The sequence below is a fragment of the Gordonia alkanivorans NBRC 16433 genome, assembly GCF_000225505.1.
GTDB classification, from domain to species: Bacteria; Actinomycetota; Actinomycetes; order Mycobacteriales; family Mycobacteriaceae; genus Gordonia; species Gordonia alkanivorans.
The window spans coordinates 1-57,671 of record NZ_BACI01000053.1 but is presented as its reverse complement, the minus strand read 5'-3'; the positions used below and the strand labels follow the sequence as shown (position 1 = coordinate 57,671).

General features: G+C 67.9%; 37 protein-coding genes (1 of these 37 running past the window's edge). 26 read left to right on the top strand and 11 right to left on the bottom strand.

Annotated features, from left to right (window positions below; translation table 11 throughout):
* The 4 genes in view from GOALK_RS09805 to GOALK_RS09790 are tightly spaced (at most 48 nt apart) and all read right to left on the bottom strand, a layout consistent with a single transcriptional unit that may run on beyond the window.
* Positions 1–1,578, bottom strand: partial view of an NAD(+) synthase gene (locus GOALK_RS09805; protein ID WP_006358651.1) — the 5' portion only. The gene continues 456 nt to the left of window position 1, outside the view; the window shows 1,578 of its 2,034 coding nt (coding positions 1–1,578); it begins with the start codon at positions 1,576–1,578; the stop codon falls past the left edge of the window.
* A gap of 48 nt (positions 1,579–1,626) precedes the next feature.
* The gene (nadE, locus tag GOALK_RS09800; RefSeq protein WP_006358650.1) at positions 1,627–2,451 is read right to left on the bottom strand and encodes an NAD(+) synthase; all 825 of its coding nucleotides are present in this window, start codon (positions 2,449–2,451) and stop codon (positions 1,627–1,629) included.
* A gap of 44 nt (positions 2,452–2,495) precedes the next feature.
* The gene (locus tag GOALK_RS09795; RefSeq protein ID WP_006358649.1) at positions 2,496–2,990 is read right to left on the bottom strand and encodes a SixA phosphatase family protein; all 495 of its coding nucleotides are present in this window, start codon (positions 2,988–2,990) and stop codon (positions 2,496–2,498) included.
* Positions 2,987–3,274: a hypothetical protein gene (locus tag GOALK_RS09790; RefSeq protein WP_006358648.1), complete on the bottom strand. Its 288-nt coding sequence runs from the start codon at positions 3,272–3,274 to the stop codon at positions 2,987–2,989. The genes GOALK_RS09795 and GOALK_RS09790 overlap by 4 nt, the downstream gene beginning before the upstream one ends.
* A gap of 115 nt (positions 3,275–3,389) precedes the next feature.
* On the opposite strand from GOALK_RS09790, the gene GOALK_RS09785 reads away from it, so the two are divergent.
* Positions 3,390–4,262 carry a DMT family transporter gene (locus GOALK_RS09785; protein ID WP_035755857.1) on the top strand — a complete coding sequence of 291 codons (873 nt, stop codon included), beginning with the start codon at positions 3,390–3,392 and terminating at the stop codon, positions 4,260–4,262.
* A 40-nt stretch (positions 4,263–4,302) separates the two neighbouring features.
* Here GOALK_RS09785 and GOALK_RS09780 read toward each other — a convergent pair whose 3' ends face one another.
* Positions 4,303–4,746 (bottom strand): flavodoxin domain-containing protein, encoded by a 444-nt coding sequence (locus GOALK_RS09780; RefSeq protein WP_006358646.1) that lies wholly within the window; start codon positions 4,744–4,746, stop codon positions 4,303–4,305.
* A 276-nt stretch (positions 4,747–5,022) separates the two neighbouring features.
* On the opposite strand from GOALK_RS09780, the gene GOALK_RS09775 reads away from it, so the two are divergent.
* The 3 genes from GOALK_RS09775 to mmsB are packed head-to-tail and all read left to right on the top strand — an operon-like array spanning position 5,023 to position 8,674.
* The gene (locus GOALK_RS09775) at positions 5,023–6,555 is read left to right on the top strand and encodes a CoA-acylating methylmalonate-semialdehyde dehydrogenase (RefSeq protein ID WP_006358645.1); all 1,533 of its coding nucleotides are present in this window, start codon (positions 5,023–5,025) and stop codon (positions 6,553–6,555) included.
* 14 nt (positions 6,556–6,569) lie between these two features.
* Positions 6,570–7,745: an acyl-CoA dehydrogenase family protein gene (locus GOALK_RS09770; protein ID WP_006358644.1), complete on the top strand. Its 1,176-nt coding sequence runs from the start codon at positions 6,570–6,572 to the stop codon at positions 7,743–7,745.
* A 59-nt stretch (positions 7,746–7,804) separates the two neighbouring features.
* A complete protein-coding gene (gene mmsB, locus GOALK_RS09765; RefSeq protein WP_006358643.1) occupies positions 7,805–8,674 on the top strand; it encodes a 3-hydroxyisobutyrate dehydrogenase in 870 nt (289 codons plus the stop codon).
* Between the two features lie 68 nt (positions 8,675–8,742).
* On the opposite strand, the gene GOALK_RS09760 is transcribed toward mmsB, so the two are convergent.
* Both GOALK_RS09760 and GOALK_RS09755 read right to left on the bottom strand, forming a co-directional pair.
* Positions 8,743–9,612: a type IV toxin-antitoxin system AbiEi family antitoxin domain-containing protein gene (locus tag GOALK_RS09760; RefSeq protein WP_006358642.1), complete on the bottom strand. Its 870-nt coding sequence runs from the start codon at positions 9,610–9,612 to the stop codon at positions 8,743–8,745.
* A 100-nt stretch (positions 9,613–9,712) separates the two neighbouring features.
* Positions 9,713–10,216 carry a MarR family transcriptional regulator gene (locus tag GOALK_RS09755; RefSeq protein ID WP_005201490.1) on the bottom strand — a complete coding sequence of 168 codons (504 nt, stop codon included), beginning with the start codon at positions 10,214–10,216 and terminating at the stop codon, positions 9,713–9,715.
* 826 nt (positions 10,217–11,042) lie between these two features.
* On the opposite strand from GOALK_RS09755, the gene GOALK_RS09750 reads away from it, so the two are divergent.
* Together GOALK_RS09750 and GOALK_RS09745 are read left to right on the top strand one after the other, a co-directional pair.
* On the top strand, positions 11,043–29,336 hold the full coding sequence (locus GOALK_RS09750) for a non-ribosomal peptide synthetase (RefSeq protein WP_040004100.1): 18,294 nt from the start codon (positions 11,043–11,045) through the stop codon (positions 29,334–29,336).
* Between the two features lie 101 nt (positions 29,337–29,437).
* Entirely contained in the window at positions 29,438–30,421 is a 984-nt protein-coding gene (locus GOALK_RS09745; protein WP_230461835.1) for a hypothetical protein, read from the top strand.
* A 78-nt stretch (positions 30,422–30,499) separates the two neighbouring features.
* On the opposite strand, the gene GOALK_RS09740 is transcribed toward GOALK_RS09745, so the two are convergent.
* The gene (locus tag GOALK_RS09740; protein ID WP_006358639.1) at positions 30,500–31,141 is read right to left on the bottom strand and encodes a TetR/AcrR family transcriptional regulator; all 642 of its coding nucleotides are present in this window, start codon (positions 31,139–31,141) and stop codon (positions 30,500–30,502) included.
* A gap of 219 nt (positions 31,142–31,360) precedes the next feature.
* On the opposite strand from GOALK_RS09740, the gene GOALK_RS09735 reads away from it, so the two are divergent.
* The 9 genes from GOALK_RS09735 (at position 31,361) to GOALK_RS09695 (ending at position 42,407) form a co-directional block, all read left to right on the top strand.
* Complete coding sequence (locus tag GOALK_RS09735; protein WP_006358638.1) at positions 31,361–32,908, top strand: amino acid permease; 1,548 nt, start codon at positions 31,361–31,363, stop codon at positions 32,906–32,908.
* A 167-nt stretch (positions 32,909–33,075) separates the two neighbouring features.
* Positions 33,076–33,924: an urea amidolyase associated protein UAAP1 gene (locus GOALK_RS09730; protein ID WP_006358637.1), complete on the top strand. Its 849-nt coding sequence runs from the start codon at positions 33,076–33,078 to the stop codon at positions 33,922–33,924.
* A gap of 29 nt (positions 33,925–33,953) precedes the next feature.
* Complete coding sequence (locus GOALK_RS09725; protein WP_006358636.1) at positions 33,954–34,622, top strand: urea amidolyase associated protein UAAP2; 669 nt, start codon at positions 33,954–33,956, stop codon at positions 34,620–34,622.
* Positions 34,623–34,675: 53 nt separating this feature from the next.
* Positions 34,676–36,730 carry a 5-oxoprolinase/urea amidolyase family protein gene (locus GOALK_RS09720; protein ID WP_006358635.1) on the top strand — a complete coding sequence of 685 codons (2,055 nt, stop codon included), beginning with the start codon at positions 34,676–34,678 and terminating at the stop codon, positions 36,728–36,730.
* Positions 36,727–38,397, top strand: a complete 1,671-nt coding sequence (gene atzF, locus GOALK_RS09715; protein WP_006358634.1) for an allophanate hydrolase — start codon at positions 36,727–36,729, stop codon at positions 38,395–38,397. The genes GOALK_RS09720 and atzF overlap by 4 nt, the downstream gene beginning before the upstream one ends.
* Positions 38,398–38,628: 231 nt before the next feature.
* Positions 38,629–40,416, top strand: a complete 1,788-nt coding sequence (locus GOALK_RS09710; protein ID WP_006358633.1) for a hypothetical protein — start codon at positions 38,629–38,631, stop codon at positions 40,414–40,416.
* 181 nt (positions 40,417–40,597) lie between these two features.
* Positions 40,598–40,792 carry a hypothetical protein gene (locus GOALK_RS09705; RefSeq protein WP_006358632.1) on the top strand — a complete coding sequence of 65 codons (195 nt, stop codon included), beginning with the start codon at positions 40,598–40,600 and terminating at the stop codon, positions 40,790–40,792.
* A 182-nt stretch (positions 40,793–40,974) separates the two neighbouring features.
* Positions 40,975–41,859 carry a DUF3558 family protein gene (locus tag GOALK_RS09700; RefSeq protein WP_040004103.1) on the top strand — a complete coding sequence of 295 codons (885 nt, stop codon included), beginning with the start codon at positions 40,975–40,977 and terminating at the stop codon, positions 41,857–41,859.
* On the top strand, positions 41,856–42,407 hold the full coding sequence (locus GOALK_RS09695) for a DUF3558 domain-containing protein (RefSeq protein WP_006358630.1): 552 nt from the start codon (positions 41,856–41,858) through the stop codon (positions 42,405–42,407). Before GOALK_RS09700 ends, GOALK_RS09695 begins: the two co-directional genes overlap by 4 nt.
* 45 nt (positions 42,408–42,452) lie before the next feature.
* On the opposite strand, the gene GOALK_RS09690 is transcribed toward GOALK_RS09695, so the two are convergent.
* Complete coding sequence (locus GOALK_RS09690) at positions 42,453–43,286, bottom strand: acyl-[acyl-carrier-protein] thioesterase (RefSeq protein ID WP_006358629.1); 834 nt, start codon at positions 43,284–43,286, stop codon at positions 42,453–42,455.
* A gap of 100 nt (positions 43,287–43,386) precedes the next feature.
* Here GOALK_RS09690 and GOALK_RS09685 point away from each other — a divergent pair, with 100 nt between their 5' ends.
* From GOALK_RS09685 to GOALK_RS09665, 5 genes are all read left to right on the top strand, one after another.
* Positions 43,387–45,075, top strand: coding sequence for an FAD-dependent oxidoreductase (locus tag GOALK_RS09685; protein ID WP_075863984.1), 1,689 nt, complete (start codon positions 43,387–43,389; stop codon positions 45,073–45,075).
* A gap of 2 nt (positions 45,076–45,077) precedes the next feature.
* Positions 45,078–46,355, top strand: a complete 1,278-nt coding sequence (locus GOALK_RS09680) for a glycosyltransferase family 4 protein (RefSeq protein WP_005201455.1) — start codon at positions 45,078–45,080, stop codon at positions 46,353–46,355.
* Positions 46,342–47,070 carry a class I SAM-dependent methyltransferase gene (locus tag GOALK_RS09675; RefSeq protein ID WP_006358627.1) on the top strand — a complete coding sequence of 243 codons (729 nt, stop codon included), beginning with the start codon at positions 46,342–46,344 and terminating at the stop codon, positions 47,068–47,070. The genes GOALK_RS09680 and GOALK_RS09675 overlap by 14 nt, the downstream gene beginning before the upstream one ends.
* Entirely contained in the window at positions 47,067–48,122 is a 1,056-nt protein-coding gene (locus GOALK_RS09670) for a prenyltransferase/squalene oxidase repeat-containing protein (RefSeq protein ID WP_006358626.1), read from the top strand. Before GOALK_RS09675 ends, GOALK_RS09670 begins: the two co-directional genes overlap by 4 nt.
* Before the next feature lie 100 nt (positions 48,123–48,222).
* Complete coding sequence (locus tag GOALK_RS09665) at positions 48,223–49,080, top strand: LLM class F420-dependent oxidoreductase (RefSeq protein ID WP_035755807.1); 858 nt, start codon at positions 48,223–48,225, stop codon at positions 49,078–49,080.
* A 7-nt stretch (positions 49,081–49,087) separates the two neighbouring features.
* Here GOALK_RS09665 and GOALK_RS09660 read toward each other — a convergent pair whose 3' ends face one another.
* Positions 49,088–49,690, bottom strand: coding sequence for a TetR/AcrR family transcriptional regulator (locus GOALK_RS09660; RefSeq protein WP_006358624.1), 603 nt, complete (start codon positions 49,688–49,690; stop codon positions 49,088–49,090).
* A gap of 184 nt (positions 49,691–49,874) precedes the next feature.
* Here GOALK_RS09660 and GOALK_RS09655 point away from each other — a divergent pair, with 184 nt between their 5' ends.
* Genes GOALK_RS09655 through GOALK_RS09645 form a run of 3 tightly spaced genes read left to right on the top strand, consistent with a single transcriptional unit; the run spans position 49,875 to position 52,974 of the window.
* Positions 49,875–51,266, top strand: coding sequence for a flavin-containing monooxygenase (locus GOALK_RS09655; RefSeq protein WP_006358623.1), 1,392 nt, complete (start codon positions 49,875–49,877; stop codon positions 51,264–51,266).
* Complete coding sequence (locus tag GOALK_RS09650; RefSeq protein WP_006358622.1) at positions 51,263–52,219, top strand: alpha/beta hydrolase; 957 nt, start codon at positions 51,263–51,265, stop codon at positions 52,217–52,219. Before GOALK_RS09655 ends, GOALK_RS09650 begins: the two co-directional genes overlap by 4 nt.
* Complete coding sequence (locus GOALK_RS09645) at positions 52,216–52,974, top strand: SDR family NAD(P)-dependent oxidoreductase (RefSeq protein ID WP_006358621.1); 759 nt, start codon at positions 52,216–52,218, stop codon at positions 52,972–52,974. The genes GOALK_RS09650 and GOALK_RS09645 overlap by 4 nt, the downstream gene beginning before the upstream one ends.
* Positions 52,975–52,999: 25 nt before the next feature.
* Here the strand turns inward: GOALK_RS09645 and GOALK_RS09640 are convergent, their stop codons facing one another.
* Positions 53,000–53,692, bottom strand: a complete 693-nt coding sequence (locus GOALK_RS09640) for a class I SAM-dependent methyltransferase (RefSeq protein ID WP_006358620.1) — start codon at positions 53,690–53,692, stop codon at positions 53,000–53,002.
* A 49-nt stretch (positions 53,693–53,741) separates the two neighbouring features.
* On the opposite strand from GOALK_RS09640, the gene GOALK_RS09635 reads away from it, so the two are divergent.
* The 3 genes from GOALK_RS09635 to GOALK_RS09625 all read left to right on the top strand — a co-directional run bounded on the left by GOALK_RS09635 (position 53,742) and on the right by GOALK_RS09625 (position 57,435).
* A complete protein-coding gene (locus tag GOALK_RS09635) occupies positions 53,742–54,716 on the top strand; it encodes an NADPH:quinone oxidoreductase family protein (RefSeq protein WP_035755796.1) in 975 nt (324 codons plus the stop codon).
* A 58-nt stretch (positions 54,717–54,774) separates the two neighbouring features.
* A complete protein-coding gene (locus GOALK_RS09630; protein ID WP_006358618.1) occupies positions 54,775–55,044 on the top strand; it encodes a DUF2277 domain-containing protein in 270 nt (89 codons plus the stop codon).
* Between the two features lie 156 nt (positions 55,045–55,200).
* Entirely contained in the window at positions 55,201–57,435 is a 2,235-nt protein-coding gene (locus tag GOALK_RS09625) for a TPR repeat domain-containing protein (RefSeq protein WP_232283153.1), read from the top strand.
* Positions 57,436–57,671: the final 236 nt, after the last annotated feature.

The window sequence follows — 57,671 nt, the reverse complement described above, 5'->3', positions numbered from 1 at the left end:
CGAATGGTGGCTGTTGCTGATCATCCACCGGATCAGGTGCTGGATCAGGGTTTTCGGCACCGACCCGTTGACGTTGTAGTGGGACATCTGGTCGCCGACACCGTAGGTGCACCAGCCGAGCGCGAGCTCGGACAGGTCGCCGGTGCCGAGGACGATGGCGCCGTGATGGTTCGCCAGCCGGAACAGGTGCGATGTGCGTTCGCCCGCCTGCACGTTCTCGAACGTGACGTCGTAGACCTTCTCGCCGCGGGAGTACGGGTGGTCGAGATCGGCGAGCATCTGCTCGCACGACGGCCGGATGTCGATCTCCTTGCCGCTCACGCCGAGTGAGTTCATCAACACGTGTGAGCGACGCAGCGTCGCGCCGCCGGTGGCGAAACCGGGCATCGTGTAACCCAGGATGTTGGTGCGGGGCAGGCCGAGTCGGTCGAAGGTGTCGACCGCGACGAGCAGGGCGAGGGTCGAGTCGAGGCCGCCGGAGACGCCGATGACGATCTTGTCGATACCTGTCGATCGCAGGCGCTGGGCGAGTCCCTGCACCTGGATGTGGCGGACCTCGGCACACCGCTCGTCGCGGTCGGCGGAATCGGCCGGTACATAGGGGAACCGGGGCACGACACGGCGCAGCACATCGTCGTCGCCGCCCAGCTCGCCGAATGAGAAACCGATGCGGCGCAACGACTTCAGGCGATCGGAGTAGTCGCCGGCCTGGTCGCGCAGGCTGATCATCCGCATGCGTTCCTGCCGGATCCGATCGAGGTCGATGTCGGCGGAGATCACCTGATCGGTGGTCGCGAACTGTTCGCTCCGTGCGAGTAGGGAACCGTTCTCGGTGATGAGGGCGTCACCGTCCCAGGCGAGATCGGTCGTGGACTCGCCGTAACCCGCAGCGACATAGACGTGCCCGGAGATCGTGCGCGCGGAATGGCCGGTGCACAGGTTCTTCCGGTAGGACTCCTTGCCGACGGTGACCGGGCTGCCGGAGAGATTGGCCAGCACGGTTGCGCCACCGAGAGCGGCCCAGGTGCTCGGCGGGATCGCCACCCAACCGTCCTCACAGATCTCCACATGCAGTGCGAAGCCGGGCAGATCGGCGGCCTCGAAGATCAGATCGGCCCCGAACGGGACCTCCTCGCCTTCGACGGTCACCGTGGTGGGCACCGCGTCGCGGGCCGCGGAGAAGAACCGCTGCTCGTAGAACTCGCGATAGTTCGGCAGATACGACTTCGGGACCACGCCCAGCACCGCCCCGTCGCGGATCACGGCCGCGCAGTTGAACAGTCCGTCGCCGACGACCATCGGCAGACCCACGACGACCAGCGGCCGGAGACCCCTGCTGGCCGCGACGATCTCACCGAGCGCGACGCGGCAGCCGTCGATCAGCGCGTCCTGGTGGAACAGGTCGTCGACGCTGTAGCCGCACAGCCCGAGTTCGGGGAAGACCACCAGCGCGGCGCCGTCGTCGGCGGCCTGCCGCATCAACTCGATGGTGCGTGCGGCGTTCGCGGCGGGTTCGGCGATCGTGAGGACGGGCACGGCACCCGCGACCCGAACGAAGCCGTTTGCGTAGACAGACACGTCGACAACAGTAAACGGCGCGGTGTGCGGTGGGCGCGATGTCTGTCGTCAGGCCCGCCACCACGTGTCGTCGAGTTCGACCGGCGTCGTGCGCTTGTGGCGATTGCGGTGCCAGGCCGCCTCGATCCTCTCCGCCGTCTCGACCGGGACCTCGCGGCCCTCGAGGTAGTCGTCGATGTGCTCGTAGGTCAGGCCCAACTCGTCCTCGTCGGTCTGGCCCGCCTTCTCGTCGAGCAGGTCGGCGGTCGGGACCTTCGCCCACAGTTGCCGCGGCGCGCCGAGGTGACGCAGCAGCGACCGGCCCTGGCGTTTGTTCAGACCGGCCAGCGGCAGGATGTCCGCGGCGCCGTCGCCGTACTTGGTGAAGAAGCCGGTGACGTTCTCCGAGGCATGGTCGGCGCCGACGACCAGGAGCCCGCGATCGCCGGCCACCGCGTACTGGGCGACCATGCGGTGGCGTGCCTTGGCGTTGCCCTTGGTGAAGTCGGTGAGCGCGGTGCCCGTCGCCTCCGAGATCTCGTCGTTGAGGGCGTCCACCCCGGGCGCGACGTTGACGGTCAGCGTCTCGTCGGCCGCCACGAACTCGACGGCCGCCGCGGCGTCGTCCTCGTCGTGCTGCATCCGGTAGGGCAGGCGCATGCCCACGAACACCGCGTCACCACCGTCGGCGCGGACGCGCTCGACCGCGATCTGGGCCAGGCGTCCGGCGAGGGTCGAGTCGACGCCGCCGGAGATGCCGAGCACATACCCCGAGGCGCCGATCGTGCCCAGGTAGTCGGTGAGGAATCGCACCCGCCGCTCGACCTCGTCGGCCGGATCGATCGAGGGTTTGACCCCCAGGACGTCGATGATGGTCCGCTGGGTCTCACGCATTCGCGCTCCAATGCTCGCTCGGGGTCTCCGTCGACCAGCCGAGGTCACTCCTCGCGGGGTATCCGGACGCCGACGAGGTGGGCGTCGGGGTCCGGGGTCATACCGAGTCGATCCCAGGGCTGCGACACGGTGAGTACCGCATAAGCGGATGTCGGAAACCGATCTATGGGACCGGAGGGGTCGAGCGTGAGCGCGGTCTGCGGCATCCCGGGTTCGTGACCGACGACGAGCAGCGTGGACGCCTCGACAGGCGCATGGATGCGGATGGCCTCCAGCACGTCGTCGGCGTCGCCGCCGTAGATGTCCTCGACGTAGGCGACCGGCGCCCGGACGCCGGTCCGCTCGAGGGTCTGGCGGGTCCGGGTCGACGTCGAGCACAGCACCGCGTCGACGCGCAGGCCCTCGTCGGACATCCACCGTCCCGCGAGAGCGGCCTGGCGATCGCCGCGTTCGGCCAGTGGACGGTCGTGGTCACGCGTCGCCGGGGGATAGCCCGACTTGCCGTGACGCATCAGGATCAGCGTCCGCATGCCGCTCATGCGATCCCGGTGCGCCGGGATCCGGCCGGATAGGCGTCGGGGTCGGCGGCGATGGTGCGCAGCAGGCGGACGGTCGCGCGCCACGCCGCGGCCTCCTGGCGGAGGAAGGCGGCGTGCTCGTGCTCGTCGTGCAACTCGGCCTCGTCGGCCAGCGCATCGAACTCGAGATGTTCGTCGACGGCACAACCGATGAGTTCGTCCAGAGTCGTGCAGTCGGCGCAGGCCCGCTCGATCGCGGCCGCGTCGAGGGTGGCCAGGCGTTCCAGATCCGACCGATACCGCATGGTTGTCGAATGTACGCCGTCGGCGCTGGTTGCCGGCGTTGCGACACCGGGTGCAGCGTCGCCGACCGGTGCCCGATTCGGGCGCGGGGTCCGCGACGCCCTTACCCTTGTGGACGTGCACACCTGGGTACCCGCGCTCCTGGCGGTGCTGGCGGCGTTGTTGATCGCGGCCGGCACCGTGCTGCGGCAGCGTGCGTCGCGGGTCAGCGGGGCGATCACCGCCGGATGGTGGGTGGGTGCCGTCATCGCGCTCTGCGGCTTCGGCCTACAGGCGTCCGCGCTGGGTCTCGGGTCGATCCTGCTGGTGCAGCCCCTCGTCGTGCTGGCCGTGCTGTTCGCGCTGCCACTGGAGGCCTGGGCCGATCACCGGCATCCCGCGCGGATCGAGTGGGCGTGGGGTGGGGTGCTGGTCGCCTGCGTCGCGACCTTCCTCCTCGTCTCCCGGCCGGAGCCGTCACTCCGAAGACCGGATGCGCTCCTGCTGTGGGCCACGGTCGGGGCAGTCGTCGGGATCGTCGTCGGCCTGGTGTTGCTGGCACGGCGCTCCAGCCCGCACTACAAGGCACTGTTCTACGGGCTCGTCGCAGGCACGATGTTCGGGGTCTCGGCGCTGCTGGTCAAGGCGGTGATCTATCAGATCACCCACGAGTTCTGGCGCACCTTCGTCCAGCCGGAGATCTACCTGTTCGTGCTGGTCGTGGTCGGTGCGGTGGTGGCGCAGCAGCTCGGTTTCGGAGCGGGTGACCTGCAGACCTCGTTCCCGTCGATGACGGTCGCCGAGCCTGCGGTCGCGATGGTGCTCGGCGTGCTGCTGCTCGGCGAGAACCTCAACGTCTCCGTGCCCACTGCGATGTTCCTGGGCATCGTGCTCGCGATCATGATCCGGGCGGTGTGCGAGCTGGCGAAACTGTCGGCCGTCCGCGGATACGAACAGGCGGTCGCCGCAGAAGCGGAGATGCCGCCGACCGCTGGGCGGTCGGCGGCATGATCGAGCCGTGATCAGACGGTACTGAGCCCGCCTGCTCCGATCAGCCCTCGACCAGCTCCGCGATGCCCTCGGCCCACTCCTCGGCCTGCTTGGCGGGCTTGACCGACGACGAGCTGTCGTGGCGGGCGTGCTCGCCGACCTGAACCGCGCCACGCTTCGTCAGCATCTCGGCGACGATCTCGCCGCCGCGGTTGAAGGTGTCGTAGATCGAGTCGCCGAGCCCGAACACGGCGAAGCGCAGTCCGCTCAGGTCGGGGTTGACGCTCTCGAGCTCGTCGGCGAACGGCTCGGCGCCGGTGGGCAGCTCGCCCTCGCCGTAGGTCGAGCAGACGATCACCAGGAAGTCGGCGGGATCGAGGTCCTCGACCGCGTACTCACTCATGTCGTAGATCGAGGGATCGTGCTGGTTGAGCGCGTCCGCGATCGCGTCCGCGACGAGCTCACCCGTTCCGGTCTCGGTTCCGTAGAGGATGACGACCGACATATGCAGAACTCCTCTCGACGTCGGCTTTTCGCCAGAGAGGCTAGCCTAACCCGCTCTCCGTGGCTAAATCGCAGGTGGGAAGGGGGTTGGAAGAAATACTTGGATGTCCTACTATGTGGTGACAGAGGCCATAACCCCGAACTCCCGGACCGGGGCGCTCGCCGCCGGCTCACAGGCCGGCGAGGCAGGTCCGAAAGCTCCGAATACACGTCAAGGCCGTCGAGGCCGGAAGACCCGACCAGACAACCCCCAGAGAAGAATCAAAGGTGATCTGAAGTGTCCGCTCCCGCTGTCCCGTCCATCCCGCACTTCCTGAACGGCAAGCGCGTCACCGCCGAGGGCGGCCGCTTCGCCGACGTCTTCAACCCCAGTACCGGTGCCGTGCAGGCCCAGGTGCCGCTCGCCTCGACCGACGAGGTCGCCGCCGCCATCGCCACCGCGTCCGAGGCACAGAAGGAATGGGCCGCGTGGAACCCGCAGCGTCGCGCGCGCGTCCTCATGCGCTTCGTCGACCTGGTCAACAAGAACGCCGACGAGCTCGCGACCACCCTGTCGCTCGAGCACGGCAAGACCCACGCCGACGCCCTCGGCGACATCCAGCGCGGCATCGAGGTCATCGAATTCGCCATCGGCATCCCGCATCTCATCAAGGGTGAGTTCACCGAAGGTGCCGGCGGCGGCATCGACGTGCACTCGATCCGCCAGCCGCTCGGTGTGGTCGCCGGCATCACGCCGTTCAACTTCCCGGCCATGATCCCGCTGTGGAAGGCCGGCCCCGCGCTCGCCTGCGGTAACGCCTTCATCCTCAAGCCGAGTGAGCGCGACCCCTCCGTGCCGGTCCGCCTCGCCGAATTGTTCACCGAGGCAGGGCTTCCCGACGGCGTCTTCCAGGTCGTCCACGGTGACAAGGAAGCGGTCGACGCGCTGCTCACCCACCCGGACGTCAAGGCCCTCGGCTTCGTCGGCAGCTCCGACATCGCGCAGTACATCTACTCGACCGCCGCCGCCCACGGCAAGCGTTCGCAGTGCTTCGGTGGCGCCAAGAACCACGCGATCATCATGCCCGACGCCAACCTGGACCAGGTCGTCGATGCGCTGATCGGTGCCGGTTACGGCAGCGCCGGCGAGCGTTGCATGGCCATCTCGGTCGCGGTCCCGGTCGGTGAGGAGACCGCAGACCGTCTGCGCGCCAAGCTGATCGATCGCGTCAACGCGCTGCGCGTCGGCCACAGCCTCGACCCGAAGGCCGACTACGGTCCGCTGGTCACCGCCGCCGCTCTCGAGCGCGTCCGCGGTTACATCACCAAGGGCGTCGACGAGGGCGCCGAGATCGTCATCGACGGCCGCGAGCGCACCAGCAACGAGCAGACCTTCGGGGATGACGACATCTCGAAGGGCTTCTTCATCGGCCCGACCCTGTTCGACCGGGTCACCAAGGACATGTCGATCTACACCGACGAGATCTTCGGTCCGGTGCTCACCATCGTCCGCGCCGGCGACTACGAAGAGGCTCTCGCTCTCGCGTCGGATCACCAGTACGGCAACGGTGTTGCGATCTTCACCCAGGACGGCGACGCTGCCCGCGACTTCACCGCGCGGGTCGAGGTCGGCATGGTCGGCGTGAACGTGCCGATCCCGGTTCCGGTGGCGTACTACACCTTCGGTGGCTGGAAGCGTTCGGGCTTCGGCGATCTCAACCAGCACGGCCCGGCGTCGATCCAGTTCTACACCAAGACCAAGACGGTCACGACCCGTTGGCCGTCCGGCATCAAGGACGGCGCCGAGTTCGTCATCCCGACGATGGACTGAGTGCGGCCACAGATATGACCACACTTGCCGAGGCCGCAGTCGCGCGGCTCGACGGTGACGAACGCGTCATCGTCGAGACCGCCGCGGCGTTCGCGGCCAAGAAACTGGCGCCGTATGCGCTGGAATGGGATGCGTCCAAACACTTCCCGGTTGCCGAGCTCCGCGAGGCGGCCGAACTGGGGATGGGTGCCATCTACTGTTCCGAGGATGCCGGGGGCAGCGGACTCCGTCGTCTCGACGGCGTGCGGATCTTCGAGCAGTTGGCCTACGCCGATCCGGCGGTCGCGTCGTTCCTGTCCATCCACAACATGTGCGCCTGGATGATCGACCACTACGGCACCGACGAGCAGCGCAACAAGTGGGTGCCGCGGCTGGCGACGATGGAGACCATCGCCAGCTACTGCCTGACCGAACCCGGAGCCGGGTCGGATGCGGCGGCGCTCGCCACCCGCGCCGAACGTCAGGGTGACGAGTACGTCCTCACCGGCGTCAAGCAGTTCATCTCCGGTGCCGGGTCGTCGGACCTGTACGTGGTGATGGCCCGCACCGGCGACGCCGGACCCAAGGGCATCTCCACCTTCCTGGTCGAGAAGGACACCCCGGGACTGAGTTTCGGTGCGCAGGAACACAAGATGGGCTGGCACGCGCAGCCCACCGCGCAGGTCATCCTCGACGAGGTGCGGGTCCCGGCGTCGAACCTTCTCGCCGAGACCGAGGGCATCGGGTTCGGCATCGCGATGAACGGCCTCAACGGCGGCCGGCTCAACATCGCGGCGTCGTCGCTCGGTGGCGCCCAGGCGGCCTTCGACAAGGCGGCCGCCTACGTCTCGAGTCGTCGTGCGTTCGGCAACTCGCTGCTCGACGAGCCGACCATCCGGTTCACGCTCGCCGACATGGCGACGTCGCTGCAGACCTCGCGGCTCATGCTGTGGCACGCGGCGACCGCTCTCGACGACAACTCCCCCGACAAGGTGGAGCAGTGTGCGATGGCCAAGCGATTCGTCACCGACAGCTGCTACGACGTCGCAGACAAGGCACTGCAGCTGCACGGCGGCTACGGGTATCTGTCCGAGTACGGAATCGAGAAAATCGTCCGCGACCTCCGTGTGCACCGCATCCTGGAAGGGACCAACGAGATCATGCGGGTCGTCCTCGGCCGTTCGATCGCGTCCCGCTACCGGGAGAGCTGACGCGAACTCGCGCCCAACGCAATGGTTTTCGCAGGCAAACACTTTAGGGAGCAATGACAATGACGACGATCGCTTTCCTCGGTCTCGGCAACATGGGTGGCCCGATGGCCGCCAATCTGGTCAAGGCCGGCCACACCGTCCGCGGGTTCGACCTGTCGCCCGAGGCGATCGAGACCGCCAAGTCCAACGGGATCGAGACGTTTCCCGCGGCCATCGAGGCGGTGTCCGGATCCGAGGTCGTGATCACCATGCTGCCCAACGGCGGCATCGTGAAGAAGGTCTACGACGAGGTCCTGCCGGCCGCCCAGACCGGTGCGCTCTTCATCGACTCGTCGACCATCTCGGTCGACGATGCGCGGGAGATCCACCGCCGGGCCGTCGACCACGGTTTCGCGCAGGTCGACGCCCCGGTGTCGGGTGGCGTCAAGGGGGCCACCGCGGGCACGCTGGCCTTCATGGTCGGCGGCGAGGACGAGGCCTTCTCCGCGGCGCGGGGAACCCTCGACCCGATGGCCGGCAAGATCATCCACTGCGGTGCGGCGGGTGCCGGCCAGGCGGCGAAGGTGTGCAACAACATGCTGCTCGCCGTCCAGCAGATCGCCGTCGGCGAGGCCTTTGTCCTGGCCCAGAAGCTGGGTCTCGACGAGCAGGCGCTCTACGACGTCGTGACCGGTGCCACCGGCAACTGCTGGGCCATCGAGACCAACTGCCCGGTCCCGGGCCCGGTCCCGACCTCGCCGGCGAACAACGACTTCAAGCCGGGGTTCGCCACCGCACTGATGAACAAGGACCTCGGTCTCGCGATGGACGCCGTCGCCAGCACCGGTGCCCGCGCCCCGCTCGGTTCCCACGCCGCTCAGCTGTACCGCGGCTTCGCCGAGCAGCACGGTGACCTCGACTTCAGCGCGATCATCACCTCGCTGCACTAGGTCGCAGCACCTGCTCTGGTTCTCTATGACGTTGTGCCCGGTTTACGGGCACAACGTCATACTGCTTTTCAGCTGGCGGCGCGCTGACGAGCGGCTCTGACCTCGTCCACGATCTCTGTCGGGCGTTCGACGAGGTCGGCCCAGGTGAAATTGAGGACGGTCCACCCGTTCGCGACCAGTAGGTTCCGCTTCAACCGGTCTCGCCGGAACGCGGCTGCGTCGCGGTGGAATGCGAAGCCGTCGATCTCCACTGCGACCTTCACGTGCGGGATCGCGAAGTCGATGATGTACCCGTAGGCGGGCATGTTCGCGATCCAGCCGGAGACGCCACCGGCCGACAGCAGGTTCGCGGTCAGTCTCTCGGCTTCCGACCTCGCGCCATCTCCCAGGAGCCGCAGATAGGACGCTGCGCTTGTCGCGCCATGGCGCCTCGGGTAGCGGGCGTGCGCCGCCTCGAGGTCTTCCACCGTGACTCGCTTGGTCAACAGGGCCGAGTCGAGGATGCTCATCCCGATGTCGAGCGACGCGTCGAGGACGGTCAGCGAGGGTGCTGTGGTCCGCAGCCCTTCGTGCACCGTGATGTCCGCGTCATCGAGAGGCCGGTATCGGGCCAGCGCCGTCGCCGACGACCGCCGGGCGGCGCCACGCGTCTTGGTGAACACGACGTGCTTGCGGGGCTCTGCATCGTGGAGACCCAGCCACCACGCGGCAGCAGCACCACCCAGTACCGCGTCGTTGTGCACCGACAGCACTGCGATCCGTGCCTGCGCCCGCGCCGACCGTGCGTGCCCGCTGACGAGGTAGACGCCTCGCGCCACGGCCTTCCATTCGCCGACGGCCACCTTGCGCTGGATCGATGAGGAGCTGACGCCGCACTCGCGTGCCTCCTGGGCCGAGAACACACCGTCTCGACGAACGGTCAGTTCGGTGATGTCCACGATGGATTGGACGCGAGCGGCGCCGAATCGGTTCCCGCGTTATGAGCCGCGGTGTTCCGTATGACGTTGAGCCCGGAAGCCGGGCACAACGTCATACACATCAGAAGTCGCCGTTGTGCTTCCGCAACGACTGGATGGCGCCGACGAGGCCGGCCATCTCGTCGTCGGTCATGCCCACGTCGGCGAAGACCTTCTCGTTGAGGGTCTTGGTGGCGTCTTCGACGGTGGAGCGGCCGAGGTCGGTGATCTCGACGAGGGTGGTGCGGCCGTCCGTCGGGTGTGGGACGCGGCGGACGAGGCCGCCTTCCTCGAGGCGACGGATCGCGTGGGTGACGCTGGTGACGTGGACCTGGAGGCGGTCGCTGGCCTTGGTGATCGGGAGCGCGCCCTGGCGAGAGAACGCCAGCAGTCGGAGGAGCTCGAACCGGGAGAAGCTCAGATCGAAGGGGCGCAACGTGGCCTCGACACGGGCCAGCAGGATCTGGTGGGCACGCATCACCGAGGTCACCGCGACCATGCCGTCGGCGACGTCGCCCCACCCGGCCTCGGTCCAGTTGTCCCGTGCCTCGGCGATGGGATCGAAGTCCATGCTGCGCCCTGCCATGAATCCACCCTAATCGGGTTGTCGCGTCACCGATCGACGGCGCGCCAGCCATCGCCGAGGCCGGCCCGACGGAGGCCGGACGGGCTCGGGCGGGGCAGGAGCCGGCCGATGACGCCGCCGTGTCCCGTGACCGACGACCCTCACCGGGTGACCAAAGTCCCTCGGTGAGTGATAGATGGCCTCGGCGGCAACGTAACAATATGTTCGCCATGCCAGGGCAATTGCTTGACTCGGTGTCGTTTCCTGAAACGACAACCCCCGAATCGAGACCAACTGTGCTGATTTGGAATGAAGGTGTAGCTTCAATATCGAAATGATCACGGCGCCGTTAGCAGAATTCTCCATACCCTTTAGCTACGCAATCTAAAGAAATCGCGATTTGAGCCCTATGGGCGATTTGTGGCAATTATCCAAGTCGGGTTGCCACTCGAAATCGATACCCCTGCAGGCAGATTCAGTACCATACCTGGTCGGATGTGAATCTGGATCCGAATCTGCTTCTGTCGCGCGCGATATGCAGAGGTGTCCGGGAAAAACACCCGGTCCGGAGAATGTCATCCGATCGGACCAATCGGCGGATGTCATCATTCCGAGACCTTTCTCTCCTGGGTCGTATGACCGATCTAGCTTCTCGGAAATCGTTGTGGCGGAAAGTTTCGCGAGAGTACGGTCAGTTCTTGTCGGCGGGGCGACAACTATCCAGGGGGGCTGCATTGCCCATTCTCGCTTCAGGCGCGAGACGGGCAATTTGTGGTCTGACGATTCCGCCCGGGCTGTGCCCCCAGGCTCGGCGGGTGCAGTCGATGAGGACGCATGGGGAGGCCGCGTGACCATCTCAGAGAAGAACTTCGAGTCAACCTTCGACGATGACTCGGGTGCTCGGTCACGGGTCGGCACCTTGCCGCTGTCCGCGGCGCAGCGGGGCATCTGGTTCGCGCAGCACGTGGCGGGTGACCTGCCGATCTCGGTGGCGCAGTACGTGGAGATCGAAGGCGAACTCGACACCGACGTGCTGGAGGACGCCGCACGGACGACCGGAACAGAGTTCGGTTCCGGATACCTGCGGCTGATCGAGGTCGACGGCGAGCCGCGACAGTACGTCGACGAGGCGTACGGGGCCCCGGTGTACACCCTTGATCTGCGTGAAGAGCCCGACCCGGTCGGGACCGCGCATCGTCTGATGTCCGAGGACTATTCGCGGCCGCTGGATCTCCTCGTGGACCACCTCATGACTAGCGTCGTCTATCGGGTCGGGACGAACCACTACTTCTGGTATCTGCGTGCACACCACATCGCTCTCGACGGATTCGGTGCGGTCACGATGGTCCGGCGGATCACCGAGCGGTACAACGCCGGCATCCACGGTGAGGAGCCGCCACCCTGCAAGGCAAGCGATCTCGCCGACATCATCGAGCAGGACGCGTCCTATCCCGGGTCGACCCGCTACGAGAACGACCGGAAGTACTGGAGCGAACACCTCGAAGGTGCCCCGCCGGTGGTCAGTCTCGCCGGCCGACTCGGTAAGCCCACGCTGCACCCGACCCTCGTGAGCACGCCGCTGCCGGAGGAGACCGCGCGTCTCCTCGACGACGCGTCGCACGACGGTGGGGTCACCCCGGTGATCGTCGCCGCCTTCGCCGTCTACCTCGCCCGGATGACCGGAAGTCCCGAGGTCCTCCTGAGCCTGCCGGTCTCGGGGCGGCATTCGGCAGTCCTGCGACGCTCCGGCGGCATGGTCGCGAACGTCGTGCCTTTGCGGGTCCCGGTCGCGGGCTGCACGCTCGACGAGGTCGTCACCGCCGTGAAGGGGGAGCTGCTGAGCGCACTCCGGCGGCAGCGCTACCGCCAAGAAGACATCTTCCGCGACATGGGGATCGCGCGCGACGAGGCGTCGTCGTTCGGTCCGGCCGTCAACCTGATGATGATCGACAGCGAGGTCGTGTTCGGCGACGTGGCGGGTCGCCTGCACGTGCTGACGTCCGGCCCGACCTCCGACCTCTTCGTCAACATCTATCCCGGTGCGGGTCACGACAGCACGCACATCGACTTCCAGGGCAATCCGAACGTCTACACGCCCGCCGAGCTCGCCGACCATCACCGTCGGTTCCTGATGTTCCTGCACGAGTTCCTCGAAGGCGCGTCGGACGACCAGGTGGGCCTGCTCGAGCTGCTCGACGAGCACGAGCGTGACGCGCTCCTGCCCGTGCGCGGTTCGGAAGATGTTGCGCCGCAGCTTCTCCCGGACATCCTCGCCGACAGTGTGGCGCGTAACGGCGACCACGTCGCGATCGCGTCGGACGGCCGCCGGCTGACCTACCGGGAACTCGACGCCGTGTCGTCCCGGATGGCGCGCCGCCTGATCGACATGGGCTGCGGGCCGGACACGTCGGTCGCGATTCTTCTCAGACGGTCTGCCGAGTCCGTCGCCGCCGCGTGGGCGGTTGCGAAGTCCGGGGCTGCCATCGTTCAGGTGGACCCGGACTACCCACGCAAGCGTATCGAGCACATCGTCGCCGACAGCGGCGCCGAAGTGGCCATCACAGGCGACGAATTCACCGACCGGCTCCCAGAGTCGATGCCCACGGTGATCGTCGACGGCGAGGGCGGTCTCGGGGAGGGGGCCGCCCTCGCCCCGGACGAAGTGATCGGGGACCGCGACCGCATCCGTCCGCTGCGTGCGGACAACGTCGCGTACATCACCTACACCTCCGGATCGACCGGTGTGCCGAAGGGCGTCCAGGTCACGCACAACGGCCTCGCGAACCTCATCTCCGACCGATCCGAGGTCTACGGCCTGGACTCGGGATCACGGGTGTCCTATGCCCTTTCCCCGAGTTTCGACGCGTCGATGGAACAGCTGCTGACCTGCTTCGCGAACGGGTCCGCGTTGATCGTCGTGCCGCCGGACGTGATCGGCGGGGAGCGCCTCACCCGCCTGCTGGCCGACGAGGGTGTCACCCACCTGACGCTGACGCCGGCGATGCTGGCCACCGTCGAGCCGGAAGCCCTGACCGACCTGCGGGCCGTCATGGTCGGCGGCGACAAGACCGCGCCGCGCATCGTCGAACGCTGGACGCGGTGTGCGCGGATGATCAACGAGTACGGGCCGACCGAGGCGACCATCACCGCGGCGAGCAGTGTCATCGACCCGGCCGAGGACCTGACGGTCGGCCGTCCGGTGCGCGGTGCGTCGATGATGATCCTCGACCCCGCGCTGCAGCCGGTCCCGATGGGTACCGCAGGCGAGCTGTATCTGGCGGGGCCGGGTCTCGCGCGCGGTTACGCGAATCTGTTCGCGCAGACCGCGGGCCGGTTCGTCGCCAACCCCCACGGCGAGCCCGGCGAACGGATGTACCGCACCGGCGATCTCGCCCGCTGGGTCGGCAGTCCGGCCGCGCTGTCGTTGGAACTGTTGGGTCGCACCGACTTCCAGCTGAAGATCCGTGGCTACCGGATCGAGCCCGGCGAGATCGACGCGGCTCTCGTCGGCCACCCCGACGTAGAGGCGTCGATCACCGTGCCGGTTCGCAACAACGCCGGCGCGACGGTGCTCGCGTCGTACGTGTCGCCCGTCCGCGACCATCGGATCGATGTCTCCGAGCTGAGTCGGTTCGCCCGCGAATCGCTTCCGCCGCACATGGTCCCGGCGGTGATCACCACGCTCGACGCGTTGCCGCTCAACGCGTTCGGCAAGGTCGACCGGAAGGCGTTGCCTGCTCCGGTCTTCGCGGCCGCCCGCACCGGACGGCCACCGTCGACGCCCGGGGAATACCGGCTGGCACAGCTGTTCGCCGAGGTCCTCGGTGTCGACGAGGTCGGTGCCGACGACAGCTTCTTCGTCCTCGGCGGCGACAGCATCTCCTCGATCGAACTCGTGGGCCGGGCCAAGGCCGCCGGGCTGGCGTTCTCGACCCAGGACGTGTTCGAGTGCAAGACCGTCGCGGCTCTCGCGGTACGGGCGACCGACGCGTCGGCCGACGACACCCTTCGGGAACTCCCCGGCGCAGGCGTGGGTTCGTTCCCGCTGGCGCCGATCATGCACGCGATGCTCGAGCGGGGACACATCGACCGTTTCGCACAGGCCGCGCTGATCGAGCTCCCCGACGATCTCCGGCGACCCGACCTCGTGCGCGCTCTCGGCGCTCTCGTCGACCGCCACGACATCTTGCGCGCGGTCCTGCGCGACCACGCCGGCGAGGGGTTCGTCGAGGTCCGGGAGCACGGGTCGGTCGACGTCGAGGAGACGCTGACCGAGGTGTGGCTGGAGCGTCGCGACGCCGACGAGATCGACCGGGAACTACAAGCGGCCGCCGATCTGCTGGACCCGCGCGCCGGGTTGCTGACGCGATTCGTCTGGCTGCGCGACCGCGACGGCTCGAAGCCGGACCTGCTGTGGCTGGTCATCCACCACCTCGCTGTCGACGGCGTGTCGTGGCGCATCCTGCTGAGCGACCTCGCGGTCGCCCACGGTCAGATCGCCGCGGGCGGCGACCCGCAGCTCAGCACGCCGACGACCTCCGTGCGCCGCTGGGTCCACGGCCTGGTCGAGAGGTCCTCGGGCCGTACCGCCGCCGAGCTCGATCTCTGGTCGGACACCCTCGCGGCCGGCGACCGCCCAGTCGGCGCACGCGCGCTCGACCCCGACCGGGACATCACCGCCTCGGCGGGACGCGTGCGCATGCGCATTCCCGCCGACGTCACCGAGACGATCGTGACGACCATCCCCGGCCGGTTCCACGGCAGCCCCAACGACCCGCTGCTCGCGGCACTGGGACTCGCGCTGGCGCGCTGGCGGTCGCTGCACGGCGAGGCGCCGGGTGGCGAGCTGATCGCACTCGAGGGGCACGGCCGTGAGGAGTCGGCTGTTCCCGGCGCCGATCTGACGGCGACGGTCGGCTGGTTCACCTCACGGTTCCCGGTCCGGATCGACCTCGACGACATCGACCTCGACGACGCCTTCGCCGGCGGGGCAGCCGCCGGTACGGCGATCAAGCGGGTCAAGGAGTTCCTGCGCGCGGTGCCCGACAACGGCATCGGTTACGGAATGGTCCGGCACCTGGATCCGGTCGGCTGCAACGAACTCCAGAACCGGCCCGAACCACAGATCAGCTTCAACTACCTGGGCCGCGCGGGCACCCGCGACGTCTTCGGGCCGTGGACGCCGTCGCGTGAATTCGACGCGCTGGCCGGCACCGCCGACCCGTGGATGGCCCTCCCGGCGATCCTGGACATCAACGCGATCGCCGAGCCGGGTTCGGACGGCCTCGAACTCGACGCGGTGTGGGAGTTCGCCTCGCTGGTGCTCGACCGCGCCGCGGTCGAAGAACTGTCGCAGTTGTGGGTGCAGGCACTCGAGGCACTCGCCCGCCATGCCCGGGCCGACGACGCCGGCGGGTACACCCCGTCGGACTTCCCGCTCGTCGAGACCACGCAAAACGAGATCGACGGCTGGCTGCGCGATCACCCCTCGATGGTCGACGTCTGGCCGCTGACGGCACTGCAGGCCGGGCTCCTGTTCCACGCCACCTACGACGGTATCGACACCAACGCCGCCGGCGGTGTCAGCGGCGCGGACGGCTACGTCGTGCAGGCCGAACTGACCCTCGGCGGATCGCTGCGGCCGGAGCGGATGCGGCGCGCCGCACAGGCGCTCATCGACCGTCACGACAGCCTGCGCGTCGCCTTCGTCGAGACCGCCGCCGGTCCGCGCCAGCTCCTGCTGCATGACGTGGCCGTCGACTGGACGGACTCCGACCTCACCGGCATCGCCGATCCCGGGGAGCGGCACCGCGAACTGCGTCGGCTGATCACCGAGTCGGCGACCCCCTTCGACCTGACACGGCCACCGCTGATGCGGTTCCACCTCATCCGGGTCGACGACGACGAGTTCATGCTCCTGCTGACCAATCACCACATCGTGCTCGACGGCTGGTCGATGCCGCTGGTCGTCCAGGAGTTGCTGGCGCTCTACATCACCGACTCGACGGACGGCGCCGCGGTCGGGCTGCCCACACCGCGGTCCTTCCGGGACTACCTGCAGTGGCTGGATTCCCAGGATCACGCGGCGACGGTCGAGGCCTGGGAGGAGATGCTGGCCGACATCGAGAGCCCGACGCGACTGACCGGCAATCCGGAGCGGGTCGCCACCGCCGAGGTCGCACAGGTCGACCTCGACCTCGACGCCGCAACCACCGACGCGGTGCTCGGACTCGGTCGCGCCCACGGCGTCACCCCCAACACCGCCATCCAGGTGGCCTGGGCGCTGCTGCTCTCCGCCATGACCGGTCGGTCGGACGTGGTGTTCGGCAACACGGTCTCCGATCGTCCGGCCCACATCGCGGGGATCGAGCGGATGATCGGCCTGTTCATCAACACCCTGCCGGTGCGGGTCCGGCTCGATCCCGACGAGACCGTCACCGAGCTGCTCACGCGGGCGCAGGCCGAACAGGCCGCCATGCTCGATCACCGCAACATCGGCCTCGCCGAGCTCCAGCGGGCCGCGGGGATGGCCGACATCTTTGACACCGCTACGGTTCTGGAGTCCTATCCCATCGACGCCGAAGGTGTGGCGGGTGCGCTCGCGGATGCCGGGCTGCAGTGGAAGGGCGTCGTCGCTCACGATGCGACGCCGTATCCGGTCAGCCTCCAGGTCACGCCGCCGCGGCCGTCGCGGGCCGGAAGCGAGCCGGGGCAGTACGAGCTGATCCTGAAGTACGCCTCCGATCGTCTCGACGCGCAGTCCGCAGGGCTGTTGCTCGAGCGCTTCGTCATGCTGCTGGGTCAGATCGCGGCGGACCCGGGCCGGAACGTCGCGACGGTCTCTCCGTGCTGGGACACCGAATGGGCGGAGTTGGCCCGCGTCGAGGGGCCGCCGGCCATGACACCGCGGACACTCCGGGGCATCCTGTCCGACACCGCGCGCCGCCACCCCGACATGCCGGCCGTGCGTTCGAGAGAGAACACGCTGACGTACCGGGAGCTTGACCGACGGGCCGATCGTGTCGCCCGTGAACTCATGCGCCGCGGCGCCGGACCCGAGGGGTTCGTCGCGCTGGCGCTCCCGCGGTCGGTCGAGTTGATCGTTGCCATGTGGGCGGTGGCCAAGTCGGGCGCGGCCTTCGTCGCCCTCGATCCCGGCAACCCCGCATACCGCCTGGCCGAGTTGCTGGCCGATTCTCACTGCACGCTCGGCATCACGGTCGAGGAGGTCACGAAGAACCTCCCGGATTCCGTGGACTGGCTCGTCCTCGACGCCGCCGGCCGGTCGGATGACGAAGGGGCGAAGGCGGAGTGGTCGACGACCCCGGTGGAGGCCGACAGCAGTGCGTACCTGATCTTCACCTCCGGGTCGACCGGGCGGCCGAAGGCGGTCCACATCGCCCATCGGGGGCTGCGGGACCGGGTCACCGCACTCGCCGACTATTTCGGTGTACTGCCAGGTTCGGCAGTCCTGCAGGTGGCCTCCCCGGGTTTCGACGCCTGCGTCTCCGAGGTCCTGCTCGCCCATGGCAACGGGGCCTGCCTGGTGGTGGCGCCCCAGGATGTCTACGGCGGCGTCGATCTCGAGGAACTGGTTCGGGCCGAACAGATCTCGCACGCGATCATCACGCCGACCGCCCTCAACACGATGGACCCCGCACGGGTGCCGTCGCTGGCGACGATCGCGGTGGTCGGCGAGGCCACCGGCGCGGACATCGTGAACCGCTGGGCACCCGGCCGCCGGTTGATGAACCATTACGGACCCACCGAGACCACCATCTGGGCCACCGCGGCCGACGATCTGCAGCCCGGGGAGCCGGTGACCATCGGCGAACCGGTCCGCGGAGTGTCCGCGGTGGTGCTCGACGCGTGGCTGCGTCCGGTTCCGGTCGGCGTGGCCGGCGAACTGTACCTGGGCGGACCGGGTCTGGCCCGCGGGTACTTCGGCCGCCCCGGCCTCACCGCATCCCGGTTCGTCGCCGATCCGCGGTCGGCGACCGGCGAACGCATCTACCGCACCGGTGACCAGGTGCGGTGGATCCGCGGGCGCGACGGACTCGAACTGGACTACCTGGGACGCAACGACCAGCAGGTCAAGATCCACGGACTGCGGATCGAAACCGGGGACATCGACGCCCATCTCGCGCGGCACGACGCCGTGGCGCAGACCGCCACCCTGGTCCAGCCGGGCCCGACCGGCCAGCCGGTCATCGTGTCCTACGTCGTCGGTACGCCGGGGGAGCAGCTCGACGTCACCGCGTTACGCGCGGATCTCGCGGAATCGCTGCCGCGCTACATGGTTCCGACCGCCATTCTCGAGCTACCGGCGATGCCGGTGACCCGCACCGGCAAGGTCGACCGGAAGGCCCTCCCCGCGTGGGACTTCCGCGCCGAGAGTGCCGGCGGCCGAGCGCCGTCGACACCCACCGAGGAGCTCATCGCACGACTCTTCGCCGAGGCACTGAACCTCGAGACGGTGACCGCCGACGACAACTTCTTCGCCCTCGGCGGCGACTCCATCGTCTCGATGCAACTGGTGGCCCTGGCCAAGTCGGCCGGACTGGACATCACCGGCCGCCAGGTCTTCGAGGCCAAGACGGTCGCCGCGCTGGCAGCGCTGGTGGACCCGGACAGCGCCGGACATGACGACGCCGGCCGGCCGGTCGCCGCGGTGGGGTCCCGTCTCGACGATCACGATGTGCTCTCCGCCGGCGACTTCGCTGACGTGTGCGACTCGGATGCGGAGCTCCTCCATCACCGCTACCCGGAACTGTCGGAGATCTGGCCGCTGTCGCCGACGCAGTCCGGCATCCACTTCCACTCCACGCTCGACCCGGACACGGCGGACAACTACACCGTGCAGTCGACGATCCGGTTGTCCGGGTACCTCGACGGGTCGCGGCTGCGTCGAGCCGCGCAGGCACTGGTCGACCGGCACGACATCCTGCGTGCGGGTTTCGTCGAGACCTCCCGTGGCCCACGCCAGGTCGTGGTCGGCCACGCCGAGGTCGCCTTCCGCGAGATCGACCTGTCCGACCGGCCCGCCGACCGGGCCGGGGAGGAGGCCGAGCGCATCGCCGTGGAGGACGCGGATGCAGGCTTCGACCTGAGCATCCCGTCGCTCATCCGGTTCACCCTCATCCGTCTCGACGCCGAGGCGTTCGAACTGCACATCACCAATCACCACGTGATCCTCGACGGCTGGTCGATGCCGCTGCTCATCGGCGAACTCCTCGAGTTCTACGGCGAGCCGGAGCGGATCGAGCACGCCGGGTCCGCGCCCTCGTACCGCGACTACCTGCGCTGGCTGGCCCGGCAGGACCACGAGGCGTCCATCGCCGCATGGACTCGGGCCTACGCCGACGTCGAGGGAGCCACCCGCGTCAGCCGGCGCGACCCGGCGATGTCGGGTGATCTGGCCGGCGAGGTCGGCGCGGAGCTGCCCGCCCAGGAGTTCCTGCGGTTGCGTTCCGTGGCAGCCGATTCCGCGGTGACCGTCGGCACCGCGGTGTCGACGGCGTGGGCACTCGTCCTGCGTGTGCTGACCGGCGAGACCGACGTGATCCTCGGCTCGGCCGTCGCCGGACGACCGCCGGAACTGCCGGGCGTCGAGCAGGCCCTCGGCATGTTCCTGAACACCGTCCCGGTCCGGGTCCGGCTCGATCCCGCGGCGTCGTTGCGCGACCTGCTGGTCGGTGCCCAGGCCAGCAACGCCGAACTGCTCGACCATCACTACGTGGGACTCCCGGCCATCCACCGGGCGGTGGGGCTCTCGGAGATGTTCGACACCGCGCTCGCCTTCCAGTCCTTCCCGCTTCGCGAGTCGACCCTGCAGGAGCTCGTGTCCTCGGCGGGACTCCGCGTCGACGGGATCACCGGCGTCGATGCCACCCCGTATCCGCTGAGTCTCGTCGTCGCACCGAAGAACGATGTGGGAGAGGGGGAGCCGGGTCTGTCGATCACGTTGCGCTTCCGCCGCAGCGACTTCGACCCCACCCGGGCGCGGGAGATCCTCGACCTCTTCGTCGAGTGCCTGGCCCGGATCGCCGACGACCCGGACACCCGCCTGGGTGTGCTCGCGCACGGCGGTGGCGAACTGGATCTGCCTGCGTCACCGCGGAATCTCCGGCCGGCGACGCTGCCCGACATCCTCGCCGCATCCGTTGCCCGCCAACCGAACGCCATCGCGGTGACGTGTGGCGCGTCGGTGTCGTACCGCTGGCTCGACGAGCGGTCGAACCGAATGGCCAGACTCCTCCTGCGCCGGGGAGTCGGATCACAAGATGTGGTCGCCAGTGTGTTGCCGAGATCGCTCGACGCGGTCGTCGCCATCTGGGCGGTGGCCAAGACGGGCGCGGCATTCCTGCCGGTGGACCCGACCCTGCCTGCTGAACGGATCGGATACCTGCTCTCCGATGCCGATGTCAGGCTGGGTCTCACGCACGCCGGGACCGCTACCCTGGACGGTCCCGGCGTGCCCCCCGGCATCGAGTGGCTCGAACTCGACGACGAACGGCACCCGTGCCTGCTCGACGCCGAATCGGACGCACCGATCACCGACGCGGAGCGCGGTGGTCCGATCCGGATCGGTCAGACGGCCTACGTGATCTACACCTCCGGTTCGACCGGGATGCCGAAGGGTGTGCTGATCAGCCACCGCGGTCTCGCCCGGCTCGTCGAAGCGCAGCACCGCGTCCTGTTCGCCGACGACACCGCGAGTGTTCTCCAGGTGGCCTCGCCGAGCTTCGATGCCTCGGTGTTCGAGCTGCTGATGGCCCACGGTGCCGGTGGACGCCTGGTGGTCTCACCACCCGACGTGTACGGCGGCCCCGAGCTGGCCGAACTGATCCGCCGCGAACACGTGACGCACGCGGTGGTGACGCCGTCGGCTCTGTCGACCGTGCCCGAGGCGGATCTCGACACGCTGCGCGTGCTCGCACCCGCCGGTGAGGCGGTCGGCCCGGAGCTGGTCGCCCGGTGGGCGCCGGGACGCAAGATGATCAACATCTACGGTCCCACCGAGATCACCATCTGGGCCACGGCGAGCGAACCGCTCGATACGCACGGCCCGGTGACCATCGGCCGCGCGATCGGACCGGTCGCCGGTGCCGTGCTCGACACGTGGCTGCGCCCGGTACCCCAGGGTGTCGTCGGCGAGCTCTACCTCTTCGGGCCCGGACTGGCCGACGGCTACGTCGGGAAGCCGACGACGACTGCGGCCAGGTTCGTCGCCTGCCCGTTCGGTGACACCGGCGAGCGGATGTACCGCACCGGCGACCTGGTCCGGCGAACCGTCGACGATCAGCTGGAGTACCTGGGACGCAACGATTTCCAGGTCAAGATCCGCGGCACCCGGATCGAGATCGGCGAGATCGACGCGGCTCTCGGCGGCCGGTCCGACGTCGCCTACGCGGTCACCGTCGCCCGCAGCGACAACGGGATGCCGCAGACGCTGGTGTCCTACGTGGTGGCCGCGCCGGACGAGGAACTGTCCGGCGACGAACTGCGGGATTTCCTGTCGCAGAGTCTGCCGGCGTACATGGTCCCGGCCGCGGTCGTCGAACTCGATGAGGTCCCGCGGACCCCGACCGGCAAGCTGGACCGGGGTCGGCTGCCCGAACCCGTGTTCGCGGCAACCGAATTCCGGGCACCGTCGAATCCCGCGGAGTCCGCGGTGGCCACCGCCTTCGAAGAGGTGCTGGAGATCGACCGGGTCGGTGCCGACGACGACTTCTTCGCCCTCGGCGGCGATTCGCTGAGCGCGTCGGTGGTGGCGGCGCGGGTGGGTGCGGCGCTGGGAGTCCGTGTCCCGGTGCGTACCCTGTTCGAGGCCCCCACCGTGTCGGCCCTGGCCGCCCTGGCCGGATCGCTGCAGGAAGGACAGCGTGCCCCGCTGATCCCCGGTCCGCGACCGGAGCGGATTCCGCTGTCGCTCGCACAGCAGCGCATGTGGTTCCTCAACCGCATGGAGCCGGAGTCGCCCGCCTACAACATCCCGGTGCTGCTGAAGCTGACCGGACGCCTCGACATCGCGGCGCTGGAGGACGCGCTCGCCGACGTGATCGGCCGCCACGAGGTGTTGCGGACGATCTACCCCGACGACGCCGGTGAACCGCACCAGGTGGTGTTGGACCACGTCGCGGCCGCCGTCGAGGTGCGGTACGTGCCCGAGAGTGCGGTCGAAGAAGTGGTGACCGAGTTCGTGCGTCGCGGCTTCGACGTGACCACCAGGGTGCCGATCCGGGTGGGCCTCCTGCGTATCGACGAGCCCGGCAAGGCTGTCGGAGGCCGGTTGCACCAGGCCGGAGAGTTCCTGCTGGTCCTCGTCGTCCACCACATCGCGGGTGACGGGCAGTCCATGGCGCCGCTGGCACGAGATGTCATGGTCGCCTACGCGGCCCGGCTCGAAGGCCAGGAACCCGCCTGGGAACCGCTCGAGGTCCAGTACGCCGATTACGCGCTGTGGCAGCGGCGGGTCCTCGGGGAGCCCGACGATCCGCAGTCCCTCATGCACGCCCAGCTGGACTACTGGCGGTCGACGCTGGCGGAGATCCCGGATGTGCTGGATCTGCCCACCGACCGTCCGCGGCCCGCGGTCGCGAGCCTGTCCGGCGGTCACGTCCCGGTGGAGATCGACGCGCGACTGCACAACCGCCTCGTGGAACTCGCACGGTCGCGGAACGCGTCTTTGTTCATGGTCCTGCACGCCGCGCTCGCAACGCTTCTCGGCCGCTTGAGTGGTGGTGACGACATCGTCATCGGCACCCCGGTCGCCGGTCGTGGTGAGCCCGGACTCGAACCGCTGGTCGGGATGTTCGTGAACACTCTCGCCCTCCGCACGCCGCTCGACCGTGAGCAGTCCTTCGTCGACCTGCTGGGTCAGGTCAGGGACACCGACCTGCACGCCTATGAGCACGGTGACGTCCCGTTCGAGCGGATCGTCGAAGAACTGAATCCCCAGCGCTCGACGGCGCACCATCCGCTGTTCCAGGTGGCGCTGGCCTTCCAGAACCTCTCGAAGGTCGACGTCGCGCTACCCGAGGTGACCGTGTCCCGCGCGCAGGCCGACACCGGTGTCTGCCAGTTCGACCTGCAACTCGTGGTCGCCGACTCCTACGGCGAGAACGGTGCCGCCAAGGGCATCTCCGGCGCGATGATGTTCGCGAACGACCTCTTCGACCCCGAGACGGTCCAGGGCTTCGTCAAGCGACTGTGCCGGGTGCTGGAAGCGATCGTCGACGATCCGGACGCCCCCGTCGGCGAGATCGACTGGCTCGACGCCGCGGAACGTACCGACCTGCTGTCCCGCGTCGGCCGCCCGCGGCTCGCCGCCGAGGGACCGCCGCCGGTGCTCCTGCCGGAGGTCTTCGCCGCCGCCGTCCGCCGCAACCCGCGCGGTCCCGCGATCGTTGCCGGCGGATTCGAGTTGACCTACACCGAACTCGACCGTCGCTCGAATCGCCTGGCGCGCCACCTCATCCGACTGGGTGCGGCGACGGAACGGCCGGTCGCCGTCGCGGTCGAGAGGTCCCTGGACTCCGTGGTCGCCTGGTGGGCCGTAATCAAGTCCGGTGCCGCCTACGTGCCGGTCGACCCGCACTACCCGACTGCCCGCATCGACCAGATGGTCACCGATTCCGGTGCGTCGCTGGGCATCACGATGCTCGGCGCACGCGCGGGACTCCCCGGGACCATCGACTGGGTCGTCGTCGACGATCCGGCCGACGCCGCGCGCATCGACGCGCTCGACGACGGCGAGGTCGGGCAGGCCGATCGCATCCGGCCGGTACGTGCGGAGAACACGGCCTGGGTCGTCTTCACCTCCGGATCGACCGGTGTGCCCAAGGGAGTCGCGGTCAGCCACGCCGGGGTCGCCGACTACCTGTCCTCGCTGTTCGTCGATCCCGAGAGCGGTCCCACCTCCCGGGTCCTGCATTTCGCGTCGCCGTCCTTCGACGCCTCCCTGCTCGAGATCCTGCTGTCGATCAGTTCGTCCTCGGCGCTCGTGGTGGCGCCCACCGACGTCCGCGGCGGCAACGAGCTCGGCGACTTCCTCCGCGATCAGCGCGTCACCCACGCGTTCGTGACGCCCGCCGCCCTGGCGTCGGTCGATCCCGAGGGCCTCGACGACCTGCGCGAGGTGATGTCCGGCGGCGACGAGGTGCCGACGGATCTGATCACCCGCTGGGTGGGCGACGATCCGGCCCGTGCCCGCCGGTTCCGCGTGCTGTACGGCCCCACCGAGACCACGATCGTCGCGACCGCGACCGAACCGCTGAACGCGGGGGAGCGCTCGACGATCGGCACGCCGTTGGCCGGGATGCAGGCACTGGTCCTGGATCCGCGGATGCAGCCCGTGCCGGTCGGCGTGGCCGGCGAGCTCTACCTGGCCGGTCCGGCACTGGCCCGGGGCTACCTGAACCGCCCCGGTGTCTCCGCGTCGCGGTACGTGGCCCATCCCTTCGGCGAGCCCGGCGACCGGATGTACCGTACCGGCGATGTCGTCCGCTGGAATGCGGAAGGATCGCTGGAGTTCCTGGGACGCAACGACTTCCAGGTGAAGATTCACGGCTTCCGGGTGGAGCTCGGCGAGATCGACTCGGCACTGGGTGAGCATCCCGGGGTGTCGTTCGCGGTCACGGTGCCGCGGCGCGACAGCGGGGTCGGCATGCGCCTGGTCTCCTACGTCGTGCCCGCTCCCGGTGAGGTCATCTCGGGGGAGAAGCTGCGTGCGCTTCTCCTGGACTCGCTGCCGCCCTACATGGTCCCGGCCGCGGTCATGGTGCTCGACGAGATCCCGCTGACGCCGAGCGGCAAGCTCGACCGCAAGGCCCTCCCCGCACCCCTCATCGCGACCCGTCGCTTCCGCGCCCCGGCGTCCCCGGTGGAGGAGATCGTGGCGGGTGTCTTCGCCGATGTCCTCGGGATCGAGGGCGGCGTCGGTGCCGACGACGACTTCTTCGATCTCGGCGGCAACAGCCTCGCCGCGACCCGCGTCGTGTCGAGGATCGGCGCGGCCCTGGGCACCAACGTCGGAGTGTCGATGATCTTCGAGGCGTCGACGGTGTCGAAGCTGGCGGTCCGAGCCGAATCCCACACGGCCATCGGCCGGATCCCGCTGGGATCGCTGGATCGGCCGGACCGCATCCCGCTCTCGTACGCGCAGCAGCGGATGTGGTTCCTCAGCCGGATCGAGCCCGACTCGCCGGCGTACAGCATCCCGATCGTCGTCCGGCTGTCCGGGCACCTGGACGTCGACGCCCTTCAGGCGGCGATCGGCGACGTGGTCGCCCGCCACGAGATCCTGCGCACGGTCTACCCGTACATGGATGCCGAACCGACACAGGTGATCCTGCCGCCGGCCACCGACCGCGTGCCCGTGGTCGTCGCCTCGGTGCCCGAATCGGAGTTGCCGCGGGCGATGTCGCAGCTGCTGGCCCAGCCCTTCGACGTCACGTCGGAGGTCCCGGTGCGGATCAGGCTGTTCTCGCCCGGCGACGACGAGTGGGTGCTTGCGGTGGTCATCCACCACATCGGTGCCGACGGTTCCTCGTTGACGCCCCTCGCCCGGGACCTGATGAACGCGTACGCGGCACGCTCCAACGGTGACGAACCCGGCTGGGAACCGCTGCCGGTGCAGTACGCGGACTACGCGATCTGGCAGCGTGTGGTCCTCGGTGCCACCGACGACCCCGACTCGCTGCTCCGCGCCCAGATCGACTACTGGACAAAGCAACTGGCAGACGCGCCCGCCCTGCTCGAACTGCCCGCCGACCGTCCGCGGCCGCCGACGCAGTCCTACACCGGTGGCAACGTCCCGCTGACGGTGGACGCCGACCTGCACGCTGCTCTGCAGCAGGTCGCCCGTGCACACAACACGACGCTGTTCATGGTCTTCCATGCGGCGCTGGCCGCACTGCTGGCGCGACTCGCGGCGACCGACGACGTGGCGATCGGCACCCCGTACGCCGGTCGCGGCGAACGCGAACTCGACGACCTGATCGGCATGTTCGTCAACACGCTCGTCCTCCGCACTCAACTGCGCCAGGACATGACCCTGCGCGAGCTGATCGACGACGTGCGGGACACCGATCTGGCGGCCTTCGGGCACGCGGACGTCCCGTTCGAACGACTTGTGCAGGAACTCAATCCGGTTCGGTCCGACGCCTACAACCCGCTGTTCCAGGTGATGCTGGCGTTCCAGAACATCTCTTCGGCGGACATCGAACTGCCGGAGCTGTCGGTGTCCGCCGTCGAGCCAGACACCGGGATGTCCCTGTTCGACCTGCAGGTCACGGTGTCGGACACCTACGACGCGAGCGGAGCGCCGGCCGGACTCCGCGGCGGGATCACCTTCGCCACCGACCTGTTCGACGCGTCGACGGTCGCCGGCTTCGGCGAACGCCTGGTGCGGATGCTCAGCGCGCTCGCCGAGGATCCCGCACGGCTGGTCCACGAGGTCGACCTCCTCGACGACACCGAACGCGATGCGGTCCTGCTGCGGTGCAACGAGACCGCGCACGCCGTCGACTCCACCGCCACACTCGCGTCGCTCTTCGCCGACTCCGCGGCCCGGTTCGCCGACAGCCCGGCGATCACGGCCGGCGACGTCACCCTGACCTACGCGGAGTTCGGCGGCCGCGTCAACCGGCTGGCGAGGTGGCTCGTCTCCCGCGGGGTCGGACCCGATTCCCTGGTGGCGCTGCGGATGCGGCGTTCGCTGGACCAGGTCACCGCGATGTACGCGGTGCACGCCGCCGGTGGCGCGTACGTGCCGATCGATCCCGGTCACCCGGCCGAGCGGATCGACTACATGCTCGAGTGCGCCGATCCGGTCGTGGTCCTCACCTCGCTCGACGGTGTCGATCTCGAGGGCTTCGACGATGCGCCGCTGACCGACGCTGACCGGCACGGTCCGCTCACCCCGGCGAATCTCGCCTACGTCCTGTTCACCTCCGGGTCCACCGGTAGGCCGAAGGGCGTTGCGGTATCGCACCGCTCGGTGGTGAACCAGGTGCTCTGGATCAGCGACGAATACGACCTGAACATCGCGGACGTCGTTCTCCAGAAGACCCCGGCCACCTTCGACGTCTCGGTGTGGGAGCTCTTCGCCACTCTCGCGGTGGGGGCGCGGCTGGTGATCGCACGGTCGGACGGTCATACCGACCCCGACTACCTGACCGACACGATCGCCCGGGAACGCGTGACCATCACCTCGTTCGTTCCGTCGATGCTCGCGGTGTTCGCCGACTCCGCGAGAACTGTTGCGCTGGACTCGCTGCGGGCACTACTCGTGGCGGGTGAGGCGTTCGGCCCGGACGTCGTGGCCGCGGCGCGACGGATGCTGCCGGGGGTGGAGCTGCACAACCTCTACGGTCCGACGGAGTTCACGGTGCACGCCACCGCGTATGCAGCCCATCCCGGTGACACCGGTGCCGTGCCGATGGGCCGGCCGGTGTGGAACGCCCGTGCCTACGTGCTCGATTCGAGGCTGCGGCCCGTGCCCATGGGGGTGACCGGCGATCTGTACCTGTCGGGGACCCAGGTGGCCCGCGGTTACCACGGCCGCCCCGGCCTGACCGCGGAACGGTTCGTGGCCGACCCGTTCGCGCCGGGCGAGCGGATGTACCGAACCGGCGACCTCGTTCGTCGACGCCCGACCGGCGACCTGGAGTACCTGGGCCGCAGCGACTTCCAGGTCAAACTGCGCGGTCTGCGCATCGAACTCGGTGAGATAGAGGCGGTGTTCGCCGAACACCCGAAGGTGGCCCGCGCGGTCGCCACGGTCACCTCGACCGAGACTGTCGAGTTCCTCGCGGTCTACCTCGTGCCGGCGAGCGGAGACGCCGAATCGCTGGACACCGACGAGGTGATGGCCTTCGCGTCGACGGAGCTGCCGGGCTACATGATGCCGACCGCCGTGCTGGTGCTGGAGACGGTGCCGCTGACCGCGTCGGGCAAGCTCGACCGCAAGCGACTGCCCAAGCCGACGGTGAACACCGCGGAGTTCCGCGAACCGTCCACGTGGCTGGAAGGTGAGATCGTCCGCACCTTCGAACACGTCCTGGGCGTGCAGCGGGTGGGTGTCGACGACGACTTCTACGAACTCGGCGGCAACTCGCTGAGGTCGGTGCAGGTGGTCAACGATCTGAAGAGCGAACTGCACATGGACATCCCGGTCCGGTGGATGCTCTCCGCCTCGAGCCCGGCCGATCTGGCCCGGCGGATCGAGGACTGGATGGGCAACGGCGAGGGCGCCGACGAATCCATGGAGTTCGACGCCTTGCCGCCGCTCGGTCTCGACGTCCTGCTGCCCATCCGGCCGGGTGGGGAGAAGCCGCCGCTGTTCTGCGTCCATCCCGCATCCGGTCTCTCGTGGGCCTACCACACCCTCGGCCGGCACCTCGCGTCCGGACGGCCGGTATACGGCCTGCAGGCACCGCAGATCGGTGGCGAGAACGATGGTCCCACAACGGTGTCGGGTCTCGCACGTCGCTACTTCGACGAGATCCGGACCGTGCAGCCGCACGGGCCGTACCACCTGATGGGGTGGTCGCTCGGCGGCACGATCGCTCATGCGGTGGCCGCCGAGATGCGGGCCGCCGGGGAAGAGGTCGCGTTGCTCGCGATGCTCGACACCGAGGCCGACGCCGTCGACACCGACGCGATCCAGACGATCACGGCCGGTGAACTGATCAGCAACCTCGGACCGGTCCTCGGCATCGACTTCGTCAGCGCCGACGCGACCGCGGAAGAGGCGGCCGAACAGATCGCCGAGCGTCTCGGGACCGGGCTCGGCATCGATGCCGACTCCATCGAGAACCTCACCGAGGCATACAACATGCTGATCCGGGCACTGGGTGACTGGCAGCCACCCGTCGTCGACGTCGACCTGCGGTACTTCACCGCGGTTCGCGATCGGCGAGCGGATGCGGTCGGCCACGACGGGTGGGCACCCTATGTCCGCGGCGACATCTCGAATGTCGACGTCGACGTGCACCACCTCGGAATGACCGAGAACGAGGCGATCATCCGGATCGCCGGGATTCTCGACGAGTACATGACTCGCGCAAACGGTCACGAAGCCGGCCGTTCCGGGTCTAGCGTTTTCAACAATGGGAGATTCACCATCAAGAAATGAGGTAGTCCATGAGCAGGTCAGGGACTTCGACCGAGCTACGCCGAACGCGCTTCCAGGGCTTGCGTGTTCGACGCCCAGCGGTCGCGATGTTGGGGTGTGCGATGGCCGCGTCGTTCGCGGTTACCGTGCCCGCCCACGCCGCCACCCCGGCGGCGGGCCCGCCGACACCGGGGATCGCGACGGTGGGGATCCCCACGATGGCGCTTCCGGCGGGGGCATTGCCGGACCTCCGCCCGGTGTCCCAGGTGGTGGTGTCCACTTCCGTTGGGCCCAAACAGGAATCGGTGGTGACATCGACCTGGCCGCGGGTCAGCGCGGGGGACAACACGATCCACCCGACGCCCCTGGGGCCCGCCCGTCGGGTCGCCGACCAGACCGCCGCGGCCGGCGACGTCGTGCGGATCGGAAACCTCGAACTCCGCCGCCCGCGCGCCGTGTCTCCGCAACTCGCCTCGGACATCAGCGCTGGGTCCGGTGAACTCGTCGCTGGGATCTCCGATGTTCTTCGGAGTAACGGGGTTTCGACCGCCCGCGCCGACAAGGTCGCCGAACAGATGGTCGGGGACGCCGCGGTCGGCGGCGTGATCGGCGCCGGGGTGGCGGCTCCGCTCGCCCTCGCCGTCGGCGGTGTCGTCGGTGGTGGGCTCGGGCTTCTCCTCACGCTTCCGCTCTGGCCCACCGGTCTGGTGTTCGGGCCGCTCATCGGAACAGCCGTGGTCGCGACTCTCGTAGCGCTCCCGGCCGTCGCGGCCGGTGTCGCCATCGGCGCGGCGCACGGCTACGACAAGGGATGGAAGGTGCCGCTCAACCGCAAGCCGGCCAAGCGGCCCCAGCCGACGACGGCCTCGCTCGATCGGGCCCCGGCGCTGGTGGCGCCATCGGTACCGGCGACCTCCATCAAGCGGCTGACCCCGATGCCCGCCGTCAAGCAGGTGGCCTCGGCGCCCGTGGTGAAGCGCGTGACGCCGACACCGGCGGTGAAGCAGATCGCGCCGTCGGCGCCCGCCCGTCGTGATGCGTTGCCGTGCACGTGGGCACGGATTGCCGAGGTCGCACTACAGGGAGGTGCCATCGGCAGCTGCTGAGCGCACGCGAGAGATCGGCCCTGACGCAGTCGCGGACTGCGTCAGGGCCGATCTCTGCTCTGGCTGCTTTCGTTCTCGCTAAGGCCGATGCTCGATCAGCATCCGGACCGCGCCGACGATCGTGTCGACGAGACCCTCGGCGGTGTGGCCGCCGAGTTCGCCGCGCTGTTCGTCGGCGCGCATCATGATGACCGACTCGACGAGGCGGAAGGGCAGCAGACAGCGCTTGTCTGCCGGATCGCCCAGCACCGCCGAGGTAAGGGCCGCGTAGGCGGCCGCGAGTTCCTGTCGCGCGGAGCGAAATTCAACGAAGCGCGGTTCCCCGACCTCGGGCAGCAGGTAGAGCGCCCCGAGGTTCCAGCGTGCGCGGGCGAGCTGTTCCACGTCGTAGCGGGCCAGGGTGAGCAGTCGCTCCAGCGCCGGTCCGTCGGCATCGAGCAGCGTGCGGGCCTGCTCGACCGAGCCGACGACCGTGGTCTCCAAGAGGTGCGCCAGGATGTCGTCCTTGGTGCTGAAGTGGTGGTACATCGAGGCCTGCCTGATGCCCACCGCCTCGGCGATCATCCGGGTCGACGTCCCGGTGTATCCGTGGCGGGTGAAGAGCTCGGCCGCGGCGTCGAGGATCTCGTCGCGAGCGGTCTCGCCCCGGCGCCTCGACGGCACCAGGCGTGGGCGCCCGGGGCTGCCGGACGTGGTGGCCGTGCGCGTGCCGGTCGCCATGATTCCTCCTGCGTTGGTGGATGTTCTCGACCTAGTTGACCATGCTCGAGAGTCCCCGGATGGCCGTGCGATCCCGCGACCTGCGCCGATTAACGCAGTCGTTACCGACGTTTTCGCAGACGGAACAGAACGGTCAATCGAAAGAAACGTGCGTTCGCTTATCTGTCACCTGACAGATACGCGCTCAACGAGGAGCTCCTCGAGAAGAAAGAACGCATCATGACCTCAACCCCGGAAAAGACCGTCGCGCAACCGGTCACCGCCCCGGCCGGTGACTTCGACGCCGACGACCTCTCCGATCTCGGTTACGACCAGCAGCTGCACCGGTCGCTCGGCAAGTTCGCCTCCTTCGCGGCCGGCTTCTCCTTCGTCTCGATCCTGACCACGGTCTTCCAGTTCTTCGGCCTGGGTTTCGGGTTCGGCGGCCCGGCCTTCTTCTGGACGTGGCCGATCGTCTACGCGGGTCAGTTCCTGGTGGCTCTGTGCTTCGCCGAAATCGCTGCGCGCTATCCGATCTCGGGTGCGATCTACCAGTGGTCGCGCCGCATGGGTGGTGAGGTCATCGGCTGGTTCGGCGGCTGGTTCATGATGATCGCGCAGGTCGTCACGGCGGCCGCGGCGGCCATCGCCCTCCAGGTGGTGCTGCCGTCGGTGTGGATGGGCTTCCAGATCGTCGGCGACGATCCCACGCTCACCAGCACCAGCGGGGCGTCGAATGCGGTCCTGTTGGGTTCGATCCTGCTGGTGATCGTCACCGCCATCAACTGTGTCGGCGTCACCTGGATGAGCCGCGTCAACAGCATCGGCGTGGTCTGCGAACTCGTCGGCGTGATCGCGGTGATCCTGGCGCTGTTCACCCACGCCCAGCGCGGTCCGGGTGTCGTCTTCGACACCGGCGTCCCCGGTCAGCAGCCCGGTTACATCTGGGCGTTCATCGTCTCGGGGCTGATGGCCGCCTACGTGATGGTCGGATTCGGCTCGGCCGGTGAACTCGCCGAGGAGACCCGCGACCCGCGCCGCGTCGCACCGCGCACCATCCGGATGGCACTGACGGTCTCGGCCATCGGCGGCGGCCTGATGCTGCTGGGCGCGCTCATGGCCGCGCCGACGCTCAGCGAGGAACTCGCCATCGGCGGCCTGCCCTACGTGCTGGACTCGGTGCTCGGAAGCTTCTGGGGCAAGGTCCTGCTCTGCGACGTCGCGGTGGCGATCTTCATCTGCACCCTCGCCATCCAGACCGCATGCTCCCGCCTGATGTTCTCGATGGCACGCGACGGCCGGCTCCCGTTCTCGAAGCAACTGGCACACGTCAATTCGCGGACGGGCACCCCGATCGCGCCATCGATCCTCATCGGCGTGCTCTGCATCGGCGTCCTGGTGGTCAACGTTGGCAACTCCGCGATCTTCGCGACGCTCGCCAGCGTGTGCATCATCCTGATCTACCTGGCCTACCTCGCCGTCACCGGTCCGATGCTCTACCGCCGGTTCCAGGGCTGGCCGCACACCGGCGGTGTCGACGCCGGCGGCCGGAAACTGTTCAGCCTCGGCCGCTTCGGGATCGTGGTGAACCTCCTCGCCGTGCTCTACGGGGCACTGATGGTCGTCAACCTCGCCTGGCCACGTGCCGAGGTCTTCGATCCCGCCGGCGACATGCCGATCCTGCGCTGGGCCGGACCGATCGTCATCGCGGTGACCGTCCTCGCCGGCATCGCGTGCTTCCCTCGCGGCAAGGAACATCCGAAGCCCGTCGACCCCGCCAAGTCCTGACTCGGGCCGAGGGTTGCGCCCACCCTTGCTGCCTGAGGTGCGAGGAGCGCAAGCCGCCGGGCTGAGTAAGCGACGAAGGAGCGCATCGAAGTCGACGAGCCACGAAGGCCCGGTGACCCGAGCTCCACAAACCCCGACCACACCCACATTCCGAGGAGACATCCGACATGACCATCACCGCCACCGGCACCGGGACCACCGCGGGAGCCCGCGAACACGCCCGGTCGCAGGCCGGTCGCATCACCGACAGCATGCCGGTCGTCCCGGCGTCGAACTGGCCGAACCCGCCCGCCGATGTGGATCCCGCTTCCCTCACCTGGGCCGAGACCGTGCCCGGGGGGAGGTACACGAGCAAGGTCCTGGCCCGCGGCACGCGGCTGAGGCTGCACGACGTCGCCGGCTCGGCCTGCGCACACATCCTGCTGTGGCGCGCCGACGCACCGTGGGAGCGGCTCAATGCGGCCGACACCGTGAAGGTTCCGTGGCAGGCCTACCTCGGTTCCGGGCATCCGCTGCTCAGTGACCAGGGACGCGTCCTGGCAACGATCGTCGCCGACGGTTCCGGGCACCACGACGCACTCTGCGGCACCACGACTCTCGCGGCCAACACCGCGAAACACGGGGACGGGAAGGTGCATTCGGCCAGCCCGGCGGGCCGTGAGATGTTCACCCTCGCCGCCGCGAAGCACGGCTTGACCCCGACCGACGTCGCCCCCTCGGTGTCGTTCTTCCACGGTGTGAAGGTCGACGACGACGGGTCGTTGCGCTCCACCGGTTCCGCGGGAGCCGACACATCGGTCGACCTGATCCTGCACCTGCCGTGTGTCGTGGCGATCGCGAACACAGCACATCCCGTCGATCCGTCGCCGACGTTCGACACCACCTCGCTCGAGGTGCTCGCGTGGAAGGCCCAGCCCGATCTCGACGCTCTGCTGGCCGGTGTCGCGGACACCGATCCCGAGTACCAGCGTGCCGTCGCCAACTCCGAAGACGTCTGGGCCGCAGCTCATTTCTGAGCTGCCCAATCTGAGAGAGGACACCACTCGTGACCACCACCATCGATCTCACCGCGGCACCCGCGGCCGATCTCGCCCTCGCTGACGGCACGGTCGTCGACGACGCCATCGTGGGCGAACGCGGCCCCTGGTCGGGCGTCGTCGCCGCCGGCGACATACTCACCATCGTCGACCTCCACGGCAATCAGGCCGTCGACACCCTCTTCTACGGGGCGGCCGATCACGCCAAGCGCTACTCGGCGCAGGCCACGATCGCCGCGCAGGGCAACATCTTCCTGACCACCGGCACCGTCATCCGCGACCAGGAGAGCGAACCGCTGATGACGATCGTCGCCGACGAGGTCGGCAACCACGACACCGTGGGCGGCGCCTGCTCGCAGGAATCCAACACCCTCCGCTACGGCCACCACACCAGGCATCAGCACGCGTGCGTCGAGAACTTCCTGATCGAGGGCAGCCGCCACGGACTCGGCAAGGCCGATCTGGTCGGCAACGTCAACTTCTTCATGAATGTGCCGGTCGATCCCGACGGCTCCCTCGGCATCGTCGACGGCCTGTCGGCCCCGGGCAAGCGCCTGGCACTCCGGGCCGAGGTCGACACCCTGGTGCTGATCTCCAACTGCCCGCAGATCAACAACCCCTGCAACGGATTCGATCCGACCGCGGTCCGCGTCATCGTGACCCGGCCCGTGGTCTGACGGCCAGTCGCGTCGATTTCCGCACCGCACAACGACCTTCGAGGAACCACACCATGACTGCCTCCACCGGGGCCGCCACGCCCGCCCCCGTCACCGTCCTGCGGTCCGGTCCGCTCACCACCATCCAGGACTGGCCCGGTCGTATCGGGTACTGGAAGGTCGGCGTCCCACCCTCCGGGCCCATGGACGACCTGTCGTTCCGCCTCGCCAACCTCGCGGTCGGCAACCCCGAGACAGCTGCTGGTCTCGAGGTCACCCTGATGGGTCCGGCGCTGCGGTTCGACGCCGACGCCGTCGTGGCCGTCACCGGCGCACCGGTGACCGTCACCGTCAACGGACGGACTGTGTCGCAATGGGTTCCGCTGTCGGTGTCGTCAGGTGACGTCCTCGACGTCGGAACAGTGGGGACGCTCGGCATGCGGGCGTACATCGCGGTGTCCGGCGGGCTCGACGCCGAGGACTACCTCGGAAGCCGTTCCACGTTCACGATGGGCCGCTTCGGGGGTCTCGACGGCCGTCCGCTCGCGGCCGGTGATCAGCTCACCCTGCTCGGCGGATCGACCGGCCCGGCGCGGCGCATCCTCGGCGACGAGCAGCCCGCCTTCACCAACACCTGGCAACTGGCGGTGACCGTCGGTCCGCACGGTGCGCCGGAGTTCTTCACCGAGGCCGACATCGGCGACGTCTTCGCCACCGACTACGAGGTGCACTTCAACTCCGACCGGACCGGCATCCGGCTGATCGGTCCCAAGCCGCGATGGGCGCGCAACGACGGAGGCGAGGCCGGACTGCACCCGTCGAACATCCACGACAACGCGTATTCCGTCGGCGCCCTGGATTTCACCGGCGACACCCCGATCCTGCTCGGGCCCGACGGCCCGAGTCTCGGCGGGTTCGTGTGCCCGGTGACGGTCGTGACCGCCCAGCGGTGGAAGCTCGGTCAGCTCAAGCCCGGTGACACGATCCGGTTCGTGGCCGTTCGCAGCGAGGAGACCGCCTCGCCGAAGGAGACCGGTCTCGGCCGGCGTGCCAGCTTCGTCGACGTTCTGTCCGCGGGCGGCGACGCCGACAACGGCATCCTCGGCTCGACGACGACCGCCGACGGATCGACGGCGGTGACCTACCGCCGCTCCGGTGACGACAACATCCTCGTCGAATACGGTGACATGCAACTGGATCTGGCCCTGCGCGCCCGCGTGCACGCGCTGAGCGAACGCATCGCCGCCGAGAAGCCCCGGGGCCTCATCGATCTCACGCCCGGCATCCGGTCGCTGCAGGTCAAAGCCGACCCGGACATGTGGTCGCAGTCCCGGATGCTCCAGTGGCTCATCGAATGTGAGAGCCAGCTGCCCGCGGCCGAGGATCTCGTGGTCCCCAGCCGAACGGTGCACCTGCCCCTGTCGTGGGACGACCCGGCCACCCGCGAGGCCATCAAGCGTTACATGCTCGGCGTGCGCTCCGACGCTCCGTGGTGCCCGTGGAACATCGAGTTCATCCGCCGCATGAACGGTCTCGACTCCGTCGACGACGTCCACCGCACCGTCTTCGACGCCAGCTACCTGGTGCTCGGCCTGGGCGACGTGTATCTCGGTGCGCCGGTTGCGGTCCCGCTGGACCCGCGGCATCGGCTCGTCACCACGAAGTACAACCCCGCCCGGACCTGGACCCCGGAGAACGCGGTCGGCATCGGCGGAGCCTACCTGTGCATCTACGGCATGGAGGGCCCCGGCGGTTATCAGTTCGTCGGACGCACCACGCAGGTGTGGAACCACCGGCACCCACAGTCGGCGCCCGGCTTCGATCCCCAGCATCCCTGGCTGCTGCGCTTCTTCGACCGCATCTCCTGGTATCCGGTCAGTGCCGAGGAACTCCTCGACATGCGCGCCGATGTCGCGGCCGGGCGCGGGGACAGCACGAAGATCGTCGACGGTGTATTCTCGCTCGCCGAGCACCAGCAATACCTCGACGACAATGCCGCCGACATCGCCCTCCGGCGCGAGAAGATGGAGATCGCCCGCGCCGAGGAGCGTCAGAGATGGTCCGCGCAGGGCGAGTTCGCCGCCGACCTGAGCGCGGTCGGGGCCGAGAACGAGGAGCGGGTGGCATGAGCAGGGTCGACGAGATCTACATGCGGATCGCCGAGGCGGACCGTCCCGAGGTATTCATCGCGCTGCGTCCGCAGGCGGAGGTCGCTGCCGAGTACGACGCGGCTCTCGCGGCCGGCGGGCCACTGGCCGGCACCGTCCTCGCGGTCAAGGACAATGTCGACGTCGCCGGGTTGCCGACCACGGCAGCGTGCCCGGGCTACGCCTACACGCCCGCGGCCGACGCCCCGGCGGTCGCGGCATTGCGGGCCGCCGGTGCGGTGATGATCGGGAAGACGAACCTCGACCAGTTCGCCACCGGCCTCGTCGGAACACGAAGTCCGTTCGGTGCCGTTCGGGATTCGCGACGGCCCGAATACATCTCGGGCGGTTCGAGTTCGGGGTCCGCGGTGGCCGTGGCACTCGGGTTCGCCGACATCGCGATCGGCACCGACACCGCCGGTTCCGGCCGCGTGCCCGCCGGACTCCAGGGACTTGTCGGGATCAAGCCGACGGTCGGGTCGATCTCCACCGACGGCGTCGTGCCAGCGTGTGCCAGCTATGACACCGTGACGATCTTTGCGGCCGACCTGCCACTGGCGAACCGTGCGATGGCAGCGATGTCCGCCGCGCAGGGACCACGGCCGTTCGGCACGTCGGCGCCCCTGGCCGCACCGGAACGACCCGTCGTCGCCGTACCCGCCGAACTGCCGGAACTCGACGAGGCGTGGCGTGCCGCATTCGCCGAGGCGGTGCTGCGGGCCGAGGACGCCGGACTCGTGATCAAGACCATCGACCTGTCGCCCTTCCTTGCGGCGGCGAAGCTGCTGTACGAGGATGCGCTCGTCGCCGAACGACACGACGCCGTCGGCGACTTCCTGGATGCGACGGACGCGGACGACGTCGGGCTCGATCCCACCGTCGCCGGGATCATCGGTGCTGCTTCCCGATTCACCGCCGTCGACCTCCTGCGCGCACGCCGACGCCTCACCGAACTCCGTGCGGAGGCCATGGGGGAGTGGGGCGACGCGACCGTGCTGATGGTCCCGACCGCGCCGGGGCACCCGACGATCGCCGAGGTCGCCGCCGACCCGGTCGGCGTCAACTCGCGAATGGGCACGTACACCAACTTCTGCAATCTCTTCGACCTCTGCGGAATCGCCGTGCCGAGTGGCGTCGTGGCCGAAACCCAGGGCAGCGAAGCACAATTCGGTGTCACCCTGCTGGGTGCGGCGCACGAGGACGCGGTTCTCGTCGACGTGGCGGCCCGGTTCCTCGGCGTCCCCGATGTCGGGGCGTCGTGGGTGGAGACCGAGGAGTCGGTCGAGCTCGCGGTCTTCGGTGCGCACATGCGGGGCGGTCCGCTCACGCACGAACTCAGCGAACGGGGTGCCCGCTGGGCGGGGGAGATCGCGACGACGCCGACCTACCGCCTCGTCGCGCTCGACACCACTCCGCCGAAGCCCGGTCTGATCCGCGATCCTGTTGTGGGACAGGCGATCCGGGGTGAGGTCTGGCGACTGTCTGCGTCCGCGCTGGGCGAGTTCCTCGCTGCTCTCCCGGAACCGATGATGCTGGGCAAGGTCGAGGTGGCCGCCGGGGAGACCGGCCCCGCACGATGGATCGTCGGCTTCGGCTGCGCGGCCGACGCCGGTGCTGCCGGAACGGAACTCGACCGCGACCGCTGGTAGTCACGGCGTAACCGCCCGCTCCTCATCGGTATGACATCGAACCCGCAAACCGGGCTCGATGTCATACGGAACCGAGCGCCTCGCGCGATGACTGTCGACGTCCGACCTGGTCGTTTGTCCAACCCGGTGGTTTTGTGACAGGCCTCGTTTCGGCTACCAATTTTCGATTTCCGATGCTTAACTTGCTCAGCGCAAGGGGTGGGGAGAAAGAAAGTTGGACGAGTGACCAGCATGGGGCGGAACCGAACTCAGCGTTCGGAGAAGGTCGCGCGGCGCGCGGACCGCAAGCAGAAGCGTCAGCACCGCGTCGTCGCGGGCGCGGCCGCGATCGCCACGGTGGCCGCGATCGGCGCCGGGCAGGCGATGGAGCCGGCGGCCGCGGAGGCGTCCGCGATCAGTGACCTCCGAGACTGGTCGAACAGCTTCAACAAGGGGAATCCTCTCGGCGAGCTGGTGAGCGGTGTCGGAAACGGCGCGCTCGCGGACATCGCCGAAGCCTGGCGCATCGAATCCTGTGTCTCCGACGGCGCCCGCGGCGGCGCCGACTGCTCGCAGTCCAGTACCGACTTCGGCGGGATCGGCATCGCCATCGTGCTTCCCGACCGGATCGAGATCGTTCCCATCGGCGTCTACGACCCCCTCAAGAACGTGTACGACGACATCTTCTCGGGCACATTCGGTTCGATCCTGAGGACGATCGTCGGCAATCTCGGCGTGAACCTGCCGGCGACGCTTGCCGACGCCCCTGCCACCGAGGGCTCGGCAAAGGTCATCGGCAACGGTTTCCAGCTGGCGGTGGCGTTTCGCAAAGGCGACGCGACCGCCATCTCGTACCTCCCGCTCAGCATCGCGACCGCGGGCGCGAGTGACGGCCGCACGGCCAAGTCCTTCGCGCTCCTCGGCATGGCTCATGCCTGGAACACCGGCGACCTCCCGGTCACCGTGCTGGGCAAGGAGATCCTCGAGATCCCCGGTATCAAGGGCGTCGGCTGCTACGGCGGCCTCACCGGCGCCTACGCCGACGGCGTCGGAGCCTGCGCGAATGTGCTGGGCACCTTCGACTTCCGTTACCAGCAGCCCAACGGTGAGGTGCAGTTCGCGCTCACCGACCCGACGGCGCTGCTGTCAGACCCGACGGGTGTCCTCGGCGACGCCGGTCAGGAAGCGCTGCAGGGAATCCTGGCGTCGATTCTGAGCGGTTCCGGCATCGACTTCGACGGCGACTGGATGTCCCTCTCCAAGGACTTCTCCCGCCTGAGCATCGGCGGCGACTACGACCTGTTCAGCGGCAACTTCCTCCGCCTCACCAGTGACTACGGCTTCACCGGGCCGATCACCGTCGACTGGCTGGGTTCCCAGGTGACGTTCCGCCCGCTGGTCGAGGTGAACGGCGAGTACCGTCCGAACCGCCTCGGCCTCCCGGTCATCACCTTCGGGCAGCTCGACACCGGCGAGATCGTCCCGGTCATCCACATTCCGAGCTATGAGTTCCCCTTCGGCATCCCGACGACCGGCGGCGCGGTGATCCCGCAGTCGAACGCCGTCGCCCGGGTCGCGGCCTCGGCTCCCACCGCGTTCGCGGCGTCGACCTTCGCGGAGCCGGAAGCCGCAGAGTTCGTGGGCCCCGATCTCGTGGCGCCCGAGATCGCATCTGACGACTCGGGCAGCGACGTCGTCGACGAGTACGTCGGCAAGCATCGGGCGGCCGATGACGGCTACGAAGGCAAGCACCGCGCCCCTGAGGCCTCCGACGCCGGGGATTCCGACGCCGGCCCGGACAACGACTCCGACAACGGCTCTGACAACGGCTCCGACAACGGTGACTCGGATTCGGACGGCGGCTCGGACTCCGCGAGCTCCGGCGGCGACGCCGGCTCGGACAGCGGTTCCAGCTCGGCCGGTGACTCCGGTTCGGACAGCGGCAGCGGCAGCTCCGGCGCCGGCCGCGACGCCGACTCGGGCAGTGGTTCCGGCAGCGACTCGGGCTCGTCGAGCGGCTCCGGCGCCGAAGCGGCCTGACACCGGCCGCCCACAGACCGGCGCCCCGGCATTGGACTCGATCCGTGCCGGGGCGTCGACCATTCTCCAGCCCCCGACCGGGGAGTCAGGGCTCACGGTCGGTCGCCGGATCGACCTCCGGCCGACCCGGACGACAAATGACTACGCTGGTCGAAAAGCGGAGCCGACCAGGGAGGCCGTGATGGCGATCGATCGCGACAGAAGCAGAGCAGTGTCGGAGGTCGTCCGGCAGCATCCGGTGATGAGCCTGGTCGCGGTGTCACCGGGCGTCGCCGTGTTCGTGGTCCTGCTGGTGCTCGACCAGACGTTCCTGGCGATCCTCTTCGCCATCCTGGCCGTCGGCGGCGGGGTGTACCTGCTGTCCCGCAAGCGGTGAGCACGACGCCCGCGCGGTGAACCCCGACTCGACGATCCGCGCGGCTACAGTGGTGGCCAATGAGCCCGACCGCATCGCTGCGCGGTGCCGGCGGGCACATGCGGGTGAAGGGAGTGTGGGCGCATGATCGACGATTCGGGACGTCACCACGGCCGGACGGCCGGGCGGCCGGGTCACTGACCATGTCCACGCGCGTCGATGCCTACATCTGGGCCATCCGCCTGACCAAGACCCGATCCGCGGCGGGTGCCGCATGCCGTGGGGGCCATGTCCGCGTCAACGGCGTGACGGCCAAGCCCGCCCAGCCGGTGGTTCCGGGTGACGAGGTCCGCGTCCGGCTCGACGGGCGCGAACGCATCGTCGAGGTCACCAAGACCATCAACAAGCGGGTGTCGGCGCCGATGGCCGCCGAGTGCTTCATCGACCGGTCGCCGCCACCGCCGCCCAGGGAGATCCTGGCGAGTCAGCCGCGTCGTGACCGCGGTGCCGGCCGACCCACCAAACGCGAACGGCGACAACTCGATCGGCTCCGCGACTCGAGCTTCCTCGTCGCCGTCCTCGCCGTCGTCGTGCTGCTCGTCGGTGGTTGTTCGGACGACGAGCCGTCCGACCCGAACAGGCCGAACACCCCCGAGGCGCCCGCGCAGGCCGGTTCCGGGCCGTTCTTCGGCAAATGCGGCGGCGTGACGCTGGAAGAGGTCACCCGCATCACCGGCTTCGGCGGACTCACCGAGACCGTCAACAACACGTCGGTGTGCGAATGGGACACCACCGGCTCGCGGACAGGGGCCGTCGCCTCGTTCAACTGGTACCGCGGTTCGCCGATCGGCCGCGAAGAGGCCAACGTGAAGCTGTCGCGCGACGTGACCAACAAACTCGAGATCGACGGTCACCAGGGGTTCATCGGCTATACCCAGTCAGGCCAGATCTGTGAGGTCGGTATGGGATTCGGCGCCGACTTCTTCGAGTGGTCGATCCGGGGCGACGCGGTCGAGGCGCGGCCCATCGAGCAGATCTGCGACGCCGCACGGGAGTTGGCGAAGCTGTCCATCGAGCGTGCCTCATGAGGCGGTCACTCGCAGTCCTCGTCGCGCTCCTCCTCGGCCTGACCGCACTCGTCGGTTGCGCGCGCACGGTCGACGGTGAGCCGGTGCCGGTGGGCGCCGCCGGACAGTCCGGCAGCAGCGACATCGACACCGATCAATTCGACAAACTGCTCCTCGAGTGCGACGTGCTACCCGACGCGATGATCGCCGACGTGGTGGCCGGCGGTGGGTTCGCCGAACGGTCCTTCAGCGGTGCCATCTGCCGGTGGCTGGTGTCCGGTGCCACCGACGTCGTCAGCGTGACGTTCAACTGGTTCGAGTGGGGCAACGTCAACCTCGAGAAGGAGACGGCCAAAAAGCTCGGCTTCCAGACCGAGAACATCAAGGTCGCCAGCCAGTCCGCCTTCACCCAGCGCAGCCCCGACCGACCCGGAGTCTGCGGAGTCACCGCGAGGGCTCCGAGTCGCGGGATCTTCACCTGGTTCGTCGAACCCCGCAGCGCGCCCGCGGGCGACCCGTGCGAGGCGCCGATCAAGCTGATGGAGCTGTTGCTCCAGGGCGGTCAGTAGCCCCGGGATTTCGTAGAAGAAATGCGTGCTATGCACGCGTTTCTTCTACCGATTGGTGGGTAGCGGACCCACCGCCACGCTCGCCGCAACGACGAGCTCGTCGCCGGTACCGGGCATCATCAGCCACACGGTCAGCTGGTCGCCCTCGCGGACACGACGCAGGGTGAGGCGCGTCCCCGGCACGATCGGCCGCAGGTACTCGATGACGACGCGGTGCGGCATGTCGACGAGATCGGGGTGCTCGACCAGCTCGTCCTCGATGGCCTCGAGGTAGGCGGCGTTGTTGAGGTGCTTGAAGGGGTCGAAGTCGGTGATCCGCAGGACGTGCTCACGGTCGGGGAAGGGGATGTCCTCGGCGGCCGGGGCCTTCTCGGGGTTCATCGACTTCCATCGCAGACGGTGCTCGTCGGTCATCGACGACAACATCTCGAAGGCCTGGTCGGACAGCCGTGACGGCACGCCCTTGTCGTTGACGTTGATCCAGAACGCCTCGGTCTCGATGAGGCCGGCGGGGCGGTCGTCGGGATTGAACCGGTTGGTCTCGTGCTCGGAGGTGAGCCGCACCCGCATGTTGGTCCAGCGGGTCGACAGCGCGCCGCACCAGCGCTGGGCGGTCACCGTCGCCGGCCAGGTGATCGGCCGGATGACGTCGATGATGGTGCGCCGGACGATCCAGAAGGGCTCGGTCCTGCCGAACTCGGTGGCCTCGAGATTGTCGTTGGCGACGTCCTGCAGGTATCGCGCGACGGCGTCGAGCCGTACCCGCATGTCCTGGTCGACATCACCGGTCCGGACCCGGTATCCCGCCTGGTAGAACCGGGCACCCTCCTTGCGGTCGGGTAGTGGTCCCGCTCTCTCGCCTGACGTAACCTGGCTCACTCGAGTCCCTTCGATGGGTCGCAGGTATCTTTGCAGATAAGATACAGTCAAGGCTGAAACTAGAACACGTTCTACGTGTGGAACTACGGAGAAACAGCAGATGGCGCATGTGATTACCCGTCCATGTTGCAACGACGCGAGTTGCGTGAGCGTGTGTCCGGTGAACTGCATCCACCCGACGCCCGACGAGCCGGAGTTCTTGACTGCCGAGGCTCTGTACATCGACCCGGAGACCTGTATCGACTGCGGAGCGTGCATCGACGAGTGCCCGGTCGAGGCGATCGTTCCCGACGATCAGCTCACCGAGCGCGACGAGCCGTACCTGCAGATCAACGCGGACTACTACAAGGACCACGACGTCGAGGGCGGGCTCGTCCCGCCACGCAAGGCGCCGCAGTTGCCCGACCGGGAGCTGCACGTCGCGATCGTCGGTGCCGGTCCGGCCGCCTTCTACGCCGCCGAGGAACTCGTCCGCAAACCGGCCATCAAGGTCGACATGTTCGACCGTCTGCCCACGCCCTACGGCCTGGTCCGCGCGGGCGTCGCCCCGGACCACGCCGCCACGAAGGGGGTCGAGAAGACCTTCGCGTCGGTCGCCGCCAAGAAGAACTTCGACTATTACCTCAATGTCGAGGTCGGCAAGCACATCAGCCACGACGAGCTCGTCGCCCGCTACCACGCGGTCATCTACGCGGTGGGCGCCGCGACCGACAAGCGGCTGAACATCGAGGGTGAGGACCTGCGCAACTCCGTCGCGGCCACCCAGTTCGTCGCCTGGTACAACGGCCACCCGGACTTCGCCGACCTCGACGTCGACCTGTCCTCGGAACGGGCTGTCGTCGTCGGCAACGGCAACGTCGCGCTCGACGTGGCGCGCATCCTCGTCACCGACCCCGACGAACTGGCCAAGACCGACATCGCCGACCACGCCCTGGCGAAGCTGCGCGAATCGAACATCACCGAAGTCGTGCTGCTCGGCCGCCGCGGCGTCGCCCAGGCGGCCTACACCAACAGCGAGTTCCTCGCTCTCGGCGACGTCGAGGGCGTCGACGTGGTCATCGATCCCGAGGATCTGGTCCTCGACGAGGGTTCCGAGGCTGCCCTGGCCGATGACACGCTCGACTCGACGATCGCCACCAAGATCCGGCTGGCCCGCGAGTTCGCCGAACGTCCGCAGACACCGGGCAACAAGCGCATCGTCTTCCGTTTCCTGGCATCTCCCGCCGGAATTGCCGGTGACGGCGAAGTGACTACGCTGACGTGCGTGCGCAACGCCTACACCGAAGCCGACGCCGACGCCGCCGGCCGCGTGGCCGTGAAGGCCACCGACGAGCGATTCGACCTCGAGACCGGCCTCCTTCTGCGGGCCATCGGATACCGCGGCGTCCCGGTCACCGACCTCCCCTTCGACGAGGGGCGCGGCGTCGTCCCGAACGCCGGGGGACGCGTGCAGGCCGCGACCGAGGGCGACGTGATGCCGGGGCTGTACGTCACCGGCTGGATCAAACGCGGAGCGACAGGTGGCATCGGCATGAATCGTCTGTGCGGTCAGGAGACGGCACGTGCCGTGATCGACGACTTCGTCGCCGGCGCCATCGGCGATCCGTCGACCCCGCGTGACGATGTCGCCGCACTGTGCGCCGACCGCGGTGCCAACCGCATCGACCTCGCGGGATGGAAGGCCATCGACGCAGCGGAGAAGTCCGCGGGCAAGGCCGCCGGCCGTGCACGGGCGAAGTTCGTCAGCATCTCCGAGTTCGAGGCGGCGGCCGCCGCCGGAGCGCAGTAACCGTGCGGGTTGCACTGCTGTCCTACCGCAGCAAACCTCATTGCGGTGGGCAGGGCGTCTACGTCCGTCACCTCTCCCGCGAGCTCGCGCTGCTCGGGCACAGCGTCGAGATCTTCTCGGGACAGCCGTATCCGGAGCTCGACCAGTCGGCGATCGACGCCGGCGTCACGATCACCAAGGTGCCCAGCCTCGGGCTCTACGACGAGCCGGACCCGTTCCGTACGCCGAAGCTGAGCGAGTACCGCGACTGGATCGACATGCTCGAGGTCGGATCGATGTGGACGGCGAGCTTCGGCGAGCCGCTCACCTTCAGCCTGCGGGTCGCCCGGCTGCTGAAGGAACGGCGCGACGACTTCGACATCGTGCACGACAACCAGTGCCTCGGGTACGGACTGCTCGAGATCCAGAAGGCGGGCTTCCCGCTCATCGCGACGATCCACCACCCGATCACGCGTGACCGCACCCTCGCGGTCAAGGCGGCCAAGGGCTGGCGCAAGATCACCGCGTGGCGCTGGCACTCCTTCCTGCGTATGCAGGGACGCGTCTCGCGCCGGATCCCGGAGCTGCTCACCGTTTCTCGCAGCAGCGAGGTCGACATCCGCAAGGCGTTCGACATCCCGTCGGGCCGCATCACCACGATCCCGCTCGGCGTCGACACCGAGATCTTCACGCCCGGTGCCGACCGCGTCCCGGGCCGGATCGTCTGTGTCGCCAGCGCCGACGCGCCGCTCAAGGGTGTGTCGTACCTTCTGGAGGCGGTTGCGAAGCTCGCTGCCGAGCGTGACGACGTCAAACTGGTACTGGTGTCCAAGTTGGACCCTAATGGGCCGTCTGCCAAGATGATCGAGGATCTCGCGATCGCCGACCGGGTGTCGGTGGTCTCGGGGCTCGAGGACGCCGAGATCGCGGAGCTCCTGGCCTCGGCCGAGGTTGCCTGCGTTCCGTCGCTGTACGAGGGCTTCTCGTTGCCGGCCGTCGAGGCGATGAGCTGTGGGACACCGCTCGTGGCCACTCGCGCCGGTGCGATCCCGGAAGTCGTCGGCACGAGTGAAGAGGCCGCGTTGCTGGTGCCGCCGCGGGATTCCGGGCGCCTCGCACAGGCGATCGGACGACTGTTCGACGACGCCGAACTGCGTGCGCGTCTGGGCTCGGGAGGACGCCGCCGCGCCGAGGAGAACTACAGCTGGGCGGCGGTGGCCGCGAAGACTGCGGCCCACTACGAAACCGTGCTCGCCGGACACCGGCGAGCAACAGAAGGGACATCGAGTGCTGACAGTTGATTTCGACCGTCTGGGCGTGGGCCCGGGCACCAAGGCGATCGACATCGGGGCGGGTCAGGGACGACACTCTTTCGAGATGTTCCGTCGGGGAGCGGATGTCATCGCCTTCGACATGTCGGAGAGTGACATGGCCGACGTCGCGGAGATGTTCGACGCCATGACGGCCGAAGGGCATGTGCCCGCCTCGGCCAAGGCGCGCGCCGAGGTCGGAGATGCGCTGCGTCTTCCTTACGCGGACAACAGCTTCGACGTGGTCCTCATGTCCGAGATCCTTGAGCACATCCCGACGGACGAGGGTGCGATCAGCGAGATGGTCCGCGTCCTCAAGCCCGGTGGCGTGGCCGCCGTGACGGTGCCGCGGTACTGGCCGGAGAAGGTCTGCTGGGCCCTTTCGGACGAATACCACGAGGTCGAGGGCGGACACGTCCGTATCTACAAGGCCTCGGAACTGGCCGACAAGCTGCGCAAGGCGGGCCTCGAGGTCACCGGCATCGATCACGCACACGCCCTTCACGCTCCGTACTGGTGGCTGAAATGTGCTGTCGGCGTGGAGAACAACGACAACCTGCTGGTCAAGGGATATCATCAGCTGCTCGTCTGGGACATGATGAGCAAGCCGTGGCTGACCCGTGTGGGTGAGCAGGTGCTCAACCCGATGATCGGCAAGTCCGTGGCCCTGTATCTCCGTAAGCCCGAGACTGCCGCGTCTTCATGACGGCCGCTCCGGCTGTCCCTGGAGTGGTCACCGCCGAGCAGATGCGCGCCACCGGCGCGGCCATCGTCGGCATGCAGGAGGAATCCGGCGCACTGCCCTGGTTCCCCGGTGGGCAGACCGATCCGTGGGATCACATCGAATCGGCGATGGCGTTGTCGGTGACCGGCTTTCACGCCGAGGCCGAGGCGGCATACGAATGGTCGCGGCGTAAACAGCGAGCCGACGGCTCGTGGCCGATCCGCACCGTGTGCGGCAAGGTCGAAGACGCCGGCACCGACTCCAACTTCTGCGCCTACATCGCGGTCGGGGTCTGGCACCACTACCTGATCACCGGTGACGACGCCTTCCTGCAGCGGATGTGGCCGGTCGTCTGGTCGGCCATCGACTGTGTCCTGCGCTTCCAGCGGGACGACGGCGCGTTCCGGTGGGGCGGCGACCACCGCACCGGCGCGATGTTCGGTGAGGCCCTGATCACCGGCAACGCCAGCATTTTTCAGGCTATCGACTGCGCGATCCGGATCGCGGCCGAGCTGGATCAGCCCGACGCCGCGTGGATCGCCGCGCACACCAAACTCGGTGACGCCATCCGTACGGACACCGCGCGCGACGCCGAGTGGGAGATCTTCACACCTCCGTCCGAACATTCGATGGACTGGTACTACCCGATCCTCGGCGGCGCGGTGCGTGGGGAAGAGGGGCAGAAGCTGATCGCCCGCCGCTGGAACCAGTTCGTCGTCCCCGGCAAGGGTGTGCGTTGCGTCGACCACCGTCCGTGGGTCACCGGTGCCGAAACCTGCGAGCTGGCATTGGCTCTCGACTCGCTCGGCGACACCGCCGACGCCATCGAGCTCATCGCCTCGATTCAGCATCTGCGCGATCCCGACGGATCGTATTGGACCGGACTGGTTTTCGCCGACGGCAAACGCTGGCCGGTGGAGAAGAGCTGCTGGACCTCTGCTGCCGTCGTCCTGGCGGCCGATGCCGTGAGTCGCACCAGTGTCGCCAACGGCATCTTCCGCGATGTCCGTCAGCGGCTGGCCGTCGCGCCCTGATCGCACCCCCTGGTCTCTGTGGCGCCCATCACCTAGACTGGTGTCCAGTCAACCGTCCGATTCTGTTCCGGGCGGCCGCAACGGTGCCCGGGGAGGCCTCATGGAGTTCGGAATCGTGCAGTTCACCAGCGATCGCGGGCTCAAGCCGCACGTGCTCGCGCCGCTGATCGAGAACGCCGGCTTCGCGTCGTACTACGTGCCCGAGCACGGCCACATCCCCACCCGCCGTGACGCCGCGCACCCGCAGACCGGTGACGAGACCCTTCCCGATGACCGGTACATGCGCACCCTCGATCCGTGGACGTCGCTCGCCGCCGCCGCTGCGGTCACCGAGCGCATCCGTCTGGCGACTGCCGTGGCGCTCCCGGTCCAGTCGGACCCGATCACCCTGGCCAAGACGATCGCCACCCTCGACCACATCTCCGGGGGCCGGGTGACCCTCGGCGTGGGATTCGGTTGGAACCTGGACGAACTCGCCGACCACAACGTGCCGCCGAAGCGGCGTCGAACCATGCTGCGCGAGTACCTCGAGGCGATGCGTGCCCTGTGGACGCAGGAAGAAGCCGAGTACAGCGGCGAATTCGTGAACTTCGGGCCGAGCTGGGCGTGGCCCAAGTCGACGCAGGGACACATCCCCGTTCAGGTCGGTGCGGCCGGCAACGAGAAGAACTTCAAGTGGATCGCCCGCAGCGCAGACGGCTGGATCACCACCCCGGGCGAGGAGGACATCGAGGGTTCCGTTGCACTGCTCAAGCGCATCTGGTCCGATGCCGGTCGCGAGGGTGAGCCGGAGATCGTCGTCCTCGACTTCAGGCCGGTGCCGGAGAAGCTCGTGAAGTGGCGCGAGATCGGCGTGACCACAGTGCTTTACGGCTTGCCCGACGACTCGGTGGAACGCGCGACAGGCTACCTGGCGAAGCTGGCCGGAAAACTCGACCTCGCGCCGGCAGCCGTCTAGCGCCGGGTCAGGCGAGCGGGTCGGTACGCAGACCGGGTATCACGAACCGGTCGAGATGGCGCCGGACCTGCTCGGCGTCGTCGATGTCGATCGTCTCGCCCGGCGATGTGCCGAGGCTGATCAGCACGCGCGCAACCCATTCGGCGACCTCGTGCAGGTCGTGTCCGGCGTGGATCTCCCCGCGTCGGGCGGCGGCCTCGATGTACGGGAACCAGAAGCCGGCGAGGTCGGGTACCAGTTTCACGACGCCGACGCCCGCGCATTCGGCGAACTCCGTCGGTTCCTCGGTGCGCAATCGCATGAGGAGGGTTCCGGGGTCGTCGTAGGCGCCGCGCCCGATCCGTACGCCGGCGGTCAGCTGGCCGGCCAGATCGCCGATGTCGTCGAGCGTCGCTCGTGCGTCGCGCCAGAACGATTCCGTCAGCCGCACGATGGTCGCGCCGATCATCGACGGTTTGTCGGGGTAGTGCCGGTACAGCCACGCCCGGGAGACCCCGGCGGACTCGGCGACCTGCTGCATCGTCGTCGCCCGAATGCCTTTTTCGGCCAGCAACTTCTCGGTGGCGTCGAGCAACCGGTCGTGAACCGACGGGTTGGTCGTCTCGGTCACGGGGTCTCCTGCGTCGCTCGTCGCCTGGGTCTGCTCTGTCGTCAGCGCTCCGGCGAAGACTAACAAGCCCGTAGACAGTTCGTGGAATCTGTGTACACGGTTCAGGTCATGGTGTAGACACAAACCAGATTGTGTCTACACCGCGATGTTCGATCATCACCGAAGTTTGTCCAGAGGGGGCAGCGTGCCTTTACCAACCACCGCGATCATCGGCGCCGGGATCAGCGGCCTGACCGCGGGCAAGATGCTCACCGACTACGGCGTCCCGTACACCTGCTTCGAGAGCTCCGACCGCATCGGCGGCAACTGGGCATTCGGCAACCCGAACGGCCACAGCAGCGCGTACCGGTCGCTGCACATCGACACCTCCAAGCATCAGTTGTCCTTCCGGGACTTCCCGATGCCGGATGATTACCCGGACTTCCCGCACCACACGCAGATCAAGGCGTACCTCGACTCCTACGCGGAGGCCTTCGACCTCACCTCGTCGATCGAGTTCACCAACGGCGTCGAGCACGCCCGTCGACTCGACGGTGGAGGCTGGGAGCTGGAGACCCAACGAGGTGAACGACGCCGCTTCGATCTCCTCGTCGTCGCCAACGGACACCACTGGGACCCGCGGTTCCCGAACTTCCCGGGTGAGTTCGACGGCATCGAGATGCATGCGCACCACTACATCGATCCGCGGACGCCGCATGACTTCATGGGCAAGCGCATCCTGGTCGTCGGCCTGGGGAACAGCGCTGCCGACATCGCGGTGGAGTTGTCGTCGAAGGCGCTCGACAACAAGCTGACCCTGTCCACCCGCTCCGGTGCGTGGATCGTGCCGAAGTATTTCGGCGGCAAGCCCGCCGACAAGTACTACAAGACCTCGCCGCACATCCCGATGGCGTGGCAGCGCAAGTTCGTGCAGATCATGCAACCGGTGACAGCCGGCCGTCCGGAGGACTACGGTCTCCCGACTCCGAATCACAAGTTCTTCGAGGCGCATCCGACGCAGTCAGTGGAGCTGCCGCTACGCCTGGGCTCCGGCGACGTCATCGCCAAGCCGAACGTCAGCCGGCTCGACGGATCGACGGTCCACTTCGACGACGGTACCTCCGACGACTTCGACATCATCATCTATGCAACGGGATACAACATCACCTTCCCGTTCTTCGACCCCGACTTCATCTCCGCCCCGGACAACCGGATCGACCTCTACAAGCGGATGTTCTACCCCGGTATCGACGACCTCGTCTTCGCCGGGTTCGCGCAGGCCGTCCCGACGCTGTTCCCGTTCGTCGAGTGCCAGGCGCGCCTGATCGGTGCGTACGCGACGGGCCACTATCGTCCGCCATCGGTTGCCCAGATGCGGGACACGATCGCGGCGGACACAGAGTTCTTCACCGGCCACATGGTCCAGAGCGCGCGACACACGCAGCAACTCGACCACTACCTCTACGAACACAACATGCGTACCAAAGAGATTCCCGACGGTCGACGCCGCGCGCAGGAGCAGGGGCCGATGACCTGGGCCGGTGTCGCGGATTCCGTGCCCGTCGGCACCGTCTCGGAAGCGGGGGCCTCAGCATGACCGCAGCGGGCACGACCACACCGTCCGGGGCGGAGACCGTCCGCTTCCCGTCGTCCGGCACCGACTGCGACGCATGGTTTTTCGCTGGTTCGTCGGCTTCGCCCTTCGAGGTCGACGGCAAACGGCCCGTCGTCGTGATGGCGCATGGTTTCGCGGGCACCAAGGACTCGGGTCTCGAACCGTTCGCCCGGCGTTTCGCGGAGGCTGGACTCGCGGTCTTCGCGTTCGACTACCGCGGTTTCGGGTTGTCCGAAGGTCAACCGAGACAGCAGATCTCGCTGGAACGCCAAGCCGACGACTATCGCGCGGCGATCGTTGCTGCGAAGAAGCAGCCCGGCGTCGACCCAAATCGGGTTATCCTCTGGGGAGTTTCGCAGTCGGGCGGTCACGTCCTGACTGTCTCCGGTGGCCGAACCGACATCGCCGCGGTGATCTCGGTGATCCCCCTCGTCAACGGGCTCGCGGCCGGTCGCGTCGCCTACGACCAGGTCGGGGGTGCGGCGATCGCCCGATCCACCGCGACCGCGGTGGCGAGTGCGCTGTCGGCGAAGCTGGGGCGCGGCCCGAAGATGATGCGCGTCGTCGGCAAGCCGGGGGACCGTGATGCGGCACTGACAGCGCCGGGGTTCCTCGAGAGCTACCTGGCGATCGCCGGACCGTCCTGGCGCAACGAGGTCGATGCGTCGGTGGGTCTGGAGATCGGCGGTTTCCGTGCCGACAAGCATGTCCACGAGCTCGACGCGCCGGTGCTCGTGCAGATCGCCGACTACGACTCGGCCGCGCCTCCTCACGCCGCGGCGAAGGCGGCGTTCAAGGCACGCGCCGAGGTCCGGCACTACCCGTGTGATCACTTCGACGTCTTCGCGGGCAACGACTGGTTCGAACCGTGTGTGGGCCACGCGATCGCGTTCCTCACCCGCAAGCTCGCGGTCGAGACGGTGACCGCCCGGTGAAGCGCGCGATCGTCATCGGGGGAGCGTCGGGAATCGGGCTCGCGACGGTCGATGCGCTGACGGCCGGCGGAGTGGAGGTCGTCGTCGCCGATGTCGACGCCGAGCGTGCCGAAAAGGTTGCGGCCGAGCGTCTCGGCACCGTCCGCGCACTGCGGCTCGACGTCACCGACGAGGATTCGGTGGTCGCGGCGTTCGACGCGGTCGGAGAGTTCGACACGGTGGTGAACTGCGCCGGACTGTCTGATCCGGGAGCCCTGACCGAACTCGAGTTGAGTGCCTGGCGTCACACCGTCGACGTCTGCCTCACGGGCACGTTCCTGGTGATCAAACACGCCGGCCGACGGATCGCCGACGGCGGTTCGATCACCTGCATCGCGTCGCTCAACGGTCGGCAGCCGGGTGCCGGGATGGGTTCGTACTGCGCGTCGAAGGCGGGTGTGCTGATGCTCGTCGAGGTCGCGGCCCTGGAGTTGGCGGAACGGGGGATACGGGTCAACGCCGTATCGCCGGGTCTGGTGTCGACGCCGCTGACCGAGGGCATCGGATTCGTGCCGGGTCTCACCGAGGAGTACATCGAGAACACACCGCTCGGACGCAGCGGCGAACCCGCCGAGATCGCCGACACCATCGTCTTTCTCGCCTCCGACAAGGCGCGATGGATCACCGGAGCAGCGTTCGACGTGAACGGCGGCGCACACCTCAAGCGGTATCCCGACGTCCTCGGGAAAGCGCGCGCGATGTTGGAGCAGGCATAGGGCGCCAACGCCTTTCGGTGCAGGGTCAGGCCTGCAGCGGCGCTCCGACCTCACCCGAGTCGCGTCGGAGCACGCGCAGCGATCCTTCCGCCCGGACCTCGGTGAACTGGCCGGTTTCCAAAGCCTGGCAATAGATCTCGTAGGGCGGACGTCCGCCGTCGGCGGGGTCGGGGAAGACGTCGTGGATCAGCAGGGCGCCGCCGATGCGCACCCACGGAGCCCAGCCGTCGAGGTCGTTCTGGGCGGCTTCCATGCTGTGGCCGCCGTCGATGAACACGAAGTCGGCAGGCTTGCCCCAGATGCGGGCGGCGACTTTCGACGGTGCGAGGAGTCCGACGACGGTCTTCTCGAGTCCGGCGTCGAACATGGTGCGGCGGAAACGTGCCGAGGTGTCGAGCGTGCCGGTGTGTGGGTCGACCAGCGATTCGTCGTGGTACTCCCAGCCGGGTTGGTGCTCCTCGGAGCCGCGGTGGTGGTCGACGGTGACGAGGACGGCGTCGTTCGCCTCGGCGGCGGAACCCAGGAACACCGTGGACTTTCCGCAGTAGGTGCCGATCTCCACGCCGATCTTCGTCGAATCTGGTTGGGACAGATACTCTCCGGCGATCTCGAACAGCGTCTGGGCCTCGTCGAGCGGCATGAAGCCGGGCGCCTCGTCGGCGACTTTGCGACGTTCGGGGGACGGTGCGTTCGGCGACGGTGCCGTGGACTGTGACATGGCACAGATCCTATCGGGTGTGTGAGGGGCGCCGCGTAGGGTGACCGTTATGAAAGCTCAGGTACTCAGTGCAGAGACAGGCCCTTCCGGACTCGAATTGACCGAGGTCCCCGACCCCACTCCCGCCGACGGCCAGGTCGTCGTCGACGTCAAGTCCTGTGGAGTGTGTTTCCCGGACCTCCTGATGAGCCAGGGCAAGTACCAGCTCCGCGTGCCGACCCCGTTCACCCCGGGTACCGAGGTCGCGGGCGTGGTGCGGTCGGCACCCGAGGGATCGTCGGTGAAGGTGGGGGACAAGGTCCTCGTCGCCTCGATCGTCGGCGGTTTCGCCGAGCAGGTGGCGGCCGCGCCGGAACAGCTGCTGCCGCTGCCCGAGGGGCTCAGCTTCGAGCAGGGCTCTGCGATGGGCATCAATTATCAGACCGCGCTGTTCGCGCTGAAGACCCGCGCACACACCCAGCCGGGTGAGGTCGTCGGTGTGCTGGGTGCCGCCGGCGGTGTCGGCACCGCGTCGATCATGGTCGCCAAGGCCATGGGTGCGAAGGTCGTGGCCATCGTCCACCGCAAGGGTGCCGAGGAACTGCTTCGCAGCGCCGGCGCCGACGAGATCGTGCAGCTCGAGGAGGGCTGGGGCGACATGCTCCGGGAGGTCGCGCCCAAGGGTGTCGACGTCATGATCGATCCGTCCGGAGGTGAGGTCTTCGACGAGGCGCTGCGCCAGGTCGCGCCGGACGGTCGCTACGTGGTCGTCGGCTTCGCGGCGGGCGGGATCCCGACGGTCAAGCTCAACCGCGTTCTCTTCCGCAACATCGCGGTCGTCGGCGCGGCCTGGGGCGAGTACGTGCGCACCCATCCCGAGCTGAATCTCCCCGCGAAGCTGCACGAGGAGCTGAGCCAGATGATCGCCGACGGCATGACCCCGCAGGTCAACGTCACCTACTCGCTGGATCAGCTGCCCGAGGCGTTGACCGATCTCGCCGAGGGGCGGATTCTGGGTAAGGCGGTCGTGAAGATCGGCGACTGAGGACATCGGCTCGGCCGGCGACGACCGCAGGAGACAGCCACCTGCGAAGGGAACCGCCATGTGCCGCAACATCACCGAACTCCGCGGACTGGAACCGCCCGCCACGGCCGACGAGGTCGAGGCAGCCGCGCGGCAATACGTCCGCAAGGTGAGCGGTGTTCGGCACCCGTCGCCGGCCAACGCCGAGGCCTTCGAGGCCGCGGTCGTCGCCGTCACCGCAGCGACCCGCACCCTGCTCGACGCCCTGCCCGAGCGTCGTCAACCGCCGAAGACGGTTCCCCCGCTTCGACGCCCCGAGGTACAAGCGCGGATCGCCGCGCGGGGATAAGCACCCGGTTCAGCAATAGGTATCGCTCAGCGATACCTATTGCTGACTGCGTTCTGCTCTACCTGTGGAGTACCTGACAGCATCCCCATCCGTGAGCGGGAACTCCATGCGAAGGTAACTGGCCTCGATTGGAAGGGGGCCGCTCGTGACGGGGCGGTGACCCTCGCCGACTGGGAGAAAACGCAGATGACCCGTGTCGCGGACGCTGTCGAGGAACTCGGCGAAGCGTTCAAGTCGGGGGGCAGTCGAATGGCCCCGATGGTCGAGAACCTCAATACGTCGGCTACCAATCTCGAGAACGACCAGTTCTCCGTCTCTGAGGATTGGACCGTCCGTGACCTGAGAGACTACGCATCCGAAGAGAAGCGCAACGAGGGTGACTCCACGGCACTGTCTGAGATAGCCGAAGCTCGTCGCATCCGCGGCGAAGAAGCAACCAACGAGACCATCCGACTCCAGAGGCTTGCGCAGGAGTTGCACACTGCTGACGTCGACACGAAGCGCGCGATCAGTGAAGCAGAGGAACTCATCAGAACGCTCGCGCCCGTCACAGCGGGACTCAGTGTTCGTCAGTCCGAGCTAGACCTGAAGGCGCTCAAGGATGGCAAATTGTCGCCGGCGGCCCGAGAGCGACTGAGGCAAGCGACATCCTTGAGTCCCGAGCAGCTCGCAGCGCTCCGAGATGGGCAGGCCACGGAGATCCCCCAGGGGCAGTACAACTACCTCAGCAGCATCATGACCGAGCTCAAGACAGCGAACATGGACGAGCTTCTCAAGGTTCATAACGCTGCGCCAGGCCTGCTCGGAGACGCCTTCCGCATCATGTCGTCTCCCAACGTACACACGAAAGCGGGCTCAACCGGCGGCCTTGACCGCTTGCCTGACTCGGTTGTGTCACTGCTTCGCGAGAATCCGATCAAGCGGACGACCGCAGGTATGTCGACGGGATACCCGTACTCCTTCGCAGGGGTTCCGCGTCTCGATGACTTCAAGGCTCTGAACACGATCTTGAGTGACCGTACCGACCGTGGTCTGCAGTTGGGCACTGACGTCGATCGAGGAATGCTCAAGCAGGCATCTGAAATCGCTGGAGCTCTTCCGGACGACGAAGATAAGCTCTTTGGTCTGTACGACGAAAATCAGCGCGTCGAGGACGTGCGAAAGCTCGCGAGCTCGATGCTCACCAACTCGAGTCACGACCGGCAAGCTGTCACCGATTTCCTGACCGGGGAACGGATGGGCGTGACGGTTGCCGAGGGGCATAGATACGACGCCGATGCGCACGTGCTGAACATTCTTTCTGAACGGTGGTCTGTCGACGGTGTGAAACTCGGTGCCGAAGGCGATTTGTCTGGCGGTAGAGATCTTTTCGATTGGATCGGGGCGGCGGCACCATCCGAGGGCTACGAGGGGCAGCTCGGTGGTAGGGCCGCCGATGCATTGGCGCGCATTCTGATCGATCACGAGAACGAACTCGATTCGCTGGTCGTCGAACGAGACTCAACAGGAAATAACAAGTACGAAACCTTCGGTGACCGGAATGCTCTGCTGTCGCAGGTACTTGCCAAGAACCTCGCGCCGTATTTCGGTAACTTCGCCGGTGCTCCGGATGGGGTCTTGGTCAACCACACAGCCGGTCCGCTCGAAGACACGGTGGAGTTCTCAAAACTCATCGGGGTGCTCTCCACGGATCCCGGTGCGGGTCGAGTTGCGTTGAGCGCAGCCGTGCAATGGGAGAATTTCCTCGCGCACGAGTACGGCAGCGACCCGGAAAACTCGGAGCTCGCCACTGCCGCTGCCAAAATACACAGGTCAATGGACGACGGCTTGACCAACGCGCTCTCAACCCTCGCCGACAACGACCACTGGGAGAGATTGCGGGAGTACAACGCGAAGTCCTTCTTGATCGACTCGGCCGGAGGGCTTTTGGCCGCTGGTGGGTTGAAGATCCCTGGGCTCTCCGAGGTCGCCGGCATGGCCGTGCCACTCGTGAAGATGGATGAGGTTGCGTTGCCGACCGCTGATCCGCAGGACAACGAATCTGCATGGAAGACAGAGCTTGAGAATCTAGGGACCGGCCTCGACAAGATGACGGCCGGGCATGATCGGGTTGTTCATGTGACGTCCGGCTATCTCGAGGATCGACCCGACCTCTGGGGTAAGGTGTGGACTGCGCGCGACGGTGCTCAGATAACATTCGTGAAGCCAGACGGGTCTCTTGACCTGGAAGTGGTTCAGGCCAACGGCCGAGAATTCACGAGATTCTCGAAGGAAATCGGCGCGGAGAGTATTCGTTTCGAATACAACGACCACTTCGGTGAATCACTCGAAGATCCGACCATTAACGATTCCGACCAGTCCATGGAGGTAGTGGACCGTGCGCCGCGCTGACGTTGTCGCAGTTGCATTTCTGTGCCTTGGGCTTGTGACTTCCTGCAGTGACATCGGTATATCTCCACCCCCGGGATCTTCGGGCAATACCGCGTCCAGTTCGGTCCGATCTATGTCCCCCTCGGAAGCCCGGGCAGCAGACCGTCTGCAGTGGAGAATGCGCTGGCGTGAGGACGGGGCTGTTGACCTGTCATCACCGACTGGGACGTTCATTCGAGGGGTCATCGAAGGAGAAA

Bases quoted from the DNA above. Each gene is read 5' to 3' on its own strand.
- mmsB (WP_006358643.1), top strand. From the start codon at position 7,805: ATGACGACGATCGCTTTCCTCGGTCTCGGCAACATGGGTGGCCCGATG.
- GOALK_RS09740 (WP_006358639.1), bottom strand. From the start codon at position 31,141: ATGGCGACCGGCACGCGCACGGCCACCACGTCCGGCAGCCCCGGGCGC.
- GOALK_RS09720 (WP_006358635.1), top strand. From the start codon at position 34,676: ATGACTGCCTCCACCGGGGCCGCCACGCCCGCCCCCGTCACCGTCCTG.
- GOALK_RS09735 (WP_006358638.1), top strand. From the start codon at position 31,361: ATGACCTCAACCCCGGAAAAGACCGTCGCGCAACCGGTCACCGCCCCG.
- GOALK_RS09770 (WP_006358644.1), top strand. From the start codon at position 6,570: ATGACCACACTTGCCGAGGCCGCAGTCGCGCGGCTCGACGGTGACGAA.
- GOALK_RS09745 (WP_230461835.1), top strand. From the start codon at position 29,438: ATGGCCGCGTCGTTCGCGGTTACCGTGCCCGCCCACGCCGCCACCCCG.
- GOALK_RS09635 (WP_035755796.1), top strand. From the start codon at position 53,742: ATGAAAGCTCAGGTACTCAGTGCAGAGACAGGCCCTTCCGGACTCGAA.
- GOALK_RS09650 (WP_006358622.1), top strand. From the start codon at position 51,263: ATGACCGCAGCGGGCACGACCACACCGTCCGGGGCGGAGACCGTCCGC.
- GOALK_RS09665 (WP_035755807.1), top strand. From the start codon at position 48,223: ATGGAGTTCGGAATCGTGCAGTTCACCAGCGATCGCGGGCTCAAGCCG.
- GOALK_RS09695 (WP_006358630.1), top strand. From the start codon at position 41,856: ATGAGGCGGTCACTCGCAGTCCTCGTCGCGCTCCTCCTCGGCCTGACC.
- nadE (WP_006358650.1), bottom strand. From the start codon at position 2,451: ATGCGTGAGACCCAGCGGACCATCATCGACGTCCTGGGGGTCAAACCC.
- GOALK_RS09790 (WP_006358648.1), bottom strand. From the start codon at position 3,274: ATGCGGTATCGGTCGGATCTGGAACGCCTGGCCACCCTCGACGCGGCC.
- GOALK_RS09730 (WP_006358637.1), top strand. From the start codon at position 33,076: ATGACCATCACCGCCACCGGCACCGGGACCACCGCGGGAGCCCGCGAA.
- GOALK_RS09705 (WP_006358632.1), top strand. From the start codon at position 40,598: ATGGCGATCGATCGCGACAGAAGCAGAGCAGTGTCGGAGGTCGTCCGG.
- GOALK_RS09630 (WP_006358618.1), top strand. From the start codon at position 54,775: ATGTGCCGCAACATCACCGAACTCCGCGGACTGGAACCGCCCGCCACG.
- GOALK_RS09700 (WP_040004103.1), top strand. From the start codon at position 40,975: ATGTCCACGCGCGTCGATGCCTACATCTGGGCCATCCGCCTGACCAAG.
- GOALK_RS09710 (WP_006358633.1), top strand. From the start codon at position 38,629: ATGGGGCGGAACCGAACTCAGCGTTCGGAGAAGGTCGCGCGGCGCGCG.
- atzF (WP_006358634.1), top strand. From the start codon at position 36,727: ATGAGCAGGGTCGACGAGATCTACATGCGGATCGCCGAGGCGGACCGT.
- GOALK_RS09795 (WP_006358649.1), bottom strand. From the start codon at position 2,990: ATGAGCGGCATGCGGACGCTGATCCTGATGCGTCACGGCAAGTCGGGC.
- GOALK_RS09780 (WP_006358646.1), bottom strand. From the start codon at position 4,746: ATGTCGGTCGTCATCCTCTACGGAACCGAGACCGGAACGGGTGAGCTC.
- GOALK_RS09640 (WP_006358620.1), bottom strand. From the start codon at position 53,692: ATGTCACAGTCCACGGCACCGTCGCCGAACGCACCGTCCCCCGAACGT.
- GOALK_RS09755 (WP_005201490.1), bottom strand. From the start codon at position 10,216: ATGGCAGGGCGCAGCATGGACTTCGATCCCATCGCCGAGGCACGGGAC.
- GOALK_RS09685 (WP_075863984.1), top strand. From the start codon at position 43,387: ATGGCGCATGTGATTACCCGTCCATGTTGCAACGACGCGAGTTGCGTG.
- GOALK_RS09670 (WP_006358626.1), top strand. From the start codon at position 47,067: ATGACGGCCGCTCCGGCTGTCCCTGGAGTGGTCACCGCCGAGCAGATG.